Annotated in this window: 54 protein-coding genes and 1 pseudogene (1 of these 55 running past the window's edge); 33 read left to right on the forward strand and 22 right to left on the reverse strand. The window is 71.6% G+C overall.

The genetic code is table 11. The features are described 5' to 3' along the window. The 5 genes from IE294_RS27310 to IE294_RS27330 all read right to left on the reverse strand — a co-directional run. Positions 1-470: ATP-binding cassette domain-containing protein (locus IE294_RS27310; protein WP_189890453.1), on the reverse strand; the 470-nt coding region annotated here is incomplete at its 3' end. A gap of 23 nt (positions 471-493) precedes the next feature. Further along, on the reverse strand, positions 494-1,528 hold the full coding sequence (locus IE294_RS27315; protein ID WP_189818109.1) for an ABC transporter ATP-binding protein: 1,035 nt from the start codon (positions 1,526-1,528) through the stop codon (positions 494-496). 52 nt (positions 1,529-1,580) lie between these two features. After that, on the reverse strand, positions 1,581-2,561 hold the full coding sequence (locus IE294_RS27320) for an ABC transporter permease (RefSeq protein ID WP_189890455.1): 981 nt from the start codon (positions 2,559-2,561) through the stop codon (positions 1,581-1,583). Between the two features lie 118 nt (positions 2,562-2,679). Next, a complete protein-coding gene (locus IE294_RS27325) occupies positions 2,680-4,443 on the reverse strand; it encodes an ABC transporter substrate-binding protein (protein ID WP_189890457.1) in 1,764 nt (587 codons plus the stop codon). Positions 4,444-4,523: 80 nt separating this feature from the next. After that, positions 4,524-5,513 (reverse strand): ABC transporter permease, encoded by a 990-nt coding sequence (locus IE294_RS27330; RefSeq protein WP_189890459.1) that lies wholly within the window; start codon positions 5,511-5,513, stop codon positions 4,524-4,526. Between the two features lie 511 nt (positions 5,514-6,024). Here IE294_RS27330 and IE294_RS27335 point away from each other — a divergent pair. From IE294_RS27335 to IE294_RS27355, 5 genes are read left to right on the forward strand one after another with little or no spacing between them, the layout of a single operon-like run. Further along, positions 6,025-7,653: a peptide ABC transporter substrate-binding protein gene (locus tag IE294_RS27335; protein WP_189890461.1), complete on the forward strand. Its 1,629-nt coding sequence runs from the start codon at positions 6,025-6,027 to the stop codon at positions 7,651-7,653. 6 nt (positions 7,654-7,659) lie between these two features. Then, a complete protein-coding gene (locus IE294_RS27340; protein WP_189890463.1) occupies positions 7,660-8,583 on the forward strand; it encodes an ABC transporter permease in 924 nt (307 codons plus the stop codon). Next, positions 8,576-9,559 carry an ABC transporter permease gene (locus IE294_RS27345; RefSeq protein ID WP_189890465.1) on the forward strand — a complete coding sequence of 328 codons (984 nt, stop codon included), beginning with the start codon at positions 8,576-8,578 and terminating at the stop codon, positions 9,557-9,559. The genes IE294_RS27340 and IE294_RS27345 overlap by 8 nt, the downstream gene beginning before the upstream one ends. Before the next feature lie 8 nt (positions 9,560-9,567). Beyond that, positions 9,568-10,542, forward strand: a complete 975-nt coding sequence (locus IE294_RS27350) for an ABC transporter ATP-binding protein (RefSeq protein WP_189890467.1) — start codon at positions 9,568-9,570, stop codon at positions 10,540-10,542. Next, positions 10,535-11,593, forward strand: coding sequence for an ABC transporter ATP-binding protein (locus tag IE294_RS27355; RefSeq protein WP_189890470.1), 1,059 nt, complete (start codon positions 10,535-10,537; stop codon positions 11,591-11,593). Before IE294_RS27350 ends, IE294_RS27355 begins: the two co-directional genes overlap by 8 nt. Before the next feature lie 100 nt (positions 11,594-11,693). Here IE294_RS27355 and IE294_RS27360 read toward each other — a convergent pair whose 3' ends face one another. Then, the gene (locus IE294_RS27360) at positions 11,694-13,835 is read right to left on the reverse strand and encodes a S9 family peptidase (RefSeq protein ID WP_189890471.1); all 2,142 of its coding nucleotides are present in this window, start codon (positions 13,833-13,835) and stop codon (positions 11,694-11,696) included. A 173-nt stretch (positions 13,836-14,008) separates the two neighbouring features. Here IE294_RS27360 and IE294_RS27365 point away from each other — a divergent pair, with 173 nt between their 5' ends. From IE294_RS27365 to IE294_RS27400, 8 genes are all read left to right on the forward strand, one after another. Further along, positions 14,009-14,203, forward strand: a complete 195-nt coding sequence (locus tag IE294_RS27365; protein ID WP_014674786.1) for a hypothetical protein — start codon at positions 14,009-14,011, stop codon at positions 14,201-14,203. 48 nt (positions 14,204-14,251) lie between these two features. Next, positions 14,252-15,112 (forward strand): N-acetyl-1-D-myo-inositol-2-amino-2-deoxy-alpha-D-glucopyranoside deacetylase, encoded by an 861-nt coding sequence (gene mshB, locus IE294_RS27370; RefSeq protein WP_189890473.1) that lies wholly within the window; start codon positions 14,252-14,254, stop codon positions 15,110-15,112. Continuing rightward, positions 15,109-15,525: a DUF6113 family protein gene (locus IE294_RS27375; protein WP_189818124.1), complete on the forward strand. Its 417-nt coding sequence runs from the start codon at positions 15,109-15,111 to the stop codon at positions 15,523-15,525. Before mshB ends, IE294_RS27375 begins: the two co-directional genes overlap by 4 nt. 193 nt (positions 15,526-15,718) lie before the next feature. Beyond that, positions 15,719-18,190, forward strand: a complete 2,472-nt coding sequence (locus IE294_RS27380) for a hypothetical protein (RefSeq protein WP_189890474.1) — start codon at positions 15,719-15,721, stop codon at positions 18,188-18,190. A 140-nt stretch (positions 18,191-18,330) separates the two neighbouring features. Continuing rightward, entirely contained in the window at positions 18,331-19,257 is a 927-nt protein-coding gene (locus IE294_RS27385) for an ABC transporter ATP-binding protein (protein WP_189890476.1), read from the forward strand. Next, the gene (locus IE294_RS27390) at positions 19,254-19,994 is read left to right on the forward strand and encodes an ABC transporter permease (protein ID WP_189890478.1); all 741 of its coding nucleotides are present in this window, start codon (positions 19,254-19,256) and stop codon (positions 19,992-19,994) included. Before IE294_RS27385 ends, IE294_RS27390 begins: the two co-directional genes overlap by 4 nt. Positions 19,995-19,999: 5 nt before the next feature. Next, positions 20,000-21,193: a sensor histidine kinase gene (locus tag IE294_RS27395; RefSeq protein WP_189890480.1), complete on the forward strand. Its 1,194-nt coding sequence runs from the start codon at positions 20,000-20,002 to the stop codon at positions 21,191-21,193. Continuing rightward, on the forward strand, positions 21,190-21,804 hold the full coding sequence (locus tag IE294_RS27400) for a response regulator transcription factor (protein ID WP_189890482.1): 615 nt from the start codon (positions 21,190-21,192) through the stop codon (positions 21,802-21,804). The genes IE294_RS27395 and IE294_RS27400 overlap by 4 nt, the downstream gene beginning before the upstream one ends. 15 nt (positions 21,805-21,819) lie before the next feature. Here the strand turns inward: IE294_RS27400 and IE294_RS27405 are convergent, their stop codons facing one another. Together IE294_RS27405 and IE294_RS27410 are read right to left on the reverse strand one after the other, a co-directional pair. Further along, positions 21,820-22,686 carry a transglutaminase family protein gene (locus IE294_RS27405; RefSeq protein WP_189890484.1) on the reverse strand — a complete coding sequence of 289 codons (867 nt, stop codon included), beginning with the start codon at positions 22,684-22,686 and terminating at the stop codon, positions 21,820-21,822. A gap of 768 nt (positions 22,687-23,454) precedes the next feature. After that, positions 23,455-24,447: pseudogene (locus IE294_RS27410) on the reverse strand (GNAT family N-acetyltransferase); the annotation flags it as partial. 140 nt (positions 24,448-24,587) lie between these two features. Between IE294_RS27410 and fdxA the strand changes: the two are divergent. Together fdxA and IE294_RS27420 are read left to right on the forward strand one after the other, a co-directional pair. Then, positions 24,588-24,908, forward strand: coding sequence for a ferredoxin (gene fdxA, locus IE294_RS27415; protein ID WP_014674796.1), 321 nt, complete (start codon positions 24,588-24,590; stop codon positions 24,906-24,908). Between the two features lie 132 nt (positions 24,909-25,040). Beyond that, positions 25,041-26,138, forward strand: coding sequence for a bifunctional succinyldiaminopimelate transaminase/glutamate-prephenate aminotransferase (locus IE294_RS27420; RefSeq protein WP_189890486.1), 1,098 nt, complete (start codon positions 25,041-25,043; stop codon positions 26,136-26,138). A gap of 79 nt (positions 26,139-26,217) precedes the next feature. Here IE294_RS27420 and IE294_RS27425 read toward each other — a convergent pair whose 3' ends face one another. Next, positions 26,218-26,685: an ATP-binding protein gene (locus tag IE294_RS27425; RefSeq protein WP_189890488.1), complete on the reverse strand. Its 468-nt coding sequence runs from the start codon at positions 26,683-26,685 to the stop codon at positions 26,218-26,220. 286 nt (positions 26,686-26,971) lie between these two features. Next, on the reverse strand, positions 26,972-27,988 hold the full coding sequence (locus tag IE294_RS27430; protein ID WP_189890490.1) for a VldE C-terminal domain-containing protein: 1,017 nt from the start codon (positions 27,986-27,988) through the stop codon (positions 26,972-26,974). Between the two features lie 105 nt (positions 27,989-28,093). Between IE294_RS27430 and dapE the strand changes: the two genes are divergently transcribed. After that, positions 28,094-29,173 carry a succinyl-diaminopimelate desuccinylase gene (dapE, locus tag IE294_RS27435; protein WP_189890491.1) on the forward strand — a complete coding sequence of 360 codons (1,080 nt, stop codon included), beginning with the start codon at positions 28,094-28,096 and terminating at the stop codon, positions 29,171-29,173. A 106-nt stretch (positions 29,174-29,279) separates the two neighbouring features. Then, positions 29,280-30,038: an LOG family protein gene (locus IE294_RS27440; RefSeq protein WP_189818135.1), complete on the forward strand. Its 759-nt coding sequence runs from the start codon at positions 29,280-29,282 to the stop codon at positions 30,036-30,038. Positions 30,039-30,095: 57 nt separating this feature from the next. Here the strand turns inward: IE294_RS27440 and folP are convergent, their stop codons facing one another. Next, the gene (gene folP, locus IE294_RS27445) at positions 30,096-30,956 is read right to left on the reverse strand and encodes a dihydropteroate synthase (RefSeq protein WP_189890493.1); all 861 of its coding nucleotides are present in this window, start codon (positions 30,954-30,956) and stop codon (positions 30,096-30,098) included. Positions 30,957-31,094: 138 nt separating this feature from the next. Between folP and IE294_RS27450 the strand changes: the two genes are divergently transcribed. Further along, on the forward strand, positions 31,095-31,460 hold the full coding sequence (locus IE294_RS27450) for a DivIVA domain-containing protein (RefSeq protein ID WP_189890495.1): 366 nt from the start codon (positions 31,095-31,097) through the stop codon (positions 31,458-31,460). Then, complete coding sequence (locus tag IE294_RS27455) at positions 31,457-32,044, forward strand: DNA-3-methyladenine glycosylase I (RefSeq protein ID WP_189890497.1); 588 nt, start codon at positions 31,457-31,459, stop codon at positions 32,042-32,044. The genes IE294_RS27450 and IE294_RS27455 overlap by 4 nt, the downstream gene beginning before the upstream one ends. A gap of 1 nt (position 32,045) precedes the next feature. On the opposite strand, the gene chcB is transcribed toward IE294_RS27455, so the two are convergent. Continuing rightward, positions 32,046-32,849 (reverse strand): 2-cyclohexenylcarbonyl CoA isomerase, encoded by an 804-nt coding sequence (gene chcB, locus IE294_RS27460; RefSeq protein ID WP_189890499.1) that lies wholly within the window; start codon positions 32,847-32,849, stop codon positions 32,046-32,048. Positions 32,850-32,898: 49 nt separating this feature from the next. On the opposite strand from chcB, the gene IE294_RS47860 reads away from it, so the two are divergent. Continuing rightward, on the forward strand, positions 32,899-33,078 hold the full coding sequence (locus IE294_RS47860) for a hypothetical protein (protein ID WP_229917366.1): 180 nt from the start codon (positions 32,899-32,901) through the stop codon (positions 33,076-33,078). A gap of 147 nt (positions 33,079-33,225) precedes the next feature. Then, positions 33,226-33,393: a DUF3117 domain-containing protein gene (locus IE294_RS27465; RefSeq protein ID WP_018544333.1), complete on the forward strand. Its 168-nt coding sequence runs from the start codon at positions 33,226-33,228 to the stop codon at positions 33,391-33,393. An 84-nt stretch (positions 33,394-33,477) separates the two neighbouring features. Here IE294_RS27465 and IE294_RS27470 read toward each other — a convergent pair whose 3' ends face one another. Continuing rightward, positions 33,478-34,176 carry an O-methyltransferase gene (locus tag IE294_RS27470; protein ID WP_078611812.1) on the reverse strand — a complete coding sequence of 233 codons (699 nt, stop codon included), beginning with the start codon at positions 34,174-34,176 and terminating at the stop codon, positions 33,478-33,480. Positions 34,177-34,410: 234 nt separating this feature from the next. Here IE294_RS27470 and sigE point away from each other — a divergent pair, with 234 nt between their 5' ends. The 5 genes from sigE (at position 34,411) to IE294_RS27495 (ending at position 39,697) form a co-directional block, all read left to right on the forward strand. Then, the gene (gene sigE, locus IE294_RS27475; protein ID WP_078611813.1) at positions 34,411-35,127 is read left to right on the forward strand and encodes an RNA polymerase sigma factor SigE; all 717 of its coding nucleotides are present in this window, start codon (positions 34,411-34,413) and stop codon (positions 35,125-35,127) included. After that, positions 35,124-36,149 carry a zf-HC2 domain-containing protein gene (locus IE294_RS27480; protein WP_189890501.1) on the forward strand — a complete coding sequence of 342 codons (1,026 nt, stop codon included), beginning with the start codon at positions 35,124-35,126 and terminating at the stop codon, positions 36,147-36,149. The genes sigE and IE294_RS27480 overlap by 4 nt, the downstream gene beginning before the upstream one ends. A gap of 133 nt (positions 36,150-36,282) precedes the next feature. Next, the gene (locus tag IE294_RS27485; protein ID WP_373315854.1) at positions 36,283-38,235 is read left to right on the forward strand and encodes a S1C family serine protease; all 1,953 of its coding nucleotides are present in this window, start codon (positions 36,283-36,285) and stop codon (positions 38,233-38,235) included. An 84-nt stretch (positions 38,236-38,319) separates the two neighbouring features. Then, a complete protein-coding gene (locus IE294_RS27490; RefSeq protein WP_189890502.1) occupies positions 38,320-38,778 on the forward strand; it encodes a sec-independent translocase in 459 nt (152 codons plus the stop codon). Between the two features lie 253 nt (positions 38,779-39,031). Then, positions 39,032-39,697, forward strand: coding sequence for a hypothetical protein (locus IE294_RS27495; protein WP_189890504.1), 666 nt, complete (start codon positions 39,032-39,034; stop codon positions 39,695-39,697). A 46-nt stretch (positions 39,698-39,743) separates the two neighbouring features. On the opposite strand, the gene IE294_RS27500 is transcribed toward IE294_RS27495, so the two are convergent. Then, positions 39,744-42,368: a DUF6185 family protein gene (locus tag IE294_RS27500; protein ID WP_189890506.1), complete on the reverse strand. Its 2,625-nt coding sequence runs from the start codon at positions 42,366-42,368 to the stop codon at positions 39,744-39,746. 178 nt (positions 42,369-42,546) lie between these two features. Here IE294_RS27500 and IE294_RS27505 point away from each other — a divergent pair, with 178 nt between their 5' ends. Further along, positions 42,547-42,948, forward strand: coding sequence for a hypothetical protein (locus IE294_RS27505; protein WP_189890508.1), 402 nt, complete (start codon positions 42,547-42,549; stop codon positions 42,946-42,948). 95 nt (positions 42,949-43,043) lie between these two features. Here the strand turns inward: IE294_RS27505 and IE294_RS27510 are convergent, their stop codons facing one another. The 3 genes from IE294_RS27510 to IE294_RS27520 are packed head-to-tail and all read right to left on the reverse strand — an operon-like array spanning position 43,044 to position 46,126. Beyond that, positions 43,044-44,177: an Mrp/NBP35 family ATP-binding protein gene (locus tag IE294_RS27510; RefSeq protein WP_189890510.1), complete on the reverse strand. Its 1,134-nt coding sequence runs from the start codon at positions 44,175-44,177 to the stop codon at positions 43,044-43,046. A gap of 43 nt (positions 44,178-44,220) precedes the next feature. After that, positions 44,221-44,835 carry a DUF1003 domain-containing protein gene (locus IE294_RS27515; protein WP_189890512.1) on the reverse strand — a complete coding sequence of 205 codons (615 nt, stop codon included), beginning with the start codon at positions 44,833-44,835 and terminating at the stop codon, positions 44,221-44,223. Then, positions 44,825-46,126: a magnesium transporter MgtE N-terminal domain-containing protein gene (locus IE294_RS27520; RefSeq protein ID WP_189890514.1), complete on the reverse strand. Its 1,302-nt coding sequence runs from the start codon at positions 46,124-46,126 to the stop codon at positions 44,825-44,827. The genes IE294_RS27515 and IE294_RS27520 overlap by 11 nt, the downstream gene beginning before the upstream one ends. Positions 46,127-46,364: 238 nt before the next feature. Here IE294_RS27520 and IE294_RS27525 point away from each other — a divergent pair, with 238 nt between their 5' ends. After that, a complete protein-coding gene (locus IE294_RS27525) occupies positions 46,365-47,099 on the forward strand; it encodes a hypothetical protein (RefSeq protein ID WP_189890626.1) in 735 nt (244 codons plus the stop codon). A gap of 43 nt (positions 47,100-47,142) precedes the next feature. On the opposite strand, the gene IE294_RS27530 is transcribed toward IE294_RS27525, so the two are convergent. Both IE294_RS27530 and IE294_RS27535 read right to left on the reverse strand, forming a co-directional pair. Next, the gene (locus IE294_RS27530) at positions 47,143-47,658 is read right to left on the reverse strand and encodes a hypothetical protein (RefSeq protein ID WP_189890516.1); all 516 of its coding nucleotides are present in this window, start codon (positions 47,656-47,658) and stop codon (positions 47,143-47,145) included. A 33-nt stretch (positions 47,659-47,691) separates the two neighbouring features. Continuing rightward, positions 47,692-48,816, reverse strand: coding sequence for a magnesium and cobalt transport protein CorA (locus tag IE294_RS27535; protein WP_014674820.1), 1,125 nt, complete (start codon positions 48,814-48,816; stop codon positions 47,692-47,694). A gap of 458 nt (positions 48,817-49,274) precedes the next feature. Here IE294_RS27535 and IE294_RS27540 point away from each other — a divergent pair, with 458 nt between their 5' ends. Next, positions 49,275-49,859, forward strand: a complete 585-nt coding sequence (locus IE294_RS27540; protein WP_189890518.1) for a suppressor of fused domain protein — start codon at positions 49,275-49,277, stop codon at positions 49,857-49,859. A 51-nt stretch (positions 49,860-49,910) separates the two neighbouring features. On the opposite strand, the gene IE294_RS27545 is transcribed toward IE294_RS27540, so the two are convergent. After that, the gene (locus IE294_RS27545; RefSeq protein WP_189890520.1) at positions 49,911-51,134 is read right to left on the reverse strand and encodes an MFS transporter; all 1,224 of its coding nucleotides are present in this window, start codon (positions 51,132-51,134) and stop codon (positions 49,911-49,913) included. A gap of 170 nt (positions 51,135-51,304) precedes the next feature. Here IE294_RS27545 and IE294_RS27550 point away from each other — a divergent pair, with 170 nt between their 5' ends. The 3 genes from IE294_RS27550 (at position 51,305) to IE294_RS27560 (ending at position 53,716) form a co-directional block, all read left to right on the forward strand. Beyond that, on the forward strand, positions 51,305-51,946 hold the full coding sequence (locus IE294_RS27550; RefSeq protein WP_041665487.1) for a DUF6758 family protein: 642 nt from the start codon (positions 51,305-51,307) through the stop codon (positions 51,944-51,946). A gap of 189 nt (positions 51,947-52,135) precedes the next feature. After that, positions 52,136-52,993: a PHP domain-containing protein gene (locus IE294_RS27555; protein ID WP_189890521.1), complete on the forward strand. Its 858-nt coding sequence runs from the start codon at positions 52,136-52,138 to the stop codon at positions 52,991-52,993. A 117-nt stretch (positions 52,994-53,110) separates the two neighbouring features. Beyond that, on the forward strand, positions 53,111-53,716 hold the full coding sequence (locus IE294_RS27560) for a MarC family protein (protein WP_014674825.1): 606 nt from the start codon (positions 53,111-53,113) through the stop codon (positions 53,714-53,716). Between the two features lie 58 nt (positions 53,717-53,774). On the opposite strand, the gene IE294_RS27565 is transcribed toward IE294_RS27560, so the two are convergent. Continuing rightward, complete coding sequence (locus IE294_RS27565) at positions 53,775-53,927, reverse strand: DUF8834 family protein (RefSeq protein WP_014674826.1); 153 nt, start codon at positions 53,925-53,927, stop codon at positions 53,775-53,777. A 218-nt stretch (positions 53,928-54,145) separates the two neighbouring features. Here IE294_RS27565 and IE294_RS27570 point away from each other — a divergent pair, with 218 nt between their 5' ends. Further along, positions 54,146-55,051 carry an NYN domain-containing protein gene (locus IE294_RS27570; protein WP_189890628.1) on the forward strand — a complete coding sequence of 302 codons (906 nt, stop codon included), beginning with the start codon at positions 54,146-54,148 and terminating at the stop codon, positions 55,049-55,051. 9 nt (positions 55,052-55,060) lie between these two features. Here the strand turns inward: IE294_RS27570 and IE294_RS27575 are convergent, their stop codons facing one another. Then, a protein-coding gene (locus IE294_RS27575) for an alpha/beta fold hydrolase (RefSeq protein WP_189890522.1) crosses the window boundary here: on the reverse strand, positions 55,061-55,829 show its 3' portion. Its footprint extends 116 nt past the window's final position; only the last 769 of its 885 coding nucleotides appear in the window; the start codon falls outside the window, past its right edge — the gene reads right to left on this strand; its stop codon occupies positions 55,061-55,063.

A 55,829-nucleotide genomic window follows, 5' to 3' on the forward strand; every position in this document is an offset into this window, starting at 1 on the left:
TGCGGGAAGCGGTTGTAGTGCTCGGGGTTGAGACCGACGATCTCCAGCAGCTCGCGGACCCGCTTCTCCCGGCCGCCGGGCGGGTTGATGCCGTTGATCTCCATCGGACCGGAGATGATCTTGCCGACCGTGTGCCGCGGGTTCAGCGAGGCGTACGGGTCCTGGAAGATCATCTGGATCTCGGACCGGATCGGCGCGAGTTGCTTGCGGTTCGCGTGGCTGATGTCCTGACCGCGGTAGGTGATCGTGCCGGCCGTGGGCTCCAGCAGGCGGGTGATGAGCCGGCCGGTGGTCGACTTGCCGCAGCCGGACTCGCCGACCAGGCCCAGGCTCTCGCCCTCGGCGACCTGGAAGTCCAGGCCGTCGACGGCCTGCACCGCGCCGACCGTGCGCCGGATCGGGAAGCCGCCCTTGATCGGGAAGTGCTTGGTCAGCCCGGAGACGTCCAGGAGGGGAGTGGTGTCGCTCATTGGTGAATTCCGTCTCTTGTACGTCAGTGGGCCTTGGCAGCCGTGTCGGTGAGGTACTCGCGACGCTGCTCGTCCGTCAGATGGCAGGCGCTGCCGCGACCGTCCACGATCTCCAGCAGCGGGCGCTCCTTGGCGCACCTGCCGTCCGGGACCTTCTCCGCGAAGGCACAGCGCGGATGGAAGCGGCAACCGGTCGGCGGGTTCAGCAGCGACGGCGGCGAGCCGGGGATCGGGTTGAGCGGCACGTCCACCGGGCCGTCCAGGCTCGGCATGGAGCCGAGCAGACCGAAGGTGTACGGGTGCTGCGGGGTGCGCAGCACCTCCGCCTTCGGGCCGCGCTCCACGCACCGGCCGCCGTACATCACCAGCACGTCGTCGGCGATGTCCGCGATCACACCCAGGTCGTGGGTGATGAAGATGATCGCGGTGCCGAACTCCCGCTGGAGGTCCTTGAGCAGGTCCATGATCTGGGCCTGCACGGTCACGTCGAGCGCGGTCGTCGGCTCGTCGGCGATCAGCAGCTCCGGGTCGCACACCAGCGCCATGGCGATCATCGCGCGCTGGCGCATACCGCCGGAGAACTCGTGCGGGTAGCTGTCCACCCGGCGGTCGGGCTGGGGGATGCCGACGCGCTTCAGCATCTCGATGGCCCGCGCCCGCGACTCGGCCTTGGAGGCGCCGGTGTGCTTGCGGTACACCTCGCCGATCTGCGTGCCGATGGTGTGGTACGGCGACAGCGAGGCCAGGGCGTCCTGGAAGATCATCGCCATCTTGTTGCCGCGGAGGTGCTCCAGCCTCTTCTCCGGGGCGCCGTTCAGCTCCTCGCCGTCCAGCTCGATGGAGCCGTCGATCGCGGTGCTGTCCGGGTTGTGCAGGCCCAGGATGGCCAGGTTGGTGACCGACTTGCCGGACCCCGACTCACCCACGATGCCCAGCGTCTTGCCGCGTACGAGGTCGAAGGAGAGGCCGTCGACGGCCTTGACGACGCCGTCCTCGGTCGAGAAGTGCACCTTCAGGTCCTTGACGGACAGGAAGGGCTGCGAATCGGTGCTCGTCACGGGGACGCTCCAGAGGGGGGTGATGCGGGGTAGCTGGCGGAGGAGGGCGGGGTCAGGCGAGCCGGATCCGCGGGTCGATCAGGGCGTAGCAGGCGTCGACGACGATGTTGGCGATCACCACGAAGGAGGCCGTGATGATCATGACGCCGAGCAGCATCGGCAGGTCGTTGTTGATCACCGACTTCACGGCGAGCAGGCCGATGCCCTGGAGGCTGAAGGTCTTCTCGGTGATCATCGCGCCGCCGAGCAGCACGCCCATGTCGATGCCGAAGATGGTGACGATCGGGCCCATGGCGCCGCGCCAGGCGAAGCGGAAGAAGACGTTGCGCCGGGACATGCCCTTGGCGCGGGCGGTGCGGACGTAGTCCTCGGTGAGCGTCTCGACCAGCTGCGAGCGGGTCATACGGGTGTAGTTGGCGGTCCAGATGAGCGCCAGCACCAGCCAGGGCACGAGCAGGCCGGTGAACCAGGCACCCGGATTCTCGCTGAACGGGGTGTAGGAGGGCTGGTCCAGCAGGTGCGACTGGTAGACGAGGAGGTACAGGGCGACCGGGCCGACGAAGTAGATCTGCATCGAGGAGGCGACCAGCGAGGCCGAGCTGGCGATCTTGTCCAGCGGCTTGCCCTGCTTGACCGCGGCGAGCATGCCGGTGCCGATACCGAAGATCAGGAAGACGACCGCGGAGCCGATGGCGAGGGAGGCGGTGGTCGGGAAGCGGTCCCACACCGTCGCGAGGACGGGCTCGCGGTTGATGAACGAGTAGCCCAGGCAGGGGGCGTCGCAGTGGCCGAAGCCGGGGTAGTCGCGGCCCACGAAAATGGCCTCAAGCCAGTGCCAGTACTGGACCGGCAGCGGGTCCGAGATCCCCATGTTGTGCCGGATCACGTCGAGCGTCTCCGGGGTGCAGACCTTGCCGCAGGCGATCCGGGAAGGGTCGCGCGGCACCGCGTAGAAGAGCATGTACGTGACCGCGCTGATGATCAGCAGCGTGACCACGGCGCCGAGGAGCCGGCGGACGAGGAAGCGAAGCATGGGGGTTGGCTTTCCTGGGAGGGCCGTCGTGCGGAACGGGCCGGGACGGGATGACCGGAGGCCCGGTGGACGAGCCGAGGGCGGGGCGGCCGGAGCCGCCCCACCTCTCAGGTGTGGATCAGGCCTTGACGTACATCTTGTAGAGCATGCAGCCGTCGAAGTTCGGGTCCATCTTGACGTTGCCGAGCTTCGAGCCGTGGAGGTACAGGCGCTTCATGTAGACGTCGGGGATGAAGGCACCCAGCTCCGTGACCTGCTTGTCCAGGGCGGCCCACATGGCGTTGGCCTTGTCCTGGTCCGTCTCCGCCGTGGCCGCCTTGATGGCCGCGTCGACGTCCGGGTTCTTCAGGTGGCAGTAGTTGGTGCCCTGGTCCACCACGTTGTGGCTGTCGAACAGCGGCTGGAAGACCGAGTAACCGGTCGGCCAGTCGGCGGACCAGCCGCCCCAGTAGATGTCGAACTCGTTGTCGAGCTTGCCGATCTGGTCGTACCAGGTGGTGGAGTCGATGCCCTTGGTGACGACGTCGAAGCCGGCCGCCTTGAGGGCGTTCTCGACGACGACCTTGACCTTGGCGTTGATCGGGTCCTGCTGGTAGGCGTAGACGACCTTGGTGCCGAGCTTGCCGGCCTTCTTCAGGACCGCCTTGGCGGCGGCCGGGTCGCCGGCCGGGTTCTTCAGCTTGCCCCAGACGTCCTGCGACTTGTAGCCGGCGACGAGCGGGCTCATGATGCCGGTCGCGTAGTCACCGCGGTGCGTGCCGCCCTGGATGGAGCGGATGCCGGCGGTCGGCCAGGCCTTGATGATGGCCTCGCGGACCTTGATGTCGGTGACGCGGGTCTGGTTGATCCAGTAGACGCTGGTGCCGCTGCTCAGGTCCTCGAAGAGGCGGTCCTTGGCCTTGGCGGTGGCCTGCTGGACCTTCGACTGCGGGACGGTCCGCCAGGACACGGCGTACTGGTCGTTGCCCGAGTCGGCGATCAGACGGTCGGCGGCGGTCTCCGCCTCGATGCCGAAGGTGAAGTCGAACTCGTCCGGGTAGGCGTTGCGGATCGGGTCCGTCTTCGGGTCCCAGTGCTCGTTGCGGACCAGGACCATCGACTTGTCGGTCTGGTGCGACTTGACCTTGTACGGGCCGTTGGAGAACGGCTTCTTGTCGTAGTTCTGCTTGGTGTCGTGCTTCACCGGGTTCGGCGCGTACGAGTGCATCGCGACGACGTAGTTGAAGTCCGGACGCGCCTCGGCGAGGTGGAAGGTGATGGTCTTCCCGCTCGTCGTGATCGACTTGAGGTGCTTGTTGCCCTTGAAGGGACCCGGGTAGGACTTGCGGTACTCCTGCGTGCCCGTCAGCCAGGTCTGGGCGTACACGGCGCCCTCGGTGATGAAGTTGGCGAAGGCGCGCTCGAAGCCGTGGCGGACGTCGTCGACGGTGACGTCGGAGCCGTCCTCCCACTTCACGCCGTCCTTCAGGGTGAAGGACCAGGTCTTGCCGCCGTCCTTCATGGTGCCCGTGTCGGTGGCGAGGTCGCCGACCAGGGTCATGGAGCCGTCGTCGCCGACCTTGTAACCGGTCAGGGTGCGGGCGAGGACGATCACGGCCAGCGAGTTCCACGCGTAGTAGACGCGCTGCGGGTCGAGGTGCGAGAAGTCGTCGTCGTTCAGCAGGTAGACCTTGCCGCCCTTCTTGGCTCCGGAGACCTCCGGAGCCGGGCCCTGCGAGTCCGCCGCCGTGCCGATCTTGACGGTGGTGGTGTGGGCCTTGGCCGCTTCCTGCTTGCCGGTGCCGGTGCTGCTGGAGTTGCCGCTGCTGCACGCGCTCAGCACGGTGCTGGAGGCGGCGGCAACACCGGTGGCTATCAGGAAGTTTCTGCGCGAGAAGGACATCGCATCCTGCCTTGAAGTGGGTTGATGAGAGAAGCCCGGCACCCCGGCGTCCTTGCCGTGGTCCTGAAGGAGGGCCGGAGTCAGCGCTTGGTCTTCGGGTCGAGCGCGTCGCGCACCGAGTCACCGAGGAGGTTGAAGGCCAGTACGAAGATCACCATCGAGATGCCGGGGAAGAGCAGGAAGGTGAAGTCGTCCTGGTAGAAGCCGGCGGCGTACCCGATCATGACGCCCCAGTCGGGGGTCGGGTCCTGCATGCCGACGCCGAGGTAGGCGAGGCCCGCCTCCGTGGTGACCATCGCGGGCAGCAGGAGCGTGCCCTGGATCAGGATGGGCGTCCACAGGTTGGGCAGCAGTTCCTTGAAGATGATGCGGGCCGGAGACGCGCCCGTGACCTTCGCGGCCTCGACGAACTCCCGCTCGCGCAGGGCCAGCACCTGACCGCGCAGCAGCCGGGCGATGGAGGCCCAGCCGAAGACGACCAGCAGGGTGATCAGGGAGATCACGACGATCGAGGTGGGCGTGTCCTCGTTGCTGGCCACGAAGAGGCTGAGGACCACGGGCGTGAACGCCACGAAGAACAGCTGCTGCGGGAAGGCGAGCAGGATGTCGATGACCCGGCCCAGGATCCAGTCCGTCTTGCCGCCGATGTAGCCGGCCGTGATGCCGATCACCACACCGACGATCATGATGAGCACCGTGATCGCCGTCGCGAGCAGCAGCGAGTTGCGGATCGCGTACAGCAGGAACGAGAAGACGTCGCGGCCGAGCTGGGGGTCGATGCCGAACCAGAACTCGCTGTCGATGCCACCGTTCGGCTTCGCCGGGAGACCGTTGTCGCCCAGCAGTCCGGGCGTGTTGATGCCGTACGTCGTGTACGGGTCCTTGCCGTACAGCTTGGTTATGAGCGGCGCCGCGAGGCCGATCACGAAGAAGAGGATCACGATGATCGCCGAGGCGACGCCAACGCGGTCCCGCTTGAAGCGGCGCCAGGCCAGCTGCCCGGGGGACCGGCTCTCGCTGCCCTTCGACCCGTCCGAAGTGATCGACTTCTCGACGGTCTCGTCGGTCACCTCAAGCGGGGCAGCCGCGGATGGAGTTGGGGGGGTCATGGTGCTCCTGGCCCAAGGGAGGGTCTGATGACTCCGCAGGGCGCTCCCCTACGGGCTACGCCGGACTTTTTCAACGCAATTCATTCAAGGTCAATAAATTCTCGGCCGCCTTGGTTGTCTCTTTACCTTCTTTACCCTTCCTTGATCGTTCCGTAGCTACGCGGGTAGCGCGCCGTAATCAATCCGTGCTTCACATCGGGCCAATCGGACTAAACGGGCAAGGAGTTCGATATGCGGACGGTGGAGTGTCGACATGCGTACATCGGCCTGCCTCAATCCAACGTTTCGGCATCGTTACGCGAAGATCTATTGCGCTCGTCGCCCAAGATCATCGAGGCGGCCGAGGGGGCGGTGCCTGCATTCGGATGACGTCTTCCCCCAAAGGCCGCTCAATCGGGCGGCGGGCATGCGATACATGCCTTATGTAGCGATATTGACCGGTAGTGGATCAATGTCGCGGAGGAGGCACGCCATGCGGGGAGTCACGCATGCCCGGGGGGCCGTGTGCGCGGTGGCGCTGGCTCTCGCCGCCACCGGCTGCGGGGGCGGCGGCTCAGGCGGCGGCGGCACCTCGGGCGCGGTGCTCAGCTCCTCCTGGGGCGACCCGCAGAACCCGCTGGAGCCGGCCAACACCAACGAGGTGCAGGGCGGCAAGGTCCTCGACATGATCTTCCGGGGCCTGAAGAAGTACGACCCGAGGACCGGCAAGGCCACCGACATGCTCGCCCGGTCCATCGACACCGACGACTCGCGGAACTTCACCATCAAGGTGAAGCCCGGCTGGACCTTCTCCAACGGCGAGAAGGTCACCGCCCGCTCCTTCGTGGACGCCTGGAACTACGGCGCGAGCCTGCGGAACAACCAGAAGAACGCCCTCTTCTTCGGTTACATCGACGGCTACGACAAGGTCCACCCCAGCGGCGGCAGGCAGACCGCCGACACCCTGTCCGGGCTGAAGGTGGTGGACGACCACACCTTCACCGTCCGGCTCAACCAGAAGTTCTCCACCTTCCCGGACACCCTCGGCTACGCGGCCTTCGCCCCGCTGCCGCGCGCCTTCTTCACGGACCACGCGGCCTGGCGGAAGAAACCGGTCGGCAACGGTCCGTACACGGTCGCTTCCTATATGAAGGGGTCTCGGATGTCCCTGCGGAAGTGGGACGGCTACCCGGGTCCGGACAAGGCACGCAACGGCGGGGTCGACCTGAAGGTGTACACCGACAACAACACCGCCTACACCGACCTGATGTCCGGCAACCTCGACCTGGTGGACGACGTGCCCGCCGCCCAGCTGAAGAACGTCAGGACCGACCTGGGCGACCGCTACATCAACACCCCGGCCGGCATCCTCCAGACCTTCGCCTTCCCCTACTACGACAAGGCGTGGGACAAGCCGGGCTCGGAGAAGGTCCGCACGGGCCTGTCCATGGCGATCAACCGGAAGCAGATCACCGAGACGATCTTTCACGGCACCCGCACCCCGGCCACCGACTGGACCTCGCCCGTCCTCGGCGTGGCCGGCGGCTTCAAGGAGGGCCTGTGCGGCAAGGCCTGCGAGTACCACCCGGACGAGGCCAAGAAGCTGATCAAGGAGGGCGGCGGGATCCCCGGCGGCCAGGTGAAGATCACGTACAACGCGGACACGGGCTCGCACAAGGAGTGGGTGGACGCCGTGTGCAACTCCGTCAACAACGCCCTTGGCAACGACAAGGCGTGCGTCGGCAACCCGGTCGGCACCTTCGCCGACTTCCGCAACCGCATCGGGCAGCACAAGATGACCGGACCGTTCCGCGCGGGCTGGCAGATGGACTACCCGCTCATCCAGAACTTCCTCCAGCCGCTGTACTACACGAACGCCTCCTCCAACGACGGCAAGTGGTCGGACAAGGAGTTCGACGAGTTGGTCGACCGGGCCAACGCCGAGAGCGACCGGACCAGGGCCGTGAAGCTGTTCCAGCAGGCCGAGGGGGTCGTCCGGGACAACATGGCCGCCATCCCGCTCTGGTACCAGAACGGCAGCGCCGGCTACTCCGAGCGGCTGTCCGACGTGGCGCTCAACCCGTTCAGCGTGCCCGTCTACAACGAGATCAAGGTCAGCTGAGCCGCCATGGGGCGCTATGTCGTCCGGCGACTGCTCCAGATGGTCCCGGTCTTCGTCGGGTCCACCCTGCTGATCTTCCTCATGGTCAATGTGATGGGCGATCCCGTCGCCGGCCTGTGCGGGGAGCGGGCGTGCGATCCGGCGACGGCGGCCCAGCTGAAGCGGGAGTTCGGCTTGGACAAGCCGGTCTGGCAGCAGTACCTCACCTACATGGGGCACCTGTTCACCGGCGACTTCGGTACGGCGTTCAACGGGCAGAAGGTCACCGAGCTGATGGGCACGGCGTTCCCCGTCACCATCCGGCTGACGATCGTGGCGATCCTGTTCGAGATCGTCATCGGCATCACGCTGGGCGTCGTCACGGGCCTGAGGCGCGGCCGGCCCGTCGACACCACCGTGCTGCTGCTCACCCTGGTGGTGATCTCGGTCCCCACCTTCGTCACCGGTCTGCTGCTCCAACTGCTGCTCGGGGTGCGGTGGGCCTGGATCAAACCGTCCGTCTCCCCGGACGCGGCCTTCGGCGAGCTGATCGTGCCGGGCCTGGTCCTCGCCTCGGTCTCCCTGGCCTACGTCACCCGGCTGACCCGCACCTCCATCGCGGAGAACAAGCGCGCGGACTACGTCCGTACGGCCATCGCGAAGGGCCTGCCCCGGCGCCGGGTCATCACCCGGCACCTGCTGCGCAACTCGCTCATCCCCGTGGTCACGTTCATCGGCACGGACATCGGCGCGCTGATGGGCGGGGCGATCGTCACCGAACGGATCTTCAACATCCACGGCGTCGGCTACCAGCTCTACCAGGGCATCCTGCGCCAGAACACCCAGACGGTCGTCGGCTTCGTCACCGTGCTCGTCCTGGTCTTCCTGGTCGCCAACCTGCTCGTCGACCTCCTGTACGCCGTACTCGACCCGAGGATCCGCTATGCCTGAGCAGCAGCCGTACGAGGCCGGGCGTGCCATCGCCGGCACCGGGATGGGCGGCGCGATGGACCTCGCGGCGAGCGAGGCGGCCACGCTGGAGCGGACACCGGGCGGCCCGGAGGGCACGGGGCCGGCGGGCAGGCCGCGTTCCCTGTGGTCGGACGCCTGGCGGGACCTGCGCCGCGACCCGGTCTTCCTCGTCTCCGCCCTGGTCATCCTCTTCCTGGTGTTCATCTCGGTCTGGCCGTCGGCCATCGCTTCCGGGAACCCGCTCACGTGCGACCTGGCCAGGGCGCAGGACGGCTCGGCTCCCGGGCACCCCTTCGGTTACGACGGTCAGGGCTGCGACGTCTACACGCGCACCGTGTACGGGGCCCGTACGTCGGTGACGGTCGGGGTCCTGGCCACGCTCGGGGTGTCGGTGTTCGGGTCGGTGCTGGGCGGGCTGGCGGGCTACTTCGGGGGCCTGTGGGACGCGGTGCTGTCCCGGATCACGGACATCTTCTTCGCCATCCCGGTCGTCCTCGGCGGACTCGTCCTCCTCTCGGTCGTGACCTCCAATACGGTCTGGCCGGTCATCGGGTTCATGGTGCTGCTCGGCTGGCCGCAGATCTCCCGCATCGCGCGCGGCTCGGTCATCACCGCCAAGCAGAACGACTACGTCCAGGCCGCCCGTGCCCTGGGCGCCTCCGACTCCCGCATCCTGCTGCGGCACATCGCGCCGAACGCCATCGCCCCGGTGATCGTGGTGGCGACCATCGCGCTGGGCACCTACATCGCGCTGGAGGCGACCCTGTCCTACCTCGGCGTGGGCCTCAAACCCCCCAGCGTCTCCTGGGGCATCGACATCTCCGCCGCCTCCCCCTACATCCGCAACGCCCCCCACGCCCTGCTGTGGCCCTCGGGCGCCCTGGCGGTCACGGTGCTGGCGTTCATCATGCTCGGCGACGCGGTCCGCGACGCCCTCGACCCGAAGCTGAGGTGAGGTCCGCCGTGCTGCTCGACGTACGCGACCTGCACGTGGAGTTCCACACCCGCGACGGGATCGCCCACGCCGTCAACGGAGTCGACTACGCCGTCGACGCGGGTCAGACCCTGGCGGTGCTGGGGGAGTCGGGGTCGGGGAAGTCGGTCACCGCGCAGGCCGTGATGGGCATCCTCGACACACCGCCCGGGCGGATCACCCAGGGGCGGATCCTGTTCCGGGGCCGGGACCTGCTGACGCTGAAGGGCGAGGAGCGCAGGAGGATCCGGGGCACCGAGATGGCGATGATCTTCCAGGACGCCCTGTCCGCCCTCAACCCGGTGATGACGGTGGGGGACCAGCTGGGGGAGATGTTCGTCGTCCACCGAGGCATGTCGCGCAAGGAGGCACGCGCGAGGGCCGTGGAGCTGATGGAGCGGGTGCGGATCCCGGCCGCCGCCCAGCGGGTGCGCGACTACCCGCACCAGTTCTCCGGCGGGATGCGCCAGCGCATCATGATCGCCATGGCGCTGGCCCTGGAACCGGCCCTCATCATCGCCGACGAACCCACCACCGCCCTCGACGTCACCGTCCAGGCCCAGGTCATGGACCTCCTCGCGGACCTCCGGCGCGAGTACCGCATGGGACTGATCCTCATCACCCACGACCTGGGCGTGGTCGCCGACGTCGCCGACAGGATCGCCGTGATGTACGCGGGACGGATCGTGGAAACCGCCCCCGTCCACGACCTCTACAAAGCCCCCGCCCACCCCTACACCCGGGGCCTGCTGGACTCCATCCCCCGCCTCGACCACAAGGGCCGGCAGCTCTACGCCATCAAGGGCCTGCCACCGAACCTGACACACATCCCGCCCGGCTGCTCCTTCCACCCCCGCTGCCCCATGGCCAGGGACGTCTGCCGCACCGACGAGCCCCCGCTGTACGAGGTGTCCGACGAGCGGGGCAGCGCCTGCCACTTCTGGAGGGAGTGCCTCGATGGCTGAACCGATTCTCGAAGTCAGCGGCCTGGTCAAGCACTACCCGCTGACCCGGGGCATCCTGTTCAAGAAGCAGATCGGCGCGGTCAGGGCCGTCGACGGCGTCGACTTCACCCTCGCCCAGGGCGAAACCCTCGGCATCGTCGGCGAATCGGGCTGCGGCAAGTCCACCGTCGCCAGACTCCTGTGCGGCCTCGAACGACCCACCGCCGGCACCATCACGTTCAAGGGCGAGGACATCACCCGGCTGTCCGGCAAGGCCCTCAAAGCCGTGCGCCGCAACATCCAGATGGTCTTCCAGGACCCGTACACCTCCCTCAACCCCCGCATGACGGTCGGCGACATCATCGGCGAGCCCTACGACATCCACCCCGAGGCGGCCCCCAAGGGCGACCGGCGCCGCCGGGTCCGGGAACTGCTGGACGTCGTCGGCCTCGACCCCGAGTACGTCAACCGCTACCCCCACCAGTTCTCCGGCGGCCAGCGCCAGCGCATCGGCATCGCCCGCGGACTGGCACTGCGCCCCGAGATCATCGTCGCGGACGAACCCGTCTCCGCCCTCGACGTCTCCGTCCAGGCCCAGGTCGTCAACCTCCTCGCCCGCCTCCAGAAGGAGTTCGACCTCTCCTACCTCTTCATCGCCCACGACCTGTCCATCGTCCGCCACATCTCCGACCGCGTCGCCGTGATGTACCTGGGCCGCATCGTGGAGACCGGACGCGACAGCGAGATCTACGACCACCCCACCCACCCCTACACCCAGGCCCTGCTCTCCGCCGTCCCCGTACCCGATCCCGACGCCCGCGAACACCGCGAACGGATCATCCTCACCGGCGACGTGCCCTCCCCCGCCGACATCCCCTCCGGCTGCCGGTTCCGCACCCGCTGCTGGAAAGCCCGGGAACGCTGCGTCGTGGAGGTCCCCCCGCTCGCCGTGCCGGCCGCCTTCCGCGACGCGGCCGGTCCCGCCGCGCACCCCTCGGCCTGTCACTTCGCGGAGGAGAAACAGGTGGTGCCGCCGGAGGAGTCCCGGCACAACGGCAACGGGCCGGGGTGACATGGCGCACCCCGGCCCGTTCACGGCACCCGCACGGCCGTACGTCCTTCAGGATGCCGTGTCCGTATAGCGGCACAGCTTCCGTGAAGTTGCCTGTGTGTTAACGCGGTTCACCGGCGTCCGCGGGCCGGGGCAGGGAGCGTCGGAGGAAGTCCAGCTGGAGCAGGAGCAGGTTCTCCGCGACCGTCTCCTGCGGGGTCATGTGGGTCACCCCGGACAGCGGCAGCACCTCGTGCGGGCGGCCGGCGGCCAGCAGCGCGGAGGACAGGCGCAGGGAGTGCGCGACGACCACGTTGTCGTCCGCCAGCCCGTGGACGACCAGCATCGGGCGGTGCGGCTCGGCGGGGTCGACCAGGCCGGCGTCGTCGATCACCGAGTTGCGCCGGTACACCTCCGGCTGCTCGTTCGGGTCGCCGAGATAGCGTTCCTGGTAGTGGGTGTCGTACAGCCTGAGGTCGGTGACCGGCGCGCCGACCACCGCCGCGTGGAAGACGTCCGGGCGGCGCAGCACCGCCAGCGCCGCCAGGTAGCCGCCGAAGGACCAGCCCCGGATCGCCACCCGGGTCAGGTCCAGCGGGTACCGCTCGGCGAGCGCGTGCAGGGCGTCGACCTGGTCCTGGAGGACGACCGCCGCCACGTCGTCCCGGATCGACTTCTCCCAGGCGGGCGAGCGGCCCGGGGTGCCCCGTCCGTCGGCGACGACCACCGCGAAGCCCTGGTCGGCGAACCACTGGGAGGTGAGGTGGGCGTTGTGCACGGCGGCCACGCGCTGGCCGTGCGGACCGCCGTAGGGGTCCAGGAGAACCGGCAGGGGAGTGTCACCGGGGTAGTCCCGTGGCATAAGCACGGCGCACGGAATTCGGCGTGCGCCCCCTTGGGTGAGGGTCACTCGGGGGGACAAACCAGGATCTTCGGCGTACGACCGGACAGTAGCCGTCTGTTTTCCGTCACACAGCACCTGGACCCGGGCGCCCGGCCGGTCCAGCGCGGCCGACACGAGGACGGTCACGTTCCCGGAGCGCACCGCCGAGTGCACACCGGGTTCCCGCGACAGGCGCTCCACGCCCAGTTCGTTCACCCGGTACACATGGACTTCGCCAATTTCCGGCGCCTCGGCCTCCGGCCCGGAGGAGGCGGAAACCAGTACGTCGTCCGCACCCACGTCCAGAACCGCCCGCAGATGCAACTGACCGCTGGTCAAGGGACGTTCGCCGACCGCCAGGACTCGTGCGCCCCCCTCGTCCGCGATACGGACAAGCTGCCCCGAGGGGCTCCAGCAGGGCACACCGGCGAACAGTTCCAGCCAAGTTGGATCTTCATCGGCGTGCACCATCCGCGTGGCCCCGGAATCCGGGTCCACCGCCAGGTAGAGCTGGCTTCGCTGATCCCGCGCCTGCACCAGCAGCAGCGGCGCACCCGCCTCTGACCAGTGCACACGTGCCAGATACGGGTAGCGCGGGCGGTCCCAGACCACCTCCGTGCGCGTCCCGTCCAGCCCGTACACGAACAGGCGGACGTCCGCGTTGGGGGTGCCCGCGGCCGGGTACCGGATGCCGGCCGGCTCACGGTCCGGGTGGGCCGGATCGGAGATCCACCACCGCCGTACCGGCGTGTCGTCCACGCGTGCCACGAGCAGCCGGTCCGATCCCGGCGCCCACCAGAAGCCCCGCGAACGCGCCATCTCCTCCGCCGCGATGAACTCCGCGAGGCCGTAGGAGACGTCCGCCGACTCCGGCTCGGCCAGCGCCCGGTCGCCGTCGCCCCCGGCGCCCACGACCCGCAGCGCGCCCCCGGCGACGTACGCGATGTGCCGGCCGTCGGGCGCCGGACGCGGGTCGATCACCGGACCGGGGACGGGGAGTTCGCGTGCCGTCCCGGCGCGCAGCTCCGCCGCGAAAAGCCGCCCTGACAAGGCGAAAGACGCCAACTCCAGGGCGCTGTCGGTGGCATAGCCGATGATCCCGGCGCCGCCCTCGCGGCTGCGCTCGCGGCGCGCCCGCTCCTCGGCCGAGAGTTCCTCGGCGGCGCCCTGGAGGAGCGCGCGCGGGTCGGCCGCCAGGCGCTCCGCACCTCCCGGAAGATCCATGACCCACAGGGAGTTGGCCCGGTCGGTGCCCGAGCCGGAACGCAGGAACGCGACACGCGAACCGTCGGGTGCCACGGTGAACGCACGCGGCGCGCCGAGCGTGAACCGCTGGGTCCGGGCGTGCCGACGGGGGAAGGAGTCAGCCTCGGTCGTCATACCCCGACCATATTGGCCATGCGCCCCCTTGTGCGGCTGTGCGCCGATCGATGCGCGAGTACGGATAGTTATGATCACTACCGCAGAGTGGGTAGGAACCTGCTGTCGTCTGCATGGAATTGCTCTACTGATCTGGAACCCGCGTCCCCTGGGATCTTTGGAGGTGAGCCGCCGTGGCACTCTCGATTTCGGCGGTGGTGCTGCTGGCGATCATCGTCTTCCTGCTGATCAAGAAGTCAGGGCTGAAGGGCGGCCACGCGGTCGTCTGCATCCTGCTCGGCTTCTATCTCTCCTCCTCGACCGTGGCTCCCACGATCAGCGAGCTGACGACCAACGTTGCGAGCATGATCGGCAGCATCAAGTTCTGACGGCCGGCGTCGCGGGGCCGGGCGGGAGAACCTCGTAGGGTGGTGGCCATGACGGAACTGCCCTCCCGGCGTCTTCTCCTGGTGCACGCGCACCCGGACGACGAGTCGATCAACAACGGCGCGACCATGGCCCGGTACGCGGCCGAGGGTGCCCATGTGACCCTGGTCACCTGCACCCTGGGGGAGCGGGGCGAGGTCATCCCGCCTGAGCTGCGGCACCTGACGGGTGCCGCGCTGGGCGCGCACCGGCGCGGCGAGCTGGCCGCGGCCGTGTCCGCGCTCGGCGTCACGGACGCCCGGCTGCTCGGCGGCGCCGGGCGGTACGGCGACTCGGGCATGATGGGCCTCGCCGACAACGACGACCCCGGCTGCTTCTGGCGGGCCGACCTCGACGAGGCCGCCGGGAGGCTCGCCGAGGTGATCCTGGAGGTCCGCCCCCAGGTCCTCGTGACGTACGACGACGACGGCGGCTACGGCCACCCGGACCACGTCCAGGCCCACCGCGTCGCCATGCGCGCGGTCGACCTCGCGGCCGAACGCGGCCACCGGATCGCCAAGGTGTACTGGAACCGCGTCCCGCGCTCCGTCGCCGACGCGGCCTTCGCACGCCTCCAGGACGAGCTGTCCGCACTGCCGTTCGACAAGGGCGCCGCCGTGGACGACGTACCCGGCGTGGTGGCCGACGAGCGGATCACCACCACGATCGACGGCACCGCGTACGCCGCGGCCAAGGCCGCCGCCATGCGCGCCCACGCCACCCAGATCGAGGTCGCCGAGCCGTACTTCGCGCTCTCCAACGCCCTCGCCCAGCCGCTGTTCACCACCGAGTACTACGAGTTGGTGCGCGGCCCGGGACAGCGCGGGGAGACCGACCTCTTCGCCGGCCTCGACCTCGGGGAGGCGTCATGAGCGACGGCGGGAACGGCTCCCTGCTCGCCCAGCCGCTGCGCCCGCCCTCCGCGGGACGGGCCGCCGCCCTCGTCGGCCTGTTCCTGCTCGGCGCCGTTACGGGCCTGGCCGGGGCCCTCCTCCAGGCGGCCTGGTTCCCCGGCGGGCTGCTGCTCGCGCTCGCGGGCGCCGCCGGACTGTTCCTCGGCGGCGCGTACGCCACCGGCGGCCGGGGCGGGGCGGTCGCGCCGGCGGCGGGCTGGGTCGTCGCCGTCCTCCTGCTCACCACCACGCGCCCGGAGGGCGACTACCTCTTCGGCGCGGGCGGCAGTTCCTATCTGTACCTGCTCGGCGGCATGGCCCTCGCTGTGATCTGCGCCACCGTTGGCGCGGGACGGCAACCGCGCGGCGGCCCCGCCCGACTTGGCAAGTGACGTACCACTTCGCCGTGCGGCGCGGATGCGAGTCCGGTGTGGGTTTCCTCGACGGTCATGGGATACGCGCCAGAAGTGGCCAGTATGGTGGTGCGCGCCGCCGAGCCTCCCCCAAGTTCTCGACTGCGCTCGAACAGGGGGCACCCCCAGCTGAGGTCGAAACGGGCGGCGGAGCCAACCGGGAGAACCTGCCTTGAGTCGTGAAACTGACACTCCGTCCTCCGGGCCCAACGGGCGCGGCGGAGCCGCATACCCCTCCGGCACGCCGCCGTACGGGACCCCCATGGCTTCCGACGACGGTACGGGCGCGGGCCGTTCGGGCACGCGGCCGGAGGAGAAGAAGACCGAGACCACGCTGACGACCCGGATCCGGATCAACATCCCCGGGTCCCGGCCCATCCCGCCGGTCGTCGTGCGCAAGCCCGTCGGGGAGGGCGAGGGCGCCGAGGAGGCGCCGGCCGCCGAGCCGCTGCCCGTGGCCGACCGGCCGTCCGCCGGTACCGCCGAGGCCCCGGCCGAGCCCACCGCCCAGGCGGAGGAGAAGACCAGCGACTGGTTCGCGCCGCGCAAGTCCGGCGCGCCCAAGGGCGGTCCGGGCGGCGCCGGCACGAACGGCGCCGGGATGTCCGGCGGTTCCGCCGCCACCCCCGCCTCCTCCGGCGTGTCGGGTGCCCGTTCGAGTGGTCCGGGAGCTTCGGGTGCGGCCGGTACCACCGGCGCACGCCCCGGCGGCGGCCGTCCCGGTGGCGTGGTCGGCTCCATGAGCGCGCCCGGCGGTCCCCGCCCCGGCGGCACGAACGGCAAGGGCCTGCCCGGCGCCACCGGCGGCCCGGTCGCCCCGGGCCACGGGGGCGGCACCGGCTCCTTCGACGTGACCGAGGCCCTGACCGCGGGCCCCCTCGGCGGCGGCTCCCGGCCCGGCTCCCCCGGCTCCGACGAGCCCCGCCGTGACGACCTGCCGTACTTCTCGGAGAACGGCGGCCAGGACGACTTCGGCACGGGCACGGCGGGCGTCGGCGGTCAGGACGGCTATGGTGCCGGTGCGGCGGGCGTAGGCGGTCAGGCCGGCTACGGCGCCGGTGCGGCCGGGGCCAACGGGCACGACAGCTACGGCGGTGCCGCGGGCGGTGCCCGTGGGAACGGCGGTCCCGGCGGCGCCAGCGGCTTCGACGGACCCGGTGGCCATGGCGGCCCCGGCGGCCCGCAGGGCGGACCGGCCGGTCCCACCAGCGGCCCGGTGACCGGCGACGGCATCCTGGTCCCGCCGGCCGCCGGTGGCGTCGGCATGGGGCCGGGCGAGCCCTTCGACGGCCCGGCGGGCGCCGGCTTCGGCGGCCAGGGCACCCCGCCGGCGCGCAGCGCCCTCGCCGACATCGCCGATCTCGACGCGCCCGGCGTGGCGGGCGGCTTCAACGGACCCGGCGGTGCCGGCGGTCCGGGGGTCAACCCCGGCGGCCCGGCGGGCCGTGGCCCCGGTGGCGGGCTCAGCGACGACACCGCGATCCTCACCCCGCAGAAGCCGGCCCCGGAGCCGGGCACGCCCGGATACCGGCCCCCGTCCGCCGACAACGTCTCCGGACACACCGTCACCAGCGGCATCCCGGTCGTCCCGAACGCCGGCAAGCCCCCGTTCGGCACCCAGCCCGGCGGCCCGGCGGCGCCCACGGCGGCCAAGCCGGAGCCGGCCGCCGCGCCCAAGGCGGCGGGCAAGCCGAAGAAGAAGGGCCGCAGCAAGCTGATGCTGCTCGTCGTCGGCGTGTTCGTCGTGGCGGGCGGTGCCTACGGCGCCGGACTGCTGATGAACCACACCGACGTGCCCAAGGGCACCACCGTGCTCGGTGTCGACATCGGCGGCGGCACCCGCGACGACGCCGTCAAGAAGCTGGACGACGCCTTCGGCAGCCGGGTGAACAAGCCGCTGAAGCTGGCCGTGGGCGGCAGGACGGTCACCCTCACGCCGGAGAACGCCGGTCTCCAGTTCGACTACCAGGCCACGGTGAGCGGGGCCGCGAAGAGCGACTACAACCCGGTCCACGTCGTCGGTTCCCTCTTCGGGCAGAAGCGCGTGGTCGAGCCGGTCATGCCGGTGGACGAGGAGAAGCTCCAGGCCGCGCTCCAGCAGGCCGGCGGCGGTTCGGGCTCGGCCACGGACGGCACCATCAAGTTCGAGTCCGGCGGCAAGGCCGTGGCGGTCTACGGCAAGGCGGGCAAGGCCATCGACGCGGGCCGCTCGACCACGGCGGTCGAACAGGCGTACCGCACGCTGGTGGAGACGGGCAGCACGCCCCCGGTCACCGTGCCGACCACCATCAAGCAGCCGACGGTCTCGAACGCCGAGGTGGACCGGGTGATGAACGACTTCGCGAAGCCCGCGATGTCCGGCATCGTCAAGGTGCAGACCGACGCGGCGCACGTCATCCGGTTCGGTCCGCTGTCGCTGCCGAAGATCCTCGGCTTCAAGGCCGTGGACGGCAAGCTCGTGGACACGTACGACCTGGGCGCGCTCAAGGAGGCCTACGGCACCACCTTCGACGGCGTGCAGATCCAGACCGCGACCGGGAAGCGCGGTGTCCTGCCGCAGGACGTGGTCGGCGCGCTGCGCCAGGCCCTGCGGGGCAAGACGGAGGCGGAGCGGGTCGGGGTCATCGACACCAACCCGAGCTAGCCGGCTGCTTCCGGGGGCGCCCTTGTCCAGGGGGCGCCCCCTCGCCGTGTCCGTCACCCGCACCGCGTGACATCTGTCATGCGGCACTCAGGACCCCCGACACTGCCCGCTCCCGGGCCCCCGCCGCCAGCATGGACGGCATGACGACGACAGCGGCACCGGCCACCACCCCGGTGGTCGGGTTCGACCAGGTGACCAAGACGTACGGGAGCGTGCGGGCCGTCGACGGCCTCTCGCTCCGGCTGTACCCGGGCGAGACCGTCGCCCTCCTCGGCCCGAACGGGGCCGGCAAGTCCACCACCCTGGACCTGCTCCTCGGGCTCAAGCACGCCGACGGCGGCACGGTGAGCCTGTTCGGCGGCAGCCCCCGCGAGGCGATCGTGGCCGGCCGGGTCGGGGCGATGCTCCAGAGCGGCGGCCTGATGGACGGCGTCACCGTCACCGAACTGGTGAAGCTGGCCTGCTCCCTGCACCCGCGGCCGTACCCGGTCTCCGACGTGCTGGCCCGGGCGGGCATCGCCCAGATCGCCGACCGCAAGGTGGACAAGCTCTCCGGCGGCCAGGCGCAACGGGTCCGGTTCGCCCTCGCCACGGCCGGCGACAGCGATCTGATCATCCTGGACGAGCCGACCACCGGCATGGACGTCGCCGCCCGCCAGGCCTTCTGGGCCACCATGCGAGAACAGGCCGACCAGGGCCGTACGGTCCTCTTCGCCACCCACTACCTGGAAGAGGCCGACGCCATCGCGGACCGGGTCCTGGTGCTGCACCGGGGCCGGCTCCTCGCCGACGGCACGGCCGCCGAGATCAAGGCCAAGGCGGGCGCGCGGCGGATCTCCTTCGACCTGGCCGGCGAGATCGACACCGGCGCCCTGCGCGGGCTGCCGTTCCTCACCTCGATCGACGTATCGGGCCAGACCGTCCGCATCCAGTCAGCCGACGCCGACGCGACCGTCCACGCCCTCTACGGCCTCGGTGTCTACCCCCGCAACCTCGAAGTCGCCGGGCTCGGTCTGGAGCAGGCCTTCGTCGCCATCACGGAGGCCGAGGAGGCCAAGCAGTCGTGAACGCCCTCATCAAGCTCGAACTGGCCCGCGCCCTGCGGAACAGGAAATTCCTGTTCTTCTCGGTGCTCTACCCCTCGATCATCTACCTGATCTTCTCCAGCAGCGCCGGCTCGGCCGAGCGGGTCGACGGCACCGGTCTGACCGTCGCCACCTACCTGATGGTCTCCATGGCCTCCTTCGGCGCCCTGACCGCCGTCCTGATGGGCAACAGCGAGCGCATCGCCAAGGAACGCGAGAGCGGCTGGGTACGGCAGCTACGGCTGACCCCGCTGCCCGGACGCGGCTACGTCCTCGCCAAGACCGCGAGCGCCGCCGTGGTGAGCCTGCCGGCCATCGTCGTGGTGTTCGCCGTCGCCGCCGGCGTCAAGCACGTACGCCTGGACGCCTGGCAGTGGCTCGCGCTCACCGGGGTCATCTGGGCCGGCAGCCTCGTCTTCGCCGCGCTCGGCGTCGCCATCGGCTACCTCGCCTCCGGGGACGCGGTCCGCCCGATCACGATGATCGTCTACTTCGGCCTGTCGCTCCTCGGCGGCCTGTGGATACCGTCCGCGACCTTCCCGCAGGTCCTCCAGGACATCGCCAAGTGGCTCCCCACGCACGCGTACGCTGCCCTGGGACGGGCGATCGAGCAGAGCCAGGCCCCGCACGCGGCGGACATCGCCGTCCTCGCCGTCTACTTCGTCCTCTTCGCGGGCGGCGCGGCCTGGCTGTACCGGAAGGACACGCTGAAGGCGTGAGCGCGATGACGGAAGACCCCCTGACCGGCCAGAAGCCGCCGGAACACCAGGTCCGGCTGGGCCAGCGCCCCCGCACCCGGCGGGACGTGCCGGCCAAGGTGCTGTGGATCGGCGTGTGGCTGGTCTTCCTCAGCTCGCCGGTCGGCGACCTGGTCGGCGGCCACCACACCGCGCGCGCCACCCTCGCCGGCTCCCTCGGCCTGGCCGCGTTCGTCGGGGTCTACCTGGCGCTGGTCTTCCGCAACATGGGCCGGTCCTTCGCGCCCCGGACCGTCGTCGGCCTCATCGCGGTCCTGGCCGTCCTGGCCCCCGTCCTCGCCTACACCCTCGGCAGCGCCTGGCTCGGCCTCTTCGTCTACCTGTCGGTGGCCTGCGGGGCCACCCTGCCGGTCCGGGCGTCGTACTGGGCGATCCCGGCGACGGCCGCGCTGATGTACCTCGTCGGGCTGCACTCGAACGAGAAGGAGGCCCGTGGCCTGCTGCTCCTCGTCGTGCTCATCGGGTTCGCGATGGTCGGTGTCGGACAACTGGTGCGCACCACGATCGAGTTGCGCAAGGCGCGGGCCACCGTCGCCCAGCTCGCCGCCAACGAGGAGCGGCTCCGCCTCGCCCGCGACCTGCACGACCTCCTCGGCCACTCCCTGTCGCTGATCACGCTCAAGAGCGAGCTGGCCGGCCGGATGCTGCCCGACCACCCCGACAAGGCGGCCCAGCAGGTCGCCGACATCGAGCAGGTCAGCCGGCAGGCCCTGGTGGACGTCCGGGAGGCCGTCACTGGCTACCGGCGGCCCCGGCTCGCCGCCGAACTCGCCGGCGCCCAGGTCGCGCTGACCGCCGCCGGGGTCGTCGCCGAGGTGCCCGCCGAACCCGACCTCGCCGGCGTGCCCGGGGAGGCCGAGTCCGCGCTGGCCTGGGCGCTGCGCGAGGCGGTCACCAACGTGGTCCGGCACAGCGGCGCCGACCGCTGCGTCGTACGGCTGCTGCGCCGTCAGACCCTGGACGGACCGGTGCTCGAACTCTCCGTCGAGGACAGCGGGAGCGGGGGCTCGGGAAAGGGGCCCGGCAATGGCCTGACCGGGCTGACCGAGCGCCTGGAGAAGGCCGGCGGCAGCCTGGAGGCGGGCCGGGTCGGGCACGGGTTCCGGCTCGTCGCCCGCGTGCCCATGGCCGCCGGGGCGGACATAGGATCCGGGGCATGACGAGCATGATCAAGGTCCTCCTCGCCGAGGACCAGTCGATGGTCCGCGAGGCGCTGGCCGCGCTGCTCGGCCTGGAGGACGACATCGAGGTCGTCGCCCAGGTGGCGCGCGGTGACGAGGTGCTCGCGGCCGTCGGCGCGCACGGCGTGGACGTCGCGCTGCTCGACATCGAGATGCCCGGCTGCACCGGCATCGAGGCCGCGGCCCGGGTGCACCGCGAACATCCGGGGGTCAAGCTGGTCGTCCTGACCACCTTCGGACGCCCCGGCTACCTGCGCAGCGCCATGGAGGCGGGCGCCGACGCCTTCCTCGTCAAGGACGCCCCGGCCGCGCAGCTCGCCGAGGCGATCCGCAAGGTGCTGGCCGGCGAGCGGGTCATCGACCCCACGCTGGCCGCCGCCGCGCTCGCCGAGGGCGCCAACCCGCTCACCGAGCGCGAACGCGAGGTGCTCCGCGCGGCGGCCGACGGCTCCACCAACGCCGAACTCGCCCAGGCACTGCACCTGTCCCAGGGCACGGTCCGCAACTACCTGTCGACCGCCATCCAGAAGCTGGCCGCGCGCAACCGGGCGGAGGCGGTACGGATCGCCCGGGACAAGGGGTGGCTGTGAGGGACCACCCCGGTCTCAGTTGAGCTTGGACCTCGCCGTGCGCGCCTCCTGCCGGACCTTGCGGGCCGCCGACTCGTCCACCACCTCGATCAGGTCGGCGTAGTGCTGTAGTTCCTCGGCACCCGCGACGAACTCGCCGCGCTGCACCAGCAGTTGCCCGCGCTCGTAGCGCAGGCGTGCCGGGTGCGAGGGTATGAGCAGCGCCAGCTCCACCGCCCGCAGCGCGACGTCCGACCGCTCCGGCCGGGCCGCCGCCCACGCCCGGATGTTGTTCAGGACGCGCTGGACGACCTCCAGGGGCGGCGCCGGCTCCAGCATCGAGGGGTCCAGGGACGTGCCCGTGGCACCCACGACCAGCAGCTCGGCGTCCGGCCCGGTGAGCACCCGACCACCGTCGAACGGATCGGCCAGCACCTGCTCCGCCGCCGCCCCGAACCCGACCACGAAGTGCCCCGGCAGCGCGACGCCGTACACGGGGGCGCCCGCCCGGCGCGCGACCTCCAGCCACACCACCGACAGCAGGATCGGCAGCCCGCGCCGTCGCCGCAGCACCTCGTGCAGCAGGGAGGACTCCAGCCGCTGGTAGTCGCCCGGCGTCCCGTGGAACGCGTGGCGGGTGCCGAGCAGCCGTCGTACGGCCTCCGCCCACGCCCGTGGCCCGCCCGGCCGGAACGGCAGCTCGCCCGCCAGCCGGTCCAGCTCCGCCTGCGCGGCGTCGATGCCGGCCTCGTCCAGCGAGCCGTCCGTCACCGCGCCGATCAGCAGACACAGCGCCGACAGGTCCGGCCGCTCGGACCGCGCTTCCTCTGCGAACCGCCGCCGCAACTCGGCGGAGCGGTCCTCGGAGGGAGGGTACGGGGGCGGCAGATACGGATGACTCATGGCAGCCTCATGCCCTTCCACGGCGCGTTCTACGGCCCCGCGAAGCGGGATACCTGCGGCGCCCGGGACGCCGGGTGGCCGCTGGGCTGCGCCCGGCCGCCACGGTGGCTACCCGGCCGGGTCGGGCTGCTGGGCCTGTCGGCGGGCTGGGTCGGGCTGCCGGGGTGGTTGTTCGGGTGGGTCGGGCTGATGGGGTGGTTGCGCGCGTGGGTCGGGCCGCCTGGGTGGCTGCTCGCGCGGGTCCGGCCACCGGGGTGGTTGTTCGGGTGGGTCGGGCTGATGGGGTGGTTGCGCGCGTGGGTCGGGCCGTCTGGGTGGCTGCTCGTGCGGGTCCGGCCACCGGGGTGGTTGTTCGGGTGGGTCCGGCCGCCGGGGTGGTTGCGCGCGTGGGTCGGGCCGTCTGGGTGGCTGCTCGTGCGGGTCCGGCCACCGGGGCGGTCGCTCGCGCGGGTCCGGCCGCTGGGCATGTCGCCTTGCTGGGGGCGGGTACTGGGCGCGTCACTTGCCTGGGTCCGGGGTCTCGGGGTTGTCGCCCGGCAGGGACCGGGTCTCGGGGCTGTCCTCAGGCAGGGGCTCGGTCTCCTGGGTGCCTTCTGGCCGGGGCCTGGTCTCGGGGGTGCCCGTCGGCAGGGACTCGGTCTCGGGGGTGCCCTTCGGCAGGGGCCCGGTCTCGGGGGCGTCCTCCGGCAGGGGCCGTGTCTCGGGCGTATCCGCCGGCGAGGGCCGGTCGGCGGTGGCGGGGGGCTGTTCCGGCAGGTCCTGCTCCTCGGGGGCCCGGTAGTGGTGGTAGGCGTGGTGGGGGGTGAAGCCCAGGGCGCGGTAGAGGGCTCGGGCGGAGTCGTTGTCGGTCTCCACCTGGAGCCAGGCCGCCGAGGCGCCCTCCTCCAGCGCGCGCCGGGCCAGCGCGGCCATGACCTCGGTGGCCAGCCCCTGCCGCCGCCGGCCGGGGTCCACCTCGACGGCGGCGAACCCGGCCCACCGTCCGTCCACGACACACCGCCCGATCGCCGCCGGCGGCTCGCCCTCCCCGGCGCCGGGCACGGAGGCGAACCACACCGACGGCCCGGAGCCGAGCACCCGCAGGGCCACCTCGCTCACCCCCTTGCGCTGGTACCGCGCGAGCCACGCCTCGTCCGCCGCCCGGGACAGGACCACCCCCGCGCCCCCGGCCCGGTCCGCGACCGGCGCCAGGGCCCCGGTCCACAGCTCGGCGGTCACCTCGCGGACCCAGCCGCGCCGCTCCAGCTCCGCGCACAGCATCTCCTGCGTGCCCTCGGCGCCGGTCGCGGTCTGCGCGTACGCGGGCAGGCCGCGCTCGCCGTACCAGCGTCGTACGGCCGCCAGGGCCGCGTCGAGCGGAAGCCCGGGGTCCCCGAGCGGCAGCACGCTGTTGGCGCGCCGTGTGAACCCGCCGGCCGCCCGCAGCTCCCACTCGCCCAGCCGCTCGCTCTCCACCGGCCGCCACGCCCGGGAGGAGACCCGCACGAGTTCCGGGTACGTGGCGGCGGGCCCCCTGCGCCGCGCCGGGGCGGCGGGCACGACCTTCCCGGCGACCAGCGCGGATTGCGGGATCCGGACCCGTTCGCCGTCCCGCCGTGTGATCATGAGCACGCCACCGTCCCATGATGTGAGAACACCCACCGTGTCAGTGAACTTCTCCGGTCCGCCACCGGGTTCGCCCAACCGCCGTACAGAGACCCGTTTCCCCACGTCAGCGGGGGTGATTCGGACCTCCAGGCGTCCTTTCGCCGAGATTTCCACTGGTCAGTTCACCCCTCCTGTTCGGATCATGCTCCGGAACGGAGATACTAGGGGCGGGCATCGACGACGCCGCGCTCCCGCGCGCCAGGCGGCGGAGCCTGAGGAGGCCCGCCAGCGCCCTATCGAGGAGGAACGACAGCGTGACCTACGTCATCGCGCAGCCTTGTGTCGACGTCAAGGACAAGGCGTGCATCGAGGAGTGCCCGGTCGACTGCATCTACGAGGGCCAGCGGTCCTTGTACATCCACCCGGACGAATGCGTCGACTGTGGTGCCTGTGAGCCGGTCTGCCCGGTTGAGGCGATCTTCTACGAGGACGACGTCCCGGAGGAGTGGAAGGACTACTACAAGGCGAACGTCGAGTTCTTCGACGAGCTGGGCTCGCCCGGCGGCGCCAGCAAGCTGGGGCTGATCGAGCGCGACCACCCCTTCGTCGCCGCGCTGCCGCCGCAGGGCGAGTGACCGACTGAGCACCAAGCGGCCGTCCGCCACACAGCGCCGCGCCGCCTCGGTCCCGTACGGCCCGATCAGCCCGATCGGCGCCGTACGGGACCGAGGCGTTTGCCGCACCGTACGAAAGTGAGCCTGATTCCCGTGTCCGCAGTCTCCGACCGGCTTCCCACCTTCCCCTGGGACAAGCTGGAGCCGTACAAGAAGACGGCCGCGGCCCACCCGGACGGCATCGTCGACCTCTCCGTCGGCACCCCGGTCGACCCGGTCCCCGAGCTGGTCCAGAAGGCCCTGATCGACGCGGCCGACTCCCCGGGCTACCCGACCGTCTGGGGCACCCCCGCCCTGCGCGACGCGATCACCGGCTGGCTGGAGCGCCGCCTGGGCGCGCGCGGGGTCACCCACCGGCACGTCCTGCCGGTCGTCGGCTCCAAGGAGCTGGTGGCCTGGCTGCCGACCCAGCTCGGCCTCGGCCCCGGCGACAAGGTCGCCTACCCGCGCCTGGCCTACCCCACGTACGAGGTCGGCGCCCGCCTGGCCCGCGCCGAGTACGAGGTCTACGACGACCCGCGCGACCTGGACCCGGCCGGCCTGAAGCTGCTCTGGCTGAACTCGCCGTCCAACCCCACGGGCAAGGTCCTCTCCCGGCAGGAGCTCACGGACATCGTCGCCTGGGCCCGCGCCCACGACGTCCTCGTCTTCTCCGACGAGTGCTACCTGGAGCTGGGCTGGGAGGCCGACCCGGTCTCGGTCCTGCACCCGGACGTCAACGGCGGCTCCTACGACGGCATCGTCGCCGTCCACTCCCTCTCCAAGCGGTCCAACCTGGCGGGCTACCGCGCGGCCTTCGCCGCCGGCGACCCGGCCGTCCTGGGCCCGCTGCTGGAGATCCGCAAGCACGGCGGCATGATGACCTCCGCGCCGACGCAGGCGGCGGTCGTGGCCGCGCTCGGCGACGACGCCCACGTGCACGAGCAGCGCGAGCGCTACGCCGCCCGCCGCGCGGCGCTCCGCGCGGCGCTCCTCGCCGACGGCTTCCGCATCGAACACAGCGAGGCGAGCCTCTACCTCTGGGCCACCCGCGGCGAGTCCTGCTGGACCACGGTCGCCCACCTGGCCGACCGGGGCATCCTGGTGGCCCCGGGCGACTTCTACGGCGAGGCGGGGAAGAACCACGTCCGCGTGGCCTTCACGGCGACGGACGAACGAGTGCGAGCAGCGGTGGCCCGCCTGAGCGCGTAGCCCGCCCGTCCCGACGGCGCACAAGCCGACGGGGCCCAGGAGAGGCACCTGGACCCCGTCGGCGTTCACAGCCGGGCGCTCAGCCGCCCAGCGGCAGACCCTTGGTCGGCAGGGAGGACGTCGGCAGGGACGACGTCGGCAGCCCGCCCTTGGTGAGGGCGTCCGTCGGCAGCCCGCCCTTCGTGGCACCGGAGGCCGCGTCCCCCAGGACACCGCCCGCGGTCCCGGCCACGTCGCCCGCGGCCTTCTGCGCCGCCGGGGCCGCCTTCTTCACGGCGGCGCCGCCGGTCTTGCCCGCGGCCGGCACCGCCTGCTCGACCGCCTTGCCGCCCGTGTGGCCCGCGACCGTGGTGACGCTCTGCGCGGCACCGTCGACGGCGTTGCCCACGTGCGCGCCGTCCAGGGCGGTCAGACCGCCCAGGTTCGGGGTGGCCGCCGGCAGATTCGTGGCCGCTCCGGCGGAGCCGGCCGCACCGACCCCGGCAGCCGCTCCCGCTGCGACGAGCAGCGCGGCACGGGCGATCCGGCGGGTCAGAGGGAGGGACATGATGCTCCATTCGACGGGAGAGAACGGTGTCTGTGTCCAAGCCCGTCTCCGGCTCGGACGCCGTGACTACCGCTCGAAGCCCGCGAAGGTTGCGGACGCCCCAGGTAAAGAATGGATAACGCGTCGCATTATCAGGTGTGGATAAAAACGGGCAAAGGACGTTCGCCGGAAATCGTGCAGAATCCTTCCCGCCCTTGATTCCCAAGGGTTCCCGGGACGGGCACGCCCTCCGCCCGAACCGTCGTACGCCCCGGCGGCGCACAACCCGCCGGAGTGAGCGTCCGTACTACTGTCCGGCCACGATCCGCACCGAGCCCACGGACGTCTCCACGGACTTCCCCGCGGAGCTCTGCGCGCCCCCGGCCCCGTCCGACCCGGCCGTCCGCCACGCGTCGCCGTCGCTCCCCGCGGTCCACACCCGGCCCGCGTACGCCACCCGCTCGATGTGCAGCGCCGAGGAGTGGGCCACCGCCCACTGCGCCAGCTGCCAGCCCCGCTCCCGCTCGCCACGCCCGGCCGCGTCCGTCTTCGTACCGTCCGGCACCGGGACCGTCACCGTCCGCCCGCGCGCGGTCGCGGTCACGCTGGGCGACGGGGACGGCGACGGTACGGGCGTCCCGCCCACCACCGCCCCGGTCTCCTGGAGCGCGTCCCGCCCGAAGTCCCGTACCAGCGCGGCCCGCACCGCGTCCGGGCCGGTCGCGGAGGTGGTGCGCTGCGGGCGCCCGTCGCAGGTCAGCGTGGCCGCCGCCCGCCCGGTCAGGGCCGCCGCCAGCAGCGTGGCGTCCTGCTCGTGCTTGGCGTACGCCTCCGGGTAGCCGCTGCGCTGCACCCGCTGCGCGGCCACCGTCAGCGGCAGGTCGGTGTAGTCCGGCACCCTGGCCAGGTGCGCGTAGAAGATGCCCGCCGCGTAGGCCGGGTCCATGATCTGCCGCTCGGTGCCCCAGCCCTGCGAGGGCCGCTGCTGGAACAGGCCCAGCGAGTCCCGGTCGCCGTGCTCGATGTTCCGCAGCTCCGACTCCTGGAGGGCGGTCGCCAGCGCGATCGTCACGGCCCGCTCGGGCATCCCGCGCCCGGTCCCGACGGCGGCGATCGTCGCCGCGTTCGCCGCCTGCTCGGGCGTGAACTCGTACGACGCCCCGTCGTCCGAGGGCGAGACCACCGTGCAGCCGCGCGCACCGCCGCCTCCGGTGACGTACTGCACCACGAGGTACGCGGCGACGCCGCACAGGACCAACAGGGCCGCGGTGTAACGGAAGAGGCGCCCGCGGCGCTTGGGACGGGTGGGGGACGGCTCTGACACGCGTACAAGGTACTGGAGCCCCCCGGGCCCCCTACGCTGGGTCCACGGGACCGCGCCGTCGTTCGCGCCCCCGGCCCCGGCGGGTGGCGCGTTAGGGTCGTGGCCATGGCCGACACCTCGCTTGACCTCACGCTGGACGCCGCCGCGCTCACCGCGCAGCTCGTGGACTTCCCCTCCGAGAGCGGCACCGAGAAGCCGCTCGCGGACGCCATCGAGGCCGCGCTGCGCGGCCTGCCGCACCTGACGGTGGACCGCTACGGCAACAACGTGATCGCCCGGACGGACCTCGGCCGCGCCGAGCGCGTCATCCTGGCCGGGCACATCGACACCGTGCCGATCGCGGACAACGTGCCCTCGCGGCTCGACGCGGACGGGGTGCTGTGGGGCTGCGGCACGTGTGACATGAAGTCGGGCGTGGCGGTGCAGCTGCGCATCGCGGCCACCGTCCCCGCGCCCAACCGCGACCTGACCTTCGTCTTCTACGACAACGAGGAGGTCGCCGCCGGCCTCAACGGCCTGGGGCACGTCGCCGAGGCCCACCCGGAGTGGCTGGCGGGCGACTTCGCGGTCCTGCTGGAGCCCTCCGACGGCGAGGTGGAGGGCGGCTGCCAGGGCACGCTGCGGGTGCTGCTGAGGACGAAGGGCGAGCGGGCCCACTCGGCGCGCGCCTGGATGGGCTCCAACGCCGTCCACGCGGCGGCCCCCGTCCTGGCCCGGCTGGCCTCCTACGAGCCGCGCCGGCCGGTCATCGACGGGCTGGAGTACCGCGAGGGCCTGAACGCGGTGGGCATCAGCGGGGGAGTGGCCGGGAACGTCATCCCGGACGAGTGCGTGGTCACGGTCAACTTCCGGTACGCCCCCGACCGCACCGAGCAGGAGGCCGTCGCGCACGTCCACGAGGTGTTCGCGGACTGCGGCGTGGAGGAGTTCGTGGTGGACGATCACAGCCCCGGCGCGCTGCCCGGCCTCTCCCAGCCGGCCGCCGCCGCCTTCATCGAGGCGGTGGGCGGCACCCCGCGGCCCAAGTACGGCTGGACGGACGTCTCCCGCTTCTCCGCGCTCGGCATCCCCGCGGTCAACTACGGCCCCGGCAACCCGCACCTGGCGCACAAGCGGGACGAGCGCGTGGAGACCGCGAAGATCCTGGCGGGCGAGGAACGGCTGCGGAACTGGCTCACCGCCTAGCCCGTGCGGGGCGTGCCACCGCACGCCGGACATGCCCGGGTCCCCCCGCGGTGATCCGCGTAGATCTAGTCTGACATCGAACTACCGGCAAGCGGAGGGAGCGCACATGCCTACCGGCAATCCCGAGGGGAAGAAGCAGCCGCCGGACGAGCAACGGCTCGGACCGGTCCTCCGACGGCGGGGCCAGGTGACGGCCAGCACGACCGACCAGCGGCTGCTGGACGAGCGCGCCCCCACGGACTGGGTCCACACCGACCCCTGGCGGGTCCTGCGGATCCAGTCGGAGTTCATCGAGGGCTTCGGCACGCTCGCCGAACTCCCGCCCGCCATCAGCGTGTTCGGCTCGGCGCGGACCCCGGTGGACTCCGCGGAGTACGACGCGGGCGTGCGGCTCGGCCGGGGGCTCGTGCAGGCGGGCTGGGCGGTCATCACGGGCGGTGGCCCGGGAGCGATGGAGGCGGCCAACAAGGGGGCGTGCGAGGCGGGCGGCGTCTCGGTCGGCCTCGGAATCGAACTTCCCTTCGAGCAGGGGCTCAACCCCTATGTCGACATCGGCCTCAACTTCCGCTACTTCTTCGTCCGCAAGATGATGTTCGTGAAGTACGCGCAGGGCTTCGTGGTCCTCCCCGGCGGCCTCGGCACCCTCGACGAGCTCTTCGAGGCGCTGACCCTGGTCCAGACGCAGAAGGTCACCCAGTTCCCGATCGTCCTGTTCGGCGGCGAGTACTGGGGCGGCCTGGTGGACTGGCTGAAGAACACGCTGGTGGCCCAGGGCAAGGCGTCGGAGAAGGACCTCCTGCTGTTCCACGTGACGGACGACGTGGACGAGGCGGTGTCCCTGGTGTCCAAGGAGGCGGCCCGCTAGGCGCCTCCGCGGGGGGGGGCTGAGGGGGACGTCCGCCCGCCCCGGCCCCCCGGCCGGTCAGGCCAGACCCCGGCGGGCCACGGCGGGGACCCGGTGACCGGCGATGGACGCCACCATCTCCAGCACCTGACGGGTCTCGGCCACCTCGTGCACCCGGTACACCTGCGCCCCCAGCCACGCGGAGACGGCGGTCGTCGCCAGCGTGCCGATCAGCCGTTCCTTCACCGGCCGGTCCAGCGTCTCCCCGACGAAGTCCTTGTTGGACAGCGACACCAGCACCGGCCACCCGGTGGCCACCATCTCGTCCAGCCGCCGCGTCGCCTCCAGGCTGTGCCGCGTGTTCTTCCCGAAGTCGTGCCCGGGGTCGATCAGCACCGACTCGCGCGGCACACCGAGCGCGACCGCCCGCTCGGCCAGCCCCACGGTCACGTCCAGGATGTCGGCCACGACGTCGTCGTACGTCACCCGGTGCGGACGCGTACGGGGCTCCACGCCCCCGGCGTGCGTGCACACCAGCCCCACCCCGTAGCGCGCCGCGACCTGCGCGAGCCCCGGGTCGACCCCGCCCCACGCGTCGTTCAGCAGATCCGCGCCGGCCTCGCACACGGCCTCGCCGACCTCGGCCCGCCAGGTGTCCACGCTGATGATCACATCGGGGAAGCGCCGCCGTACCTCCGCGACGAAGCCGACCGTCCGGCGCGCCTCCTCCTTCGCGGTGACCTCTTCCCCGGGCCCGGCCTTGACCCCGCCGATGTCGATGATCGCTGCGCCCTCGGCCACCGCCTGCTCCACACGCGCCAGGGCAGGCTCGTCGCCGAAGGTGGCTCCCCGGTCGTAGAAGGAATCCGGCGTCCGGTTCACGATCGCCATGATCACCGGCTCGTGCGGCCCGAATTCCCGCCTGCCCAGCCTGAGCATCCGCTGTGACCTCTCCTAGTACGTTCCGCAGTACGGCCGCCTGCGACCCTAACTGTCAGACTCGCATGGCACGATCGGACCCTGACAGTTTCGGCTTCCGGCACAGCGTCCGGTAACGAGCGTGGGGACCCTGATGCGATGGTGATGTTCTTTTTCCTGGTCGTCGCGCTGGCCGTCGTGGTCGCCGCGGTGACCCTGGCCGTGGTGGGCGGCGGGGGGAGCGCCCCGCTGCCCGAGGTGGCGCCCGAGCGGCTCCAGGACCCCCTCCCCGCGGACCGCCCGGTGGGCCGCGCGGACGTGGAGGGCCTGCGCTTCCCCCTCGCCCCGCGCGGCTACCGCATGGCCGACGTCGACGACGCGCTCGGCCGGCTCGCCGCGGAACTGGCGGAGCGGGACGCCCGTATCGCCGACCTGGAGTCCGCGCTGGCCGGCGCGAGAGCCGCCGCCGCGCACGCGCACCACGCACCGCGGGACCGCAGCGAGGGCCCGGAGGAGGAGCGATGACCACCGGAGCGGCCGTACCCGGCCCGGACGGCGCCCTGCGCTGCCCCTGGGCCCTGTCCACCGTCGACTACGTGTCGTACCACGACGAGGAGTGGGGCCGCCCGGTCCACGGCGACGACGCCCTCTTCGAGCGGCTCAGCCTGGAGGCCTTCCAGTCGGGCCTGTCCTGGATCACGATCCTGCGCCGCCGTCCGGGCTTCCGCGCGGCCTTCGCCGGCTTCCGCATCGAGAAGGTCGCCGCCTTCACCGAGACCGACCGCGACCGCCTGCTCGCCGACCCCGGCATCATCCGCAACCGGGCCAAGATCGACGCCACCCTCGCCAACGCCCGTGTCCTCGCCGACTGGGCCGAGGGCGAGCTGGACACCCTGATCTGGTCCCACGCCCCGGACCCGGCCACCCGCCCGGCCCCGAAGACCCTCGCGGACGTCCCGGCGGTGACTCCGGAGTCGACGGCCCTGTCCAAGGCCCTGAAGAAGCGGGGGCTCAGATTCGTGGGCCCGACGACGGCGTACGCACTGATGCAGGCGTGCGGCCTGGTCGACGACCACCTGGAGACGTGCGTGGCGAGGAGCGCCCCCTGAGCTACCGCCCCAGGTACTTCGGCTTCTCCTTGTCCACGAACGCCTGGACGGCGATGGCGTGGTCCTCGGACCGCCCCGCCCGGGTCTGGAGCTCGTCCTCCTTCTCCAGCGTCTCGGCGAGGGAGTGCGTCAGCCCGAAGGCCACCGCCTCCTTGATCGCCGCGTACGCCACCGTCGGCCCCGAGGCCAGCGCCCGCGCCGCCTTCCCGGCCTCCGCGCGCAGCTCGGAGGAGGGGACGACCCGGTTGGCGATCCCCAGCTCCAGCGCGTCCTGCGCGCCGATGCTGCGCGGGAAGAGCAGCAGGTCGGCGGCGCGGCTCGGGCCGATCACCCGGGGCAGCGTCCAGGAGATCCCGGAGTCGGCGGTGAGGGCCACACCGGCGAACGACGTGTTGAAGGAGGCGCTGTCGGCCACCAGCCGGTAGTCCGCGGCGAGCGCGAAGCCGAACCCGGCCCCCGCCGCCACGCCGTTCACCGCCGCGACCACCGGCTTCGGCGCCCCGGCGAGCGCCCGCACGATCGGGTTGTAGTGCTCCCTGACCGTGGTCATCGTCTGCCCGGCCCCGGTCTCCCGGTCACTGGCCAGCAGTCCGATGTGCTCCTTGAGGTCCTGGCCCACGCAGAACGCCCGGTCCCCGGCGGCGGTCAGCAGGATCGCCCGCACGGCCGGGTCGCCGGCCGCCGATTCCGCCGCCTCCCGCAGGGCGACCTTGGTCGCGATGTTCAGCGCGTTCATCGCCTCGGGGCGGTTCAGCGTGATCGTCGCGAGTCCGTCGCTCACCTCGTAGAGCACGGTGTCGGCCATGGCGCATCCCCTCCGGTTCGCGGCTGGTGACGTACCGCTCAGTACGTCCATGTCTGAGGACAGCATGGCGGAGATCGCCATCCAAGGGCCGGACCGGACGTGTGACCTGCGTCAAAGAAAACCGGAGCGGAAGCCGTCGGCGGATCGTCGTGCGGGGGCGCAGTATCGCAGCCACATCGCCGAATTGGGTGGTTTTGCTCGCGCGCGTTGCCCAAGCGATGCCGACTGATGTTGGTCATCGGGTCCTGCGATGCGGGATAATGGCTTGGAAGCAATGTGTTCGATGCCGGTGTCGCGTGTCCGTTGCGGATGGCGGGTGCCCCGTGGGGCCGTCGGCAGACGATCGATGAGCTGGGTTTCAGGAAGGGGAACGAGCATGGCGGCCATGAAGCCGCGGACGGGTGATGGCCCGCTCGAGGTGACCAAGGAGGGGCGGGGCATCGTCATGCGCGTTCCGCTCGAAGGCGGCGGTCGACTCGTCGTCGAGCTGACCCCTGACGAGGCCGAGGCGCTCGGCGACGCCCTGAAGAAGGTCGTCGTCTGACGTCCCAGCGATCAGTCCTTCCGGCTGCCCCGGCATCGTACGCGGTGCCGGGGCAGCCGCGTTCCCGCACCCCCCGGCGCGGCCTCAGCGCTTGACGGCGCACAGCAGGCCGTCGCCCACCGGCAGCAGCGAGGGGACCAGTTCCTGGCTCTCCCGCACGGTGCGCAGCAGCTCGCGCAGCCGCAGCACCTCGGTCGGCTGCGGGCCGGAGTCGACCGTGCGGCCGTTGGCGAACACGCCCTCGAAGACCACCAGGCCACCCGGCCGCAGCAGGCGCAACGATTCGGCGAGGTAGTCCGGGTACTCCAGGCGGTCCCCGTCGCAGAAGACGAGGTCGTAGCCGGCGTCCGCGAGACGCGGGAGCACGTCCAGCGCGCGGCCCGGGATGAACCGGGCCCGGTTGCTGGCGAAGCCGCAGACGCGGAAGGCCTGCCGGGCGAACTGCTGGTGCTCCGGCTCCGGGTCCACCGTGGTGAGCACCCCGTCCGGCCGCATCCCGTGCAGCAGATGGATGCCGGACACCCCGCAGCCCGTGCCGATCTCCGCGACCGCCTTCGCGTCCACGGAGGCGGCGAGCAGTCGCAGCGCGGCGCCCGTGCTGGGCGACACCGAGCGCAGCCCTGCCTCGCGGGCCCGGTCGCGGGCCCAGCGCAGCGCTTCGTCCTCGGCGACAAAGGCGTCGGCGAACGCCCAGCTCGTCTGCCGGTTGCCGGTAATGACCCTCTCCTGTCCCCGTGGTTGCCTGGGCGTGACTGTATCCGTTGGCGTCGGGAACCCGCAGATGGGACCGGGCGTTTACAAGGAAGAGCCGGTGACCGGGGACGCGACGGGGGGCGAGAGGTGGATCAGGACGCCGAGCAACTGCTGACGCAGGCGCATGAGCCGTATCAGCGTGCATCAAATTCTCGTAAAACCGCTTATCCGGAGCTAACGGGCGAGGTGGCTATGGTAGGGGCTCCACTGGACACCACCAGAGCCGACAGGGGAGGTGCGGCTGCGCCCGGGGACCGGGGCGGAGTGCTACGGCGCTTCCTCGGGTCGGCGGGCAGGCCGAAATCCGTGACCGACACCGCTGCCGACAGCCACGCCGCCGGTCTCGCCGCAGGCGAGACCCAGACCGCGACCTTCGCCACCGACGCGGACGGGCAGGCGTGGACTCCGCCCGCGTGGGAGGAGATCGTCAGCACGCACAGCGGCCGGGTCTACCGACTCGCCTACCGTCTGACGGGCAACCAGCACGACGCCGAGGACCTCACCCAGGAGGTCTTCGTCCGTGTCTTCCGTTCCCTGTCGACGTACTCGCCGGGCACCTTCGAGGGCTGGCTGCACCGCATCACCACCAACCTCTTCCTGGACATGGTCCGGCGCAAGCAGCGCATCCGCTTCGACGCCCTCGGCGAGGACGCGGCCGAGCGTCTGGCCAGCCGCGAGCCCACCCCCCAGCAGCTCTTCAACGACGCCCACTTCGACGCCGACGTCCAGCAGGCCCTCGACACCCTCGCGCCCGAGTTCCGCGCCGCCGTCGTCCTGTGCGACATCGAAGGACTGTCGTACGAGGAGATCGCCGCGACCCTCGGCGTGAAGCTCGGCACGGTCCGCTCCCGCATCCACCGCGGCCGGTCCCAGCTCCGCAAGGCCCTCGCGCACCGCTCCCCGGAGGCCCGCGCGGCCGAGCGGCGCTCCTTCCTGGCCCCCCGTGTCCCCGCTCTGGGGGGAGGGGGCGCGACCGCGTGAGTGGATCTCGGCCGAAACCTGTCGAGGAGGCGCGCCTCGCAGAGCAGCACCTGGGAGACCGGCTCTCCGCCCTCGTGGACGGAGAGCTCGGTCACGAGACGCGCGAGCGCGTCCTCGCGCACCTGGCCACCTGCGCCCGGTGCAAGGCGGAGGCGGACGCCCAGCGCGCGCTGAAGAACGTGTTCGCGGAGGCGGCCCCGCCCCCGCCCTCGGCGAGCTTCCTGGCCCGCCTCCAGGGCCTCCCCGGGGGAGGTGACCCGAACGGCGGCGGATTCCTCGGCGGCCCGGCCACGGGACCGTCCGACGCGTCCGACGCCTCCGGGCCGTTCGGCGTGAGTCGCGGTGAGCGCCTCCCGTTCGGGTACGTCCCCGCCCGCGCCCCCGGCTTCCTCCCGGCCCGCGCGAACCGCGTCGCGGCTCCCGAGGACCGCGGCTTCCGCATCCATCCCGTCGGTCGCCCGGACGACGGCCGCTCCGCCTCGCGCGGGCTGCGGTTCGCGTTCGCCGCCGCCGGCGCGGTGTCGCTGGCCGCGGTCGCCCTCGGCGGCGTCACCACCTCCCTCCCCGGCGACCTGACCACGGACGCCCGCGGCGGCACCGGCGCCGGCAGCAATGTGATCCCGGCCGGCACCGGCGCGGGCGGAGGCGCGGCCACGCCGGAGACCCAGCGCCGCCGCCCGGTGGGGCCGCTGCTCGCCCAGGGCGGCGCGCCGCTCGGACCAGTTCCGGCGGCACCGACCACCCTGTCCGCGCCGCTGCTCCCCGGAGTGCCGTCCCCCGTCGCCGGGCAGGACCGGGCCGAGCCGGTGCGCGCCGTGACCGCGCCCGTGCTGGCCGGTGTGGCCGCCGTCTCCCCGCTGATACGCAAGCTCGACGAGACCGTGGCCCTGCCGCTCGCCGACTGGTCCACCACCCCCGGAGTCGTCGGCTTCGGCCTGCTGTCCGCCCCCGTCCCCGACACCGTCCCCTCCGCCGCCCCGGCTTCCCCGGCCGCTCCCGCCGTGCCCCACCAGTCGCCCTGACCGGCCGCCGCCCCGCGGCCCCGCGAACCTGGTTGAATCCTGTGAGACCGCTCCCGCGGCGAAGACCCGGGGGCGGTGGACGACGTTCCATGGCCGCGGCAGCGCGCGGTCGCGGCCCAGCCGTGGGGAGAGCATGAACGAGGGGAACCGTGTCCCGCCGGTGGACGGACCGGAGGGGGCGGCGGGTGTGACGCCGGCCGACCGCATCGAGGCAGCCGGGGGCGCCCTACCGGAAGCCACCGGATCCGACGGCGACTTCGAACTGGCCAAGCCGGCAGGGCTGCCGGCCGAGGCGGACGGAGGGGAGACCTACGGGGGAGGCACGGGGGGAGACCTCGGGGGAGGGGCTGGGGGACGAACCGGGCCGGCCATCCGGGGTGGCGCCGATGACGGCATTCGCGGTGGCGTCGGTGGAGACATTCGGGGTGGAGACATTCGCGGTGGCGGCGTTCGGGGAGAGGCGGGTGGAGACATCCGCGGGGACGCCGAGGGAGACCTCCCGGGAGGCGCCGGTGGAGACGCCGTAGCGGCCGGGGAGGCCTCCTGGGCGGCTCCCGTCGGGCGGCCCAAGCCGCTGCACGACCCCGACCCGTACAGCACCCCGCCGTACGGCGAACCCGGCCCCTGGGCGCCCGCACCGCCGGTGCAGCATCCGGCGGCGACCCCGGCGCACGGAACGGCCGTGTCCGCGCCGGCGATGCCACCGCCGGCCGCGCCCACGGCACCCCTGCCCGCGGCCATGGCGCACGCACCTGCGCCCGTTCCTTCCGCACCCGCACCGCACGTGCCCGGCCCCGCCCAGGCGCCGGCCGCGCACGCACCCGCGCCCACCGCCCCCGCCGGCCCCGTCCCGGAGGGCTCCGACCCCTGGGGCCGTTACGACCCCTGGGCCGGTGGTTCCGCCAAGGAGCAGGTGCCGGCCCTGGGGCCGCTTCAGCAGACCGGTGCGGGCGTGCCGACGGAGCAGCAGCGCAAGAGGAGCGCGCGGCGCGTCCTGTTCGCGTGGACCCTGGTCGTCGCCCTGTTCTCCGCGGGCGTCGGCGGAGCCGCCGGCGCCTATCTCCAGCGCGAGGGCTTCGGCGACGACGTACGGCTGCCGCAGGCCGGGAGCGTGCCGGCCGGGCGGGCGCCGGACAGCGTGGCCGGGATCGCCGCCCGCGCCCTGCCCAGCGTGGTCACGCTGCACGTCCGTGGCGCCGACGAGGCGGGCACCGGCACCGGCTTCGTGCTCGACGCCGAGGGGCACATCCTCACCAACAACCACGTGGTCGAGCCCGCCGGGACGGGCGGCGACATATCCGTGACGTTCAGCAGCGGCGACACCGTCAAGGGCAAGGTCGTCGGCCGGGACAGCGGCTACGACCTCGCCGTGGTCCAGGTGCACGGCGTCCACGGGCTCACCCCGCTGCCCCTCGGCAACTCCGACGACGTCAAGGTCGGCGACCCGGTCGTCGCCATCGGCGCCCCCTTCGACCTGGCCAACACGGTCACCTCCGGCATCATCAGCGCCAAGGAGCGGCCGATCACCGCCGGTGGGGAGAAGAGCGACGGCAGCGACGTGTCGTACGTCGACGCGCTCCAGACCGACGCCCCCATCAACCCGGGCAACTCCGGCGGCCCGCTGCTCGACTCCCGGGCCCAGGTCATCGGCATCAACTCCGCCATCCGCTCCGCCGGCAGCGGCTCCGAGGCCGACGGCGGCCAGGCCGGGTCCATCGGCCTCGGCTTCGCCATACCCGTCAACCAGGCCAAGCGCGTCGCCGAGGAACTGATCAACGAGGGCCACGCCACGCACCCGGTGATCGGTGTCACCCTCGACATGGGCTACACCGGTGACGGCGCCCGTATCGACAGCAAGAGCGCGAGCGGAGGTTCCGCCGTCACCCGGGGCGGCCCCGGCGAGCGGGCCGGGCTCAAGGCGGGCGACGTCATCACCGAGGTCGGTGGTGAGCGCGTCCACACCGGTGAGGAGCTGATCGTCAAGATCCGCGCCCACCGGCCGGGGGACCGGCTGCGGCTGACGGTCGAGCGTGACGGCATCGAGCGGGAGGTGTCACTCGTGCTGGGCGCGTCGGAGCAGAACTGACAGAAGTCTCACCTCGGGACGGTACCGGTCGGACAGGAACGCCGGGTACCGTTGAGCGACCGAGGACATCGCAAGGAGCGTCAGGTGTTCAATGACATAGGACCACTGGAGCTGGTGACGATCATCGTGCTCGCCGTGCTCGTCTTCGGTCCGGACAAGCTCCCGAAGGTCATCCAGGACGTGATGCGCACGATCCGGAAGATCCGCGAGTTCTCGGAGAGCGCGAAGCAGGACATCCGTAGCGAGCTGGGTCCCGAGTTCAAGGACTTCGAGTTCGAGGATCTCAACCCCAAGACGTTCCTCCGCAAGCAGCTGGACAACGACGAGCTGGGGCTCAAGGAGATCCGCAACGGCTTCGACCTGAAGAAGGAGATGGCGGAGGTCACGGACGCGGTCCACGGCCGCGACGGTTCGTCCTCCTCGTCCCCTTCGCCGTCGTCCCCGTCGTCCCCGTCGTCCTCCGGCGGGCGCGTCGACATGACCAAGAAGCCCGAGACGCCCGGGGACGACGAGCGCCCGCCCTTCGACGCGGACGCCACGTAAGCGCGTCCACCGGCGCTCCCCCCCCCGCCGACACGCGCACGTGTGCGTACGCCGCACACGTGACGCGTCTCATACCGCACGCCCGTGGCGTACGGCCCGCACAGGCCGTACGCGCGACCCACGCATCCAGCGCCTGCCCTGCTGCCCCCAGTGGTGTGGATATGCTGCCGAGTTGTTGTGCGGACCGGACGCGTACGCCCGAATGGGGGGCGGGCCACCCCGGTTCGACGAGAGCGAGGAGGCGTCCGGGCAGATGGAGACGACGAGTCGGGTGGGCGCGCAGGTGCCGGCCGCGGAGGGCGGAGAGCAACTCCCCTCCGCCCGGAGTACGGTCGACGGTTACCTGCGGGCGCCCTTCCCGTGGTACGGGCTCGACGAGGCGTTCACGGGGCCGCGCTGGCTGATGCAGGTCGGCACGGCCGCCGACGGCGCCGTCGAGCACGGTTCGATCGGGCACGGCGACGAGCCCTCGGTGCGGGGCGAGACCGGCTCCGCCGGCGAGCCCCGGGAGAAGTTCGCGGTCGTGGTCACCGTCGCCGCGCAGCCGTCCCGGCGGAGCGCCGACGGTACGGGGCTGCTGGAGGCCACATCGGTGTCCTCGGCGGCGTGGCTGGCCGGAGTGGGGCTGCTGTCGTTCACCTGGCCCGGGCAGATGGACCACAGCCTGCGGGACGACTGGCTGGACCAGCAGACGGAGACGGCGTGGGCCCTGGCCGACGACCTGGGGGGCCCGGAGTGGTCCCGGCTCTCCCTGCCCGTCGACGGGGTGTCCGCCTCGTTCCACTACCGGGAGTCCGAGTACGGCTGGGTGCTGGCCGGCACCACGGACGCGGGGGTCCACCTGGGCGCGTACGGGCGGGGGATGAGCGCGTACGGCCTCGGCTTCGCCGCGGTCAAGGACATCGCCGCCTACGCGTGACGGGCCGGGCCCGGGTGCGGTGGCCGCCCGGGGCCCGGCCGGCCGTTCAGTGGGTCAGGCTCTTGAAGATCGTCACGACGGCCGCGAGCTGGGCCAGGATCCAGGTGACCCCTACGGACAAGCCGCGCAGCTGGTGGATGGACAGCAGCAGGGCGAAACCGCTGGGCCAGTACTTCTGTTCCCTCCGGAACGTCGCCAGGTCCATCCAGATGCTGGTGAGTGTCAGGATGACGAGCAGGAGCGCGGCGTACAACATGAGCTGGCGGGGGTCCGTGTCCATGATGTGGATGAGCGCGGCGGCCAGCACCGCGGGGAATCCGTAGGCAGCGGTGAGCAGCCAGGCCCGCGCCTGGCTGCGGTGCCCGGGCAGCAGACGCCACAGCGCCCCCAGCGTGAAGCCGGCGACCGCCCACCCCAGCTGGTAGAGGATCAGGTCCGCGGCGAACTCCGGGAGGCCGATGGGGGAGTACAGGGCTTGCTGTCGCGCGTAGGAATCCTGTGCCTCGTAGTAGACGAGCAGCACGGTGGCCGGCGTTCCGAACCAGAACGCCAGACGTGCCGCGCGCACCGCGTTGGACCACCAGCGTCCCTCCGGCCCCCAGGCGAGGGCGATGTCCAGCACCGAGATCTGCTCCGGCGGGTCGGCTCCTTGGCACGCGGTGACCATCCACTGGTGCAGCCCGTTCAGTTTCTCTTCCAACTGCTCGCAGGTCACTCCGGCGGCGCGGCCCTGGTCCAGCAGGTGCATCTGATGGTTCGCGTTGCGGTATTGGCGGGCCTTCTCCAGCAGTTCGCTCCTGTCCTGCTCGCTGGCCAGCCGCACCCGGCAGAAGCGGTCTCCCATCCGGCTCAGCACGGACCACCGCCGCCCCAGGGCGAGGAGGGCGTACAGGGCGAGGATGCTCAGCCCCAGCCAGACGCCGTACAGCGCGCCGGCGCCCGCGAACCTCGTGGCCCGGACGCCGACGAAGAAGGCGAACAAGGAGACGGTCAGCAGGAGATCCGGCTTGCTCGGCCCCAGGGGGAATCGCTCGTGTCCATGGCGGCCGTCCACCCGGGAGGCCCTGCTGCGGAAGCGCAGCAGGGCCAGCAGGGCGATGCCTGTCAGCACCCAGCTGTAGGCGAAGAGCCATCTCAGGTCGGTGTAGAAGAAATTCGCGAACGTGCTGCTCAGGGACGCGTTGTGAGCGGAGGGGTCAGGTTGCTCGACGAGCCAGTTGACGCGCTTCCACCGTCGTTCCTTCACCCACCAGGCGCATGCGAGGAGTGCCACGGCGACGGCGGCCAGCAGGCTTCCGACGACGGCCACGCACCGGACGGGGGCGTCGTCCCACCGCCTGGTCCAGCGTCGCCCCTGGAACAGTCCTCCCTCACGCACGAAGCGCCAGGCCCAGGCGGCCATCGCGGCCAGCCACAACCACACGGTCACCAGCCCCAGCAGGGCGAGCCCGGTGCGGCCAAGGGCGGTCGTCGTCTTCGGTCCCAGGCCCCCGGGAAGCCCGAAGACATCGTGGCCCAGGAGCACCAGCACGCCGATGCCCGCCACCGCACACGTGGTCGCCGTGACGGCGAGTGCCTGACGACGCTGGACGGCCGCCGGCCGGGCCGGCTCGTCCGGGCCGGCGCCGGCCGAGGTCCGTGACGCGCCCACGCTCCACGGGCGGGCGGCGAAGACCAGGACCACGCCCGCGGGGATGCACAGAAGGGCGTGCCACCGGGGGGAGAACCGGTCCTGCGGGACGAACAGGAGCAGTGCCAGAGCGACCCCCGCGCTCAGCCCGGCCCACTCCAGCAGTGGGCGCGTGAAGCTGACGTCCTGTGGGGAGCCGGTGTCCGGGGGGTCCGCCGTGGACCGCCGGGCCGCCGCCCCCCGCGCTGGTCGCCGTGCCGCTCCGGGCCCGGTGGCTGCCTCGGCGGGCTCGGTACGGAGTGCGGCCACGACGATCAGGACCGAGGCGCACACCCACCACGAGGCGATGCCCGCGGTGGCCCAGAGCGACTGACCGAGCTTCATCGGCAGCAAGCGCTGCCAGGGTGGGTCGACCTCCACCTGCACCTCTTCGGGCAGTGCGTTCTTCCACACCAGATGGTTCTCGGTGGAGGACGACGCGTGCTCCACGAGGTCGTTGAAATTGAGGCCGCCCAGATCGACCTCGATCCGCTTCCACCGGATGGTCTGGAGCGTCGGCGGCCACAGGTAGATCATCCATGTCCTCCCCGTCGGGATGACCTGCCAAGGACCCACGAGGACGGGATTTTCCGAGGTGATCCAGTCGTAGGCGACGTAGTGCACCGTGACCGAGGTGTCGGTGGCGGTCACCACCGGGTCGTGGGGGCGCCATTCGCTCCGTTCCCCGGGTGCCGCGTCCCCGAACAGCAGGCACCGCATCGCCTGGCGGTACTGCGGGGACTCCTCACCGAAGGTCAGATGGCGGGCGTGCGGCCACTGTCTGGGCACCCGCACCGTCATGTCGGAAACTGTCCGGGGAGTTGAGCGCTTGTGCTGCTCCAGCCGCAGCGTGGCGCTGACGATGCTTCCCCTGAGGTCGTCCGACATGCAGTCAGTACCGGCATCGCGCTGTCGTGCCTGAGCCGGACCGCACTCTCCCGCTGCCCATGCCACCAGCACCAGGAGCGGCAGCAGCAGCCGCCACCACCGAGTCATCGCCATAGGGCTGACACCTCTCCACGTCCCCGGCGAATGTAGACAAAGCGGTGTGTATGTCATGCTCAGACACACGGCGGATCGCTGACACGCACCTGCTTGGGCGTGCCAGCGGCATTTGCGGGGGCGGGTTCGGCGTCCGACAATGGAAGCCGTTGACCGTCAGTCGATTGACGGAGGACCCATGACCGACACCGAAACGGGCGTCCCGCGGAATCCGCTTCCCCGCTTCGAGGAGGCCGAAGGACTGGGGCCCCAGGACGCCGAGTTCGTCGAGGATCTGGTGGCGGTGCTGGCCAAGCACGGGAATCTGGACCGGTTCGGCATCTGCCTGTTGCACGACCACTTCCCGCTCCGCGCCGGCGAAGTGCTGGTGGAGACGAACGACCCCGTGGCCCGCACACTGCACGCCCATGTCGAGAAGGCGGACAGGACGCAGCACGCCAAAGCATCGCAATGGCGGTTCGTGCCGCATGCCGGCCGGGAGCCGGGCGCGGGGTCCGCGGGCGGTTCCTACCAGGAGATCATGCTGTGCACCACGCTCGACCTCTGCCCCGGGCACACGGACGACCCCGACGGCCGTTGAGCGCTCCGGGTACGGCGAAGGGACGCCGTCCTGAGCACGCCGGGCACGGCGAAGGGCGCCGCCCGTGAGGACGACGCCCCTTCGCCGTGGCAGACCTAGAACTTGTTCTTCGGCGTGATCCCCAGCGACAGCCCCGCCAGCCCCCGCTGCCGCCCGCCCAGCTTGCCGGCGATCGCGCGCAGCGCGGAGCCCGCCGGGGAGTCCGGGTCGGTCAGGACGACCGGCTTGCCCTCGTCGCCGCCCTCGCGGAGGCGGACGTCGATCGGGATGCTGCCGAGGACGGGAACGGATGTGCCCGTGGTGCGGGTGAGACCGTCCGCGACCAGCTGGCCGCCGCCCGTGCCGAAGACGTCGACCATCTCGCCGCAGTGCGGGCAGGGCAGGCCGGACATGTTCTCGACCACGCCGACGATCTTCTGGTGGGTCTGGACGGCGATGGAGCCGGCCCGCTCGGCCACCTCGGCCGCCGCCTGCTGCGGGGTCGTGACGACCAGGATCTCGGCGTTCGGGACCAGCTGCGCGACGGAGATCGCGATGTCACCGGTGCCGGGCGGGAGGTCCAGCAGCAGGACGTCCAGGTCGCCCCAGTAGACGTCCGCCAGGAACTGCTGGAGGGCGCGGTGCAGCATCGGGCCGCGCCAGACGACCGGGGCGTTGCCGGGCGTGAACATGCCGATGGAGATGACCTTCACGCCGTTCGCGGACGGCGGCATGATCATGTTCTCGACCTGGGTGGGCCGGCCGTCGGCGCCCAGCATGCGCGGCACGCTGTGGCCGTAGATGTCCGCGTCCACGACGCCGACCTTCAGGCCGTCGGCCGCCATCGCCGAGGCCAGGTTCACCGTCACCGAGGACTTGCCGACGCCGCCCTTGCCGGACGCGACCGCGTAGACCCGGGTGAGGCTGCCCGGCTTGGCGAAGGGGACCTCGCGCTCGGCCTGGCCGCCGCGCAGGGCCGCCGCCAGCTCCTTGCGCTGCTCGTCGCTCATCACGTCCAGGGTGACGTCGACGCGGGTGACGCCCTCGACCCGGGAGACCGCCTCGGTGACGCGCTGCGTGATGGTGTCCCGCATCGGGCAGCCGGACACCGTCAGGTACACGGTGACCGCGACCGCTCCGTCCGCGCCGATCTCCACCGATTTGACCATCCCGAGTTCGGTGATCGGGCGGTTGATCTCGGGGTCGTTCACCGTCGACAGTGCCTCGCGCACCGCGTCTTCCGTAGCCATAAGAACGATGGTACGGCGCGCCGAGGGGCGTCCGGGATGCCCCTCAGCGGTCGTCTGTGTCACGTCCCGGCGGTCGTTCCGTCCGTTCCGCCGGGAATACGACGTGACCCGGGTGCCCGTCGTGACGGCGGCGCTCCTCCAGCTCCTTGACCAGGTCCTGGAGCTCCGAGCGGATCCAGTCGCGGGTGGCCACCTCGCCCAGGCCCGTGCGCAGGGCGGCGACCTCCCGGGTCAGGTACTCGGTGTCGGCGATGGACCGCTCGTTCTGCTTGCGGTCCTGCTCCAGGTTGACCCGGTCGCGGTCGTCCTGCCTGTTCTGCGCGAGCAGGATCAGCGGGGCCGCGTAGGACGCCTGGAGGGACAGCATCAGCGTGAGGAAGATGAACGGGTACTCGTCGAAGCGCAGGTGGCGGGGCGCGGCGATGTTCCACACCACCCACACGATGATGACGACCGTCATCCAGACGATGAAGCGCCCGGTGCCCAGGAAGCGGGCGATCTTCTCCGACAGCCGGCCGAAGGCCTCCGGGTCCCACTCCGGCAGGATCCGGCGGCGCGGCGAGCGTGGCTGGTCCAGCCGGGCGGCCCGGGGCCGCCCGGCGGCCGTGGCGCCCGCCGGATGACGCTCGCGGGTCGCGGTCTCGCGCTCAGGAGCCATGCGTGGCCGCCCCCTCTCCTTGATCGAGCCCCTCTTCGAGGTGGAACTCCGTCTCCCGCCAGTCCTCGGGCAGCATGTGGTCCAGCACGTCGTCCACGGTCACCGCGCCGAGCAGCGACCCGGACTCGTCCACCACGGGCGCCGCCACCATGTCGTACGTCGCGAAGAACCCGGCGATGACGTGCAGGCCGGCGTCCGGGGACAGTGCCTGGAGATCGTCGTCCACGAGCGAGCTGACCAGGGTGTACGGCGGGTCGCGCAGCAGCCGCTGGAAGTGGACGGTGCCCAGGTACTTGCCGGTCGGGGTCTCGTCGGGCGGGCGGCAGACGTAGACCTGGGCGGCCAGGGCGGGGGACAGGTCCGGGTTGCGGACCCGGGCGAGCGCGTCGGCGACGGTGGCGTCGGGCCGCAGCACGATCGGCTCCGTCGTCATCAGGCCGCCGGCCGTGTGCTCCTCGTAGGACATCAGGCGGCGCATGTCGGCCGCGTCGGCGGGCTGCATCAGGCTCAGCAGCCGCTCCTTGTCCGCCTCGGGCAGTTCGGCGAGCAGGTCGGCCGCGTCGTCCGGGTCCATCGCCTCCAGCACGTCCGCCGCGCGCTCCTCCTTCAGCTTGCCGAGGATCTCGATCTGGTCGTCCTCCGGCAGCTCCTCCAGCACGTCGGCGAGCCGGTCGTCGTCCAGGGCGGCGGCCACCTCGGCCCGCCGTTTCGGGGAGAGGTGGTGCAGGACGTTGGCGAGGTCGGCGGGGCGCAGCTGCTCGAAGGTGGCGAGCAGGCTCTCGGCGCCCTGTCCGTGCTCCTCCAGGGAGAACCCGGTGACGGCCGACCACTCGGCGGTCAGCGTCTCCCCCCTGGCCCGCCGGAAGGCGCCGCCCTTCCTGCCCTTGCGCAGGAAGACGCGGTCGACCTCCCAGTCCCGGCGGGCGGGCAGCTGCTGCACGGACACGTCGAGGACGGTGACCTCCTCGCCGGTCTCCACCAGCTTCACCCGCCGGTCCAGCAGCTCGCCGAAGACCAGCCGCTCGGTGGGCCGCTGCTCGAACCGGCGGACGTTGACCACGCCGGTGGTGATGACCTGGCCGGACTCGATGCCGGTGACCCGGGTCATGGGCAGGAAGATACGGCGCCGGGTGGACAACTCGACGACCAGCCCGAGGACGCGCGGGGGCCGTCGCCCGACGCGCAGCATGACGACCAGATCGCGGACGCGACCCACCTGGTCGCCGGTCGGATCGAAGACGGGAACCCCGGCGAGGTGCGAGACGAAGATCCGGGGGGCGCCGGCTGCCATGGCTCTGCTTCCTTTGCCTGGGAGTCGCTGGGAGTCTGCCTGGGAGTCGCTGAGGACTGCTGTGGGTGGAATTTGCTCGGATTTGCCCGCGCGGGTGCGCTTCAGGCTAGCCCGTACCGCTCGGATACGCCCTGGTGGGGTCTCCGGACGGACTGGCTCCGCCGGGCGGCCGGGGCACCGGTACGCTGCCGTACGCCGCTCAGGAACCGTCAGGAAGGCGACCTCACCCGTGACTGCGATGCCCCGGGGCCGTACCCGCCGGACCGCGCTGCTGACCGCGACCTGCGCACTGGCCGTGACGGGAGCGATGGTGCTGTCGGGGTGCGGCGGCGACGACCCCGACGCGGGCACCAACGGGGTGGGCAAGCTGCCCGCCGACAGGATCCAGGCGAAGACGCGGGCGGCGGCGCGGGCGGCGTCGGCCGTGCGGCTGGCCGGGACCGTGGTCAGCGGTGGCCGTACGTACCGGCTGGACATGCGGCTCAAGGACGCCGGCGGGACCGGGTCGGTGACCTCGCAGGGGGCGACCTTCAAGCTGCTGCGGATCGGCGAGGAGCTGTACCTGAAGGCCGACGCGGACTTCTGGAACCACGCCGACGGCAGCGACGGCGCCGCGGGCAAGCTGGACGGCAAGTACGTGAAGGTGCCGCAGGGCGATCCCTCGTACAAGAAGTTCAGCGGTTTCACGGACAAGGACGTCCTCCTCGACGGTCTCCTCACGCTGCACGGCACGTTGGCGACGGACGGCCACCACACCGACGGGGCGGGTACCCGCACGATCCGCATCACCGGCGACAAGGGCGCCGGCGGCACCCTGGACGTGTCCCTCCAGGGCACGCCCTACCCCCTGCGCATGGTCCGCGCCGGCGACGCGGGGACGCTCCGCTTCTCCGACTGGGGCAAGAACTTCACCGTCGAGGAACCGGCCGGGTCGGAAACGGTCGACTACGGCAGACAGCTGCCGACGTCGTAGGGGAGTGGCGGGGTCGTGGGACGGTTGCCGCGGGGACGGCCGCTCACTTGCCCTTCCGGCGCCGGAGCAACAGTTTCGGCAGGCCCGCCGGTACCGGTCTGCGGGTGGTCGCCGGCGTCGCCACCGGGCGCTGCGCCAGGTTGCCGTCCGGCAGCGGGGCCACCGGTCCCGTCGGTGCCAGGCGGAGCACCCGGCACTCGCGCGCCCAGCGGGCCGGCATCCGCTCGCCGTCGGGGGCGTTCAGCCGCTTGCCCTTCAGCTCGGCGACGGCCGCCTCCCACTCAGGCGAACCGGACGCCAGCTCGGACACGGTCGCCGCGAACGTCACCAGCCGGCCGCCCTTGTCCTTGCTGCGCACGCTCACCTCGGCGGAGCCCCCGTCGGCCAGCCCCTCCAACGGCTGCTCACCGGGACCGTCACCGACCACGCACACCGCGCCCTCGTGCCACACGTGCCACAGCGCACGCGCGGCCGGGGCCCCGGCGCCCCTGACCCAGATCAGGCCGGACTTCTTCGCGGCCTCCTCGATGAGGGCCCGGTCGGGCAGCTCGCTTGTCATGCGTCCCAGCCTAACCAGGCCGTACCGGCCCGCTCACAGCCAGCCGTTGCGCTTCAGCGTGCGGTGGATGCCCAGACACAGCGCGGCCGTGATGCCCATGATCACCGGGTAGCCGTACCTCCAGTGCAGCTCGGGCATGTACTGGAAGTTCATGCCGTACACCCCGCACACCATCGTCGGTACGGCGATGATGGCCGCCCACGCGGTGATCTTGCGCATGTCCTCGTTCTGCGCGACGGAGGCCTGCGCGAGGTTGGCCTGGAGGATGGAGTTGAGCAGTTCGTCGAAGCCCAGCACCTGCTCCTGGACCCGGGCGAGGTGGTCGGCGACGTCCCGGAAGTACTTCTGGATGTCCGGGTCGATCAGCCGCATCGGCCGCTCGCTCAGCAGCTGCATCGGCCGCAGCAGCGGTGCCACCGCCCGCTTGAACTCCAGCACCTCGCGCTTGAGTTGGTAGATCCGCGCGGAGTCCACACCGCGCGACACCCCGCCCCGGCGGCCGGGTGAGAACACCTCGGTCTCCACCTCGTCGATGTCGTCCTGGACGGCGTCGGCGACCGCGATGTAGCCGTCCACGACGTGGTCGGCGATGGCGTGCAGCACGGCCGAGGGGCCCTTGGCGAGCAGTTCCGGGTCGTCCTGGAGGCGGTGCCGCAGGGCGCGCAGCGAACCCTGGCCGCCGTGCCGGACGGTGATGAAGAAGTCCCGGCCGGTGAAGCACATCACCTCGCCGGTCTCCACGACCTCGCTGTTGGCGGTGAGCCGGTCGTGCTCGACGTAGTGGATGGTCTTGAAGACGGTGAACAGCGAGTCGTCGTACCGCTCCAGCTTCGGCCGCTGGTGGGCCTGCACGGCGTCCTCGACGGCCAGCGGGTGCAGTCCGAACTCGCCCGCGATACCGGCGAATTCGGCCTCGGTCGGCTCGTGCAGCCCGATCCAGACGAAGCCGCCGTCACGGCGCACCAGCCGCATGGCCTCCTGCGGGCTGAGCGGCCCCGGGCTCTGCACGCGGGCGCCGTCGCGGTAGACGGCGCAGTCGACGACGGCCGAGGGGGTGCCGGGGGCGCGCGTGGCGTCGTACGACGTGCTCGTGTCCTTGCGCAGCGAGACACGGGACGACGGGCGGACCACGGCGCGCAGGTCGCGGATCATCGACATGGGCAGGCTCCTTCGCGGGCGGGCAGCGAGGGCACGCGGCGACGGGTGGAACTACCCGGAATGGGGACGTCCTGAGTGCGTGTGTTTGGCACGTCCACAAAGCGGGGAGCACCGCACCGTCACGGTGGCGACTTCGCTGCTGACGCAGAACTGATTCAGGTCAGACAGATCAGGCAAAGCGAGACGAAGTGCTCTTCCGAACGACGGAGCGCAAGGGAAGGCGGCGGCCAGCCGGTAACTACATCAGCAGCCGGAAGAGCGAGTGGTACTGCACGGTCGACTTCGATCCATGACAGCCCCACCTCCTCCGGCCGGTCCCTCGTAAGGGAGTCCCATCGGCGTCGGGACCCGACGGCACGCTTCGGCGTGCTGGCCCCGAACCACCGGCTCAGAGTACCAGCCGCCCGTACTGTCAAGGCGCCGCTTTGCCCGCCGCTGACGAGTTCTATGCTCGGCACATGGCTGATGTTCTTCCTCTGGTCGAAGCCCGGTTGACCACCGCGCTGGGCGAACCGGACGCCCGCGCCGCGGTCACCTTCGTCGGCACGGACCGCATCGAGGTGCTCCGCTTCCAGGAGGGGGACGTCGTCCGCTACGCCACCCTCGGCATGTCCCAGCACCCCATGACGGACCCCACGGCGATGCTCGCCGACCCGGTCAAGGGTCCCCGCGCCGAACTGGTCCTGTCGGTCCGCGCGGGCCTCGCCGACACCGACAAGGTGCTCCGCCCGCTCGCCGTGCTGGCCGCGACCGGGCAGGTGGAGGGCCTGGTGGTGACCCCGGGTGCCTCGCTGGACGTGGGCGAGCCGCTGTGGCCCGGCGCCCCCTTCACCTCCGTGCTGGTGGGCGAGCCCGGCGGGCTGGTGGAGGACCTGGAGCTGGACGCCCCGATGGACCCGGTGCGGTTCCTGCCGCTGCTGCCGATGACCCCGAACGAGGCCGCCTGGAAGCGGGTGCACGGCGCCCAGGCCCTCCAGGAGCGCTGGCTCGGACACGGGACGGACCTGCGGGACCCCGCCCGCGGATCCGTCCCGCTGGACTGACACGGCACCGGCCGCGAGTGACCGATCTCACCAACACAAGGCCGGATCCGGTCAGTTGGCAAAGACGCCGACCCCGTCCTCGGCGGCGTGCGCCGGTTCCAGTTCCTCGGCCTCGTGGGTGAGGGCCTTGCGCCGGACGACGACCACGAGCGCGCCGAGCACCGCCGTGACGGCCGCGACCACGAACGGGACGTGGATGTCGGTCCACTCCTCGATCTTCGGCGCGAAGTAGGGCGCCGCGGCGGCGGCGAACCAGCGGACGAAGTTGTAGCCCGCGCTCGCCACCGGGCGCGGGGCGTCCGACACCCCGAGGGCCAGCTCGGTGTAGACCGTGTTGTTCACGCCGATGAAGGCACCGGACAGGATCGTGCAGACGACGGCCGCGGTGTGGCCGCCGTAGCCGAGCACGAGCACGTCCGCCGCGAGCAGCACCAGCGAGCCGCCGAGCACCTTCAGCGAGCCGAACCGGGCCTGCATGCGCGGGGCGACGATCACCGAGAAGACGGCGAGCAGCACACCCCAGGCGAAGAAGACCGCGCCCGAGCGGTACGGCGTCATGTTCAGCACGAACGGCGTGAAGGCCAGCACGGTGAAGAACGTGTAGTTGTAGAAGAACGCCGAGACCGCCGCCGAGGCCAGGCCGCCGTGGCCGAGCGCCTTGAGCGGGTCCAGGACCGAGGTCTTCCGGGCCGGCTTCGGCTGCTCCTTCAGGAACGCCGTGATGCACAGAAAGCCGATCGCCATCAGCGTGGCCGTGCCGAAGAAGGGGTAGCGCCAGCTCACGTTGCCGAGGACCGCGCCGAGCAGCGGGCCGCAGGCCATGCCGAGGCCGAGCGCGGACTCGTAGAGCAGGATCGCCGCCGCGCTGCCCCCGGCCGCCGCGCCGACGATCACCGCGAGGGCGGTGGAGACGAAGAGCGCGTTGCCGAGCCCCCAGCCGGCCCGGAACCCGACGAGCTGGCCGACGGAGCCGGAGGTGCCGGCCAGGCCCGCGAAGACCACCACGAAGGCGAGACCGAGCAGCAGGGTCTTGCGCCCGCCGATGCGGCTGGAGACGAAGCCGGTCAGCAGCATCGCGACGGCGGTGATCAGGAAGTACGAGGTGAAGAGCAGGGACACCTGGCTGGCGGTGGCGTGCAGGCCTTGCGCGATCGACGGCAGGATCGGGTCGACGAGGCCGATGCCCATGAAGGCGACGACGGAGGCGCCGGCCGTGGCCCAGACCGCCTTGGGCTGTCGCAGGAGGCCGCCGGCTCCCGCGTCGAAGGGGTCCATGTGCTTCTCCCGTTCTCACGTAGATAGTTGGGTTATGCACATAGTAAGTTAGCTCGGCTAAATAATGCAAGATGCATCTATCACCTTCGACGGGGCATCGGGGCGGCTGTTCGGTCCGGACGGGTGATCGTCCTTGACGTGGGCGGGCGGGGGTAGGACCGTGGAGCCCTATGAGGGGCGAACCCAGTTGCCCGAGGTGTGGTGGCCGGGTCAGGGCTCCCGGACTCTTCGCCGACGCGTGGCAGTGCGACGTGCACGGCACGGTGTATCCGCTACAGCCCGTGATCCCGCCCAGCGTCGAGGCGCTCAACGTCGTGGTGCACCGCACACAGGTGCCGGTGTGGATGCCGTGGCCGCTGCCGGTCGGCTGGCTGTTCACGGGTGTCGCGTACGCCGGCGACGACCGCAGCGGCGGCCGGGCGACCGCGGTGGCCTGCTCCGGCCCCGGACCGCTCGGCGGGCCGGGCGAGCTGATCCTGATCGCCGAGGAGCTGGGCGTCGGCCTCGGCGCGCACTACGCCGGCATCGACGGCCCGGACCCGGGGTCGTACATGAACGTGGAGAAGCCGCCGGAGGCCAAGGTGCTGGCCGCGGGCCGCCCCACCCCGCTCTGGCACGTCTACCGCACCCCGGACGACCGCGCCGTCTTCGCCGGCGAGGCGCTCGGGATGTGGCTGTGGGCGGTGATGTGGCCCGAGCAGTCCGGTCTGCTCATGTACGACGAGCTGGTGCTGACCGACTTGCGGGAGGCGGGGGCGGAGCTGGATCTGGTGCCCTGCGGAGCGTTGTCGCCGCGCTTGCTCCGGCCGTAGCGCCCACGGGGGTGCCGGGCTTCGCGGGCTCGCGGCTGCGGGTGAGTGGTGGTTGCCCGCGCCGTTCCCCGCGCCCCTTTCGGGGCGCTGGAGTAAAGGGTGCTCACCGGTTGCGGGTGTGACAGTGCGGGGCGAAAACACCGTTATCCTTAGGTGTCCCCTTGCTTCCGCCGGTGTTCTGGAGTTGTCGTGCGCATTGACCTGCACTGTCACTCCACGGCGTCCGACGGTACGGACAGCCCGGCCGAGCTGGTGCGGAACGCCGCCGCCGCCGGCCTGGACGTCGTCGCGCTGACCGACCACGACACCACGCGGGGGTACGGCGAGGCGATCGACGCGCTGCCCGAGGGGCTGACCCTGGTCACCGGGGCCGAGCTGTCCTGCCGGGTCGACGGCGTCTCGATGCACCTGCTGGCCTACCTGTTCGACCCCGAGGAGCCCGCTCTGCTCGCCGAGCGCGAGCTGGTCCGGGACGACCGGGTGCCGCGCGCCAAGGGGATGGTCGCCAAGCTGAACGCGCTGGGCGTGCCGGTCACCTGGGAGCAGGTCGAGCGGATCGCCGCCGGAGGCTCGGTGGGGCGCCCGCACGTCGCTTCGGCGCTGGTGGAGCTGGGCGTCGTACCGACGGTGAGTGACGCGTTCACCGAGGAGTGGCTGGCCGACGGCGGGCGGGCCTTCGTGGAGAAGCACGAGACCGACCCCTTCGAGGCGATCCGGCTGGTCAAGGCCGCGGGCGGGGTCTGTGTGTTCGCGCACCCGGCCGCCGCCAAGCGCGGCCGTACGGTGCCGGAGTCCCGGATCGCGGAGATGGCCGAGGCCGGTCTGGACGGCGTCGAGGTCGACCACATGGACCACGACGCCGACGCCCGGGACCGCCTGCGGGGCCTGGCGAAGGAGCTGGGTCTGCTGGTCACGGGCTCCTCGGACTACCACGGCAGCCGCAAGACCGTGGCGCTGGGCGCTTTCACGACCGACCCCGAGGTGTACGGGGAGATCACCCGGCGGGCGACGGGCGCGTTCCCGGTGCCGGGGGCCGGCGGAGCCTGAGGCCCCGGGGCCGACCCGCCGTACCGCTTCACACCCGCGGTCCGTACTGCCTCATGCCCGCGGTCCGGACCGCCTCACGCCCGTAGTTCCTCTTCCCGCAAGGCCTGCACTTCCCCCATGTTCGACATCGCCGTCTTCGGCTCCCTGTTCCTGACCCTCTTCGTCATCATGGATCCCCCCGGGATCACCCCGATCTTCCTCGCCCTGACCGCCGGGCGGCCGGCCAAGGTGCAGCGGCGGATGGCCTTCCAGGCCGTCTGCGTGGCGGGCGGGGTCATCGCCGTCTTCGGCGTCCTGGGCCACCAGATCCTGAACTACCTGCACGTGTCCGTGCCCGCCCTGATGATCGCGGGCGGGCTGCTGCTCCTGCTGATCGCGCTGGATCTGCTGACGGGCAAGACCGACGAGCCCAAGCAGACCAAGGACGTGAACGTGGCGCTCGTACCGCTGGGCATGCCGCTGCTGGCGGGGCCCGGTGCGATCGTGTCCGTGATCCTGGCCGTGCAGAAGGCCGACAGCGTGTCCACGCAGCTCTCGGTGTGGTCCGCGATCCTCGCGATCCATGTGGTGCTGTGGCTGGTGATGCGTTACTCGCTGCTGATCATCCGGGTCATCAAGGACGGCGGTGTCGTCCTGGTGACGCGGCTCGCGGGCATGATGCTCTCCGCGATCGCCGTGCAGCAGATCATCAACGGGGTCACTCAGGTGATCCGGGGGAGCTGAGCCGTCGTCGGCTCGGCTCCCCCGGAAAGCTTGAGTGGCGGACAGGCCCGCGTGCGGGTTACGAGGCCGGGGTCTCGGCCGGGCGGATCCACAGGCGCTGTCCGATGGCGGCGGCCTGCTGAACGATCCGGTTGACGGAGGCGGCGTCCACGACGGTGCTGTCCACGGCGGTGCCGTCGACCTCGTCGAGTCGCATGATTTCGAAGCGCATGGCTTCTCCCTTCGTCTGGTCATCCTCCTGCGGAGAACTACTTCGTGTGACGTCTGGTGTATCCAGCGTCGTACGTAGTCAACGCGCTCCTTGTTACAAACATTCCCTACGCTAAAGAAATTTTTCGAACAACTAATTACCAACCGGTAAGCGACATGTCCGGGACCGGAGAGGGACCCACCGGGACCGGTTGTGTTCGCACTGTGACCACCGGGACAATGGAGGTGATGAACGACGACCTGGCCGCCCTCGGCGCCCGTATCGACCGCACGAACGAGCTGCTGGAACGCATGCTCGCCGAGGTGGCCAAGACGCCCTCGACCCATGCGATCTTCGTCGACGCGGGCTACCTGTACGCGGCCGTCGGCCGGCTGGTCGCCGGGACCGAGGACCGCCGCGCCTTCGACCTGGACGCCGAGGGCCTGATCGACGCCCTCATCGACAAGGCGCGCACCATCTTCGCGGACAGCCGGCTGCTGCGCGTCTACTGGTACGACGGCGCCCGGCGCCGCATCCACACCGCCGAGCAGCAGGTCATCGCCGAACTGCCCGACGTCAAGGTCCGCCTCGGCAACCTCAACGCCAACAACCAGCAGAAGGGCGTCGACTCGCTGATCCGGACCGACCTGGAGTCACTGGCGCGGCACCGCGCGATCAGCGACGCGGCCCTCCTCGGCGGCGACGAGGACCTGGTCTCGGCGGTCGAGGCGGCCCAGGGCTACGGCGCCCGCGTCCACCTCTGGGGCATCGAGGCGCCCGAAGGCCGCAACCAGGCCGAGCCGTTGCTCTGGGAGGTCGACAGCCAGCGCACCTTCGACCTGGAGTTCTTCAAGCCGTACGTCTCCCGGCGCACGGCCGCCGCGTTCGAGCCCGCCGGCGGAGCCCGCCCCAGCCGCGAGGACGTGCGCTTCGTCGGCGCCCAGATCGCGGCGCGATGGCTAGCCTCCCGGGGCCGCGAGGCGATGGTCGAGCTGTTCCCGGGCCACCCCTACCTGCCCGGCTCCGTCGACCAGGACCTGCTGGTCGAGGCCGAGGAACTGCTCCAGTACTCCCTGCGCGGCCAGGCGGACCTGCGGCGGTCGCTCAGGGACGGGTTCTGGGAGCATCTCCAGTCGCAGTACTAGGCGTTCGTCCTACCGCGCGGTGCCCGGGGCGTCGTCCCAGAAGCCGGCGAGCGCGCGGGCCGTCTCCAGCGGGCGGTCGGTGTTGGGGGAGTGCTCGGCGCCCTCGACGACCGTCCGGCGCGCCTTGAGCCGCACCGCCATGTCGTCGAGCAGCGGCAGCGGCCAGGTGTCGTCCCGTGCGCCCGACAGCACGTGGAACGGCAGCGGTACGGCCGCCAGTTCGGCGACGCGGTCCGGCTCCGTGCACAACTGGCGGCCGGTGGCCAGGAGTTGCGCGGGCTTGGTGCCCAGCCAGCGGCGCCGCAGGTCGTTCCGGTCGTCCAGGCCCGCGTCGAGCGCCGGCGTCTCCGTCTCCTCCGGCGGCTCCATCGCCTGGATCGTCTCCCACACCTCCGCCATGCTCAGTACCGCGAGCGCGTCCCGGAGCAGCTTCACGCGCTCCTGCTGGGGCGTCGAGATCTGTGCCGGGCCCGAGGCCATCAGGGTGAACGACAGGAAGGGCGCGTGGTCGAGCAGTACGGCCGCGCGCGCGATCTGGCCGCCGAGGGAGTGCCCCAGCAGATGCACCGGGGCGCCGATCGCCTCCACCTGCGCGAGCACGTCCCGCGCCAACTCCTCCTGCGCGTAGGCGGACTCGTCCGTCGCCGGTCCGTCCGACTCGAACTGGCCCCGCCCGTCCACGGCGACGGTCCGGTATCCGCGCTGGGCGAGCGGCACGTGCAGCGGATTGAAGTCCTCCTTGCTGCCGGTGAACCCCGGCAGCAGCAGCGCGACGCCC

This window comes from Streptomyces canarius (genome assembly GCF_014650735.1).
Lineage (GTDB): Bacteria > Actinomycetota > Actinomycetes > Streptomycetales > Streptomycetaceae > Streptomyces > Streptomyces olivaceoviridis.

Excerpts from the sequence above, each read along its gene's own strand:
- IE294_RS27320 (WP_189890455.1), bottom strand. The coding sequence starts at position 2,561 with ATGCTTCGCTTCCTCGTCCGCCGGCTCCTCGGCGCCGTGGTCACGCTG.
- IE294_RS27325 (WP_189890457.1), bottom strand. The coding sequence starts at position 4,443 with ATGTCCTTCTCGCGCAGAAACTTCCTGATAGCCACCGGTGTTGCCGCC.
- IE294_RS27335 (WP_189890461.1), top strand. The coding sequence starts at position 6,025 with ATGCGGGGAGTCACGCATGCCCGGGGGGCCGTGTGCGCGGTGGCGCTG.
- IE294_RS27340 (WP_189890463.1), top strand. The coding sequence starts at position 7,660 with ATGGGGCGCTATGTCGTCCGGCGACTGCTCCAGATGGTCCCGGTCTTC.
- IE294_RS27345 (WP_189890465.1), top strand. The coding sequence starts at position 8,576 with ATGCCTGAGCAGCAGCCGTACGAGGCCGGGCGTGCCATCGCCGGCACC.
- IE294_RS27355 (WP_189890470.1), top strand. The coding sequence starts at position 10,535 with ATGGCTGAACCGATTCTCGAAGTCAGCGGCCTGGTCAAGCACTACCCG.
- IE294_RS27360 (WP_189890471.1), bottom strand. The coding sequence starts at position 13,835 with ATGACGACCGAGGCTGACTCCTTCCCCCGTCGGCACGCCCGGACCCAG.
- mshB (WP_189890473.1), top strand. The coding sequence starts at position 14,252 with ATGACGGAACTGCCCTCCCGGCGTCTTCTCCTGGTGCACGCGCACCCG.
- IE294_RS27375 (WP_189818124.1), top strand. The coding sequence starts at position 15,109 with ATGAGCGACGGCGGGAACGGCTCCCTGCTCGCCCAGCCGCTGCGCCCG.
- IE294_RS27385 (WP_189890476.1), top strand. The coding sequence starts at position 18,331 with ATGACGACGACAGCGGCACCGGCCACCACCCCGGTGGTCGGGTTCGAC.
- IE294_RS27395 (WP_189890480.1), top strand. The coding sequence starts at position 20,000 with ATGACGGAAGACCCCCTGACCGGCCAGAAGCCGCCGGAACACCAGGTC.
- IE294_RS27400 (WP_189890482.1), top strand. The coding sequence starts at position 21,190 with ATGACGAGCATGATCAAGGTCCTCCTCGCCGAGGACCAGTCGATGGTC.
- IE294_RS27405 (WP_189890484.1), bottom strand. The coding sequence starts at position 22,686 with ATGAGTCATCCGTATCTGCCGCCCCCGTACCCTCCCTCCGAGGACCGC.
- IE294_RS27425 (WP_189890488.1), bottom strand. The coding sequence starts at position 26,685 with ATGTCCCTCCCTCTGACCCGCCGGATCGCCCGTGCCGCGCTGCTCGTC.
- dapE (WP_189890491.1), top strand. The coding sequence starts at position 28,094 with ATGGCCGACACCTCGCTTGACCTCACGCTGGACGCCGCCGCGCTCACC.
- IE294_RS27440 (WP_189818135.1), top strand. The coding sequence starts at position 29,280 with ATGCCTACCGGCAATCCCGAGGGGAAGAAGCAGCCGCCGGACGAGCAA.
- folP (WP_189890493.1), bottom strand. The coding sequence starts at position 30,956 with ATGCTCAGGCTGGGCAGGCGGGAATTCGGGCCGCACGAGCCGGTGATC.
- IE294_RS27450 (WP_189890495.1), top strand. The coding sequence starts at position 31,095 with ATGGTGATGTTCTTTTTCCTGGTCGTCGCGCTGGCCGTCGTGGTCGCC.
- IE294_RS27455 (WP_189890497.1), top strand. The coding sequence starts at position 31,457 with ATGACCACCGGAGCGGCCGTACCCGGCCCGGACGGCGCCCTGCGCTGC.
- chcB (WP_189890499.1), bottom strand. The coding sequence starts at position 32,849 with ATGGCCGACACCGTGCTCTACGAGGTGAGCGACGGACTCGCGACGATC.
- IE294_RS47860 (WP_229917366.1), top strand. The coding sequence starts at position 32,899 with ATGTCTGAGGACAGCATGGCGGAGATCGCCATCCAAGGGCCGGACCGG.
- IE294_RS27465 (WP_018544333.1), top strand. The coding sequence starts at position 33,226 with ATGGCGGCCATGAAGCCGCGGACGGGTGATGGCCCGCTCGAGGTGACC.
- IE294_RS27485 (WP_373315854.1), top strand. The coding sequence starts at position 36,283 with ATGAACGAGGGGAACCGTGTCCCGCCGGTGGACGGACCGGAGGGGGCG.
- IE294_RS27495 (WP_189890504.1), top strand. The coding sequence starts at position 39,032 with ATGGAGACGACGAGTCGGGTGGGCGCGCAGGTGCCGGCCGCGGAGGGC.
- IE294_RS27500 (WP_189890506.1), bottom strand. The coding sequence starts at position 42,368 with ATGGCGATGACTCGGTGGTGGCGGCTGCTGCTGCCGCTCCTGGTGCTG.
- IE294_RS27505 (WP_189890508.1), top strand. The coding sequence starts at position 42,547 with ATGACCGACACCGAAACGGGCGTCCCGCGGAATCCGCTTCCCCGCTTC.
- IE294_RS27510 (WP_189890510.1), bottom strand. The coding sequence starts at position 44,177 with ATGGCTACGGAAGACGCGGTGCGCGAGGCACTGTCGACGGTGAACGAC.
- IE294_RS27515 (WP_189890512.1), bottom strand. The coding sequence starts at position 44,835 with ATGGCTCCTGAGCGCGAGACCGCGACCCGCGAGCGTCATCCGGCGGGC.
- IE294_RS27520 (WP_189890514.1), bottom strand. The coding sequence starts at position 46,126 with ATGGCAGCCGGCGCCCCCCGGATCTTCGTCTCGCACCTCGCCGGGGTT.
- IE294_RS27525 (WP_189890626.1), top strand. The coding sequence starts at position 46,365 with ATGCCCCGGGGCCGTACCCGCCGGACCGCGCTGCTGACCGCGACCTGC.
- IE294_RS27530 (WP_189890516.1), bottom strand. The coding sequence starts at position 47,658 with ATGACAAGCGAGCTGCCCGACCGGGCCCTCATCGAGGAGGCCGCGAAG.
- IE294_RS27535 (WP_014674820.1), bottom strand. The coding sequence starts at position 48,816 with ATGTCGATGATCCGCGACCTGCGCGCCGTGGTCCGCCCGTCGTCCCGT.
- IE294_RS27540 (WP_189890518.1), top strand. The coding sequence starts at position 49,275 with ATGGCTGATGTTCTTCCTCTGGTCGAAGCCCGGTTGACCACCGCGCTG.
- IE294_RS27545 (WP_189890520.1), bottom strand. The coding sequence starts at position 51,134 with ATGGACCCCTTCGACGCGGGAGCCGGCGGCCTCCTGCGACAGCCCAAG.
- IE294_RS27550 (WP_041665487.1), top strand. The coding sequence starts at position 51,305 with ATGAGGGGCGAACCCAGTTGCCCGAGGTGTGGTGGCCGGGTCAGGGCT.
- IE294_RS27560 (WP_014674825.1), top strand. The coding sequence starts at position 53,111 with ATGTTCGACATCGCCGTCTTCGGCTCCCTGTTCCTGACCCTCTTCGTC.
- IE294_RS27565 (WP_014674826.1), bottom strand. The coding sequence starts at position 53,927 with ATGCGCTTCGAAATCATGCGACTCGACGAGGTCGACGGCACCGCCGTG.
- IE294_RS27570 (WP_189890628.1), top strand. The coding sequence starts at position 54,146 with ATGGAGGTGATGAACGACGACCTGGCCGCCCTCGGCGCCCGTATCGAC.